This window comes from Enterococcus sp. PF1-24 (assembly GCF_029893325.1).
Classification (GTDB): Bacteria; Bacillota; Bacilli; order Lactobacillales; family Enterococcaceae; genus HY326.
On the sequence record NZ_JARXWL010000013.1, the window covers coordinates 1 to 57671 of the forward strand.

59 protein-coding genes are annotated in these 57671 nt (G+C 33.1%); 2 read left to right on the plus strand and 57 right to left on the minus strand.

Annotated elements, in window-relative coordinates; genetic code table 11:
• The 6 genes from M2139_RS07265 to M2139_RS07290 form a co-directional block, all read right to left on the minus strand.
• Positions 1 to 359: IS3 family transposase (locus tag M2139_RS07265; RefSeq protein WP_280738229.1), on the minus strand; the 359-nt coding region annotated here is incomplete at its 3' end.
• 26 nt (positions 360 to 385) lie between these two features.
• Complete coding sequence (locus M2139_RS07270) at positions 386 to 709, minus strand: DUF5320 domain-containing protein (RefSeq protein WP_280738228.1); 324 nt, start codon at positions 707 to 709, stop codon at positions 386 to 388.
• Positions 710 to 1863: 1154 nt separating this feature from the next.
• Positions 1864 to 2430: a recombinase family protein gene (locus tag M2139_RS07275; protein WP_280738227.1), complete on the minus strand. Its 567-nt coding sequence runs from the start codon at positions 2428 to 2430 to the stop codon at positions 1864 to 1866.
• Positions 2431 to 2950: 520 nt separating this feature from the next.
• Positions 2951 to 3472: a hypothetical protein gene (locus M2139_RS07280; protein WP_280738226.1), complete on the minus strand. Its 522-nt coding sequence runs from the start codon at positions 3470 to 3472 to the stop codon at positions 2951 to 2953.
• Positions 3473 to 3918: 446 nt separating this feature from the next.
• On the minus strand, positions 3919 to 4575 hold the full coding sequence (locus tag M2139_RS07285) for a helix-turn-helix transcriptional regulator (protein ID WP_280738225.1): 657 nt from the start codon (positions 4573 to 4575) through the stop codon (positions 3919 to 3921).
• A 679-nt stretch (positions 4576 to 5254) separates the two neighbouring features.
• Positions 5255 to 5647 (minus strand): HTH domain-containing protein, encoded by a 393-nt coding sequence (locus tag M2139_RS07290; RefSeq protein ID WP_280738224.1) that lies wholly within the window; start codon positions 5645 to 5647, stop codon positions 5255 to 5257.
• 279 nt (positions 5648 to 5926) lie between these two features.
• On the opposite strand from M2139_RS07290, the gene M2139_RS07295 reads away from it, so the two are divergent.
• Positions 5927 to 7053, plus strand: a protein-coding gene (locus M2139_RS07295) for an IS3 family transposase (RefSeq protein ID WP_280738223.1) whose coding sequence is annotated in 2 segments (ribosomal slippage) — positions 5927 to 6155 and positions 6155 to 7053 — 1128 coding nt in all. Because the reading frame shifts where the segments join, the coding sequence is not laid out codon by codon here.
• Between the two features lie 120 nt (positions 7054 to 7173).
• Here the strand turns inward: M2139_RS07295 and ssb are convergent.
• The 51 genes from ssb to M2139_RS07550 all read right to left on the minus strand — a co-directional run bounded on the left by ssb (position 7174) and on the right by M2139_RS07550 (position 55580).
• On the minus strand, positions 7174 to 7665 hold the full coding sequence (gene ssb, locus M2139_RS07300) for a single-stranded DNA-binding protein (protein ID WP_280738222.1): 492 nt from the start codon (positions 7663 to 7665) through the stop codon (positions 7174 to 7176).
• Positions 7666 to 8088: 423 nt separating this feature from the next.
• Complete coding sequence (locus M2139_RS07305) at positions 8089 to 8745, minus strand: hypothetical protein (protein WP_280738221.1); 657 nt, start codon at positions 8743 to 8745, stop codon at positions 8089 to 8091.
• On the minus strand, positions 8745 to 8873 hold the full coding sequence (locus tag M2139_RS07310) for a hypothetical protein (protein WP_280738220.1): 129 nt from the start codon (positions 8871 to 8873) through the stop codon (positions 8745 to 8747). Before M2139_RS07310 ends, M2139_RS07305 begins: the two co-directional genes overlap by 1 nt.
• Before the next feature lie 87 nt (positions 8874 to 8960).
• The gene (locus tag M2139_RS07315) at positions 8961 to 9710 is read right to left on the minus strand and encodes a site-specific DNA-methyltransferase (protein WP_280738219.1); all 750 of its coding nucleotides are present in this window, start codon (positions 9708 to 9710) and stop codon (positions 8961 to 8963) included.
• A 132-nt stretch (positions 9711 to 9842) separates the two neighbouring features.
• On the minus strand, positions 9843 to 11279 hold the full coding sequence (gene dcm / locus M2139_RS07320) for a DNA (cytosine-5-)-methyltransferase (RefSeq protein WP_280738218.1): 1437 nt from the start codon (positions 11277 to 11279) through the stop codon (positions 9843 to 9845).
• A gap of 103 nt (positions 11280 to 11382) precedes the next feature.
• Positions 11383 to 11829 (minus strand): transcriptional regulator, ArpU family protein, encoded by a 447-nt coding sequence (locus M2139_RS07325; RefSeq protein WP_280738217.1) that lies wholly within the window; start codon positions 11827 to 11829, stop codon positions 11383 to 11385.
• 25 nt (positions 11830 to 11854) lie between these two features.
• Positions 11855 to 12130, minus strand: a complete 276-nt coding sequence (locus tag M2139_RS07330) for a BRCT domain-containing protein (RefSeq protein ID WP_280738216.1) — start codon at positions 12128 to 12130, stop codon at positions 11855 to 11857.
• A 60-nt stretch (positions 12131 to 12190) separates the two neighbouring features.
• Positions 12191 to 12913 (minus strand): DNA/RNA non-specific endonuclease, encoded by a 723-nt coding sequence (locus M2139_RS07335; protein ID WP_280738215.1) that lies wholly within the window; start codon positions 12911 to 12913, stop codon positions 12191 to 12193.
• Between the two features lie 46 nt (positions 12914 to 12959).
• A complete protein-coding gene (locus M2139_RS07340) occupies positions 12960 to 13916 on the minus strand; it encodes a nucleotidyl transferase AbiEii/AbiGii toxin family protein (protein ID WP_280738214.1) in 957 nt (318 codons plus the stop codon).
• A complete protein-coding gene (locus M2139_RS07345; RefSeq protein ID WP_280738213.1) occupies positions 13906 to 14517 on the minus strand; it encodes a type IV toxin-antitoxin system AbiEi family antitoxin domain-containing protein in 612 nt (203 codons plus the stop codon). The genes M2139_RS07340 and M2139_RS07345 overlap by 11 nt, the downstream gene beginning before the upstream one ends.
• A gap of 70 nt (positions 14518 to 14587) precedes the next feature.
• Positions 14588 to 18136: a DUF3991 domain-containing protein gene (locus tag M2139_RS07350; protein ID WP_280738212.1), complete on the minus strand. Its 3549-nt coding sequence runs from the start codon at positions 18134 to 18136 to the stop codon at positions 14588 to 14590.
• Positions 18136 to 18327, minus strand: a complete 192-nt coding sequence (locus M2139_RS07355; protein ID WP_280738211.1) for a hypothetical protein — start codon at positions 18325 to 18327, stop codon at positions 18136 to 18138. The genes M2139_RS07350 and M2139_RS07355 overlap by 1 nt, the downstream gene beginning before the upstream one ends.
• Positions 18328 to 18371: 44 nt before the next feature.
• Positions 18372 to 21077, minus strand: coding sequence for a MobP2 family relaxase (gene mobP2 / locus M2139_RS07360; RefSeq protein WP_280738210.1), 2706 nt, complete (start codon positions 21075 to 21077; stop codon positions 18372 to 18374).
• 5 nt (positions 21078 to 21082) lie between these two features.
• Positions 21083 to 21397: a hypothetical protein gene (locus M2139_RS07365; RefSeq protein ID WP_280738209.1), complete on the minus strand. Its 315-nt coding sequence runs from the start codon at positions 21395 to 21397 to the stop codon at positions 21083 to 21085.
• The gene (locus M2139_RS07370) at positions 21397 to 21669 is read right to left on the minus strand and encodes a hypothetical protein (protein WP_280738208.1); all 273 of its coding nucleotides are present in this window, start codon (positions 21667 to 21669) and stop codon (positions 21397 to 21399) included. Before M2139_RS07370 ends, M2139_RS07365 begins: the two co-directional genes overlap by 1 nt.
• 275 nt (positions 21670 to 21944) lie before the next feature.
• Complete coding sequence (locus M2139_RS07375; protein WP_280738207.1) at positions 21945 to 22799, minus strand: hypothetical protein; 855 nt, start codon at positions 22797 to 22799, stop codon at positions 21945 to 21947.
• Positions 22800 to 22826: 27 nt separating this feature from the next.
• A complete protein-coding gene (locus tag M2139_RS07380; protein WP_280738206.1) occupies positions 22827 to 23336 on the minus strand; it encodes an EF0163 family protein in 510 nt (169 codons plus the stop codon).
• A complete protein-coding gene (locus M2139_RS07385; protein ID WP_280738205.1) occupies positions 23337 to 24488 on the minus strand; it encodes a glucosaminidase domain-containing protein in 1152 nt (383 codons plus the stop codon).
• A complete protein-coding gene (locus tag M2139_RS07390) occupies positions 24485 to 24694 on the minus strand; it encodes a hypothetical protein (protein ID WP_280738204.1) in 210 nt (69 codons plus the stop codon). The genes M2139_RS07385 and M2139_RS07390 overlap by 4 nt, the downstream gene beginning before the upstream one ends.
• Before the next feature lie 13 nt (positions 24695 to 24707).
• On the minus strand, positions 24708 to 26636 hold the full coding sequence (locus M2139_RS07395) for an ATPase (protein ID WP_280738203.1): 1929 nt from the start codon (positions 26634 to 26636) through the stop codon (positions 24708 to 24710).
• Positions 26602 to 27750, minus strand: a complete 1149-nt coding sequence (locus M2139_RS07400) for a hypothetical protein (protein ID WP_280738202.1) — start codon at positions 27748 to 27750, stop codon at positions 26602 to 26604. The genes M2139_RS07395 and M2139_RS07400 overlap by 35 nt, the downstream gene beginning before the upstream one ends.
• Positions 27751 to 27778: 28 nt before the next feature.
• Positions 27779 to 28348, minus strand: a complete 570-nt coding sequence (locus tag M2139_RS07405) for a hypothetical protein (protein WP_280738201.1) — start codon at positions 28346 to 28348, stop codon at positions 27779 to 27781.
• A 7-nt stretch (positions 28349 to 28355) separates the two neighbouring features.
• A complete protein-coding gene (locus tag M2139_RS07410) occupies positions 28356 to 28661 on the minus strand; it encodes a DUF5592 family protein (RefSeq protein WP_280738200.1) in 306 nt (101 codons plus the stop codon).
• 17 nt (positions 28662 to 28678) lie between these two features.
• On the minus strand, positions 28679 to 30943 hold the full coding sequence (locus M2139_RS07415) for a pLS20_p028 family conjugation system transmembrane protein (RefSeq protein ID WP_280738199.1): 2265 nt from the start codon (positions 30941 to 30943) through the stop codon (positions 28679 to 28681).
• A gap of 5 nt (positions 30944 to 30948) precedes the next feature.
• Positions 30949 to 31794, minus strand: a complete 846-nt coding sequence (locus M2139_RS07420) for a hypothetical protein (RefSeq protein ID WP_280738198.1) — start codon at positions 31792 to 31794, stop codon at positions 30949 to 30951.
• A 14-nt stretch (positions 31795 to 31808) separates the two neighbouring features.
• Positions 31809 to 34361 (minus strand): VirD4-like conjugal transfer protein, CD1115 family, encoded by a 2553-nt coding sequence (locus M2139_RS07425; protein WP_280738197.1) that lies wholly within the window; start codon positions 34359 to 34361, stop codon positions 31809 to 31811.
• A 2-nt stretch (positions 34362 to 34363) separates the two neighbouring features.
• The gene (locus M2139_RS07430) at positions 34364 to 34810 is read right to left on the minus strand and encodes a hypothetical protein (RefSeq protein ID WP_280738196.1); all 447 of its coding nucleotides are present in this window, start codon (positions 34808 to 34810) and stop codon (positions 34364 to 34366) included.
• A 57-nt stretch (positions 34811 to 34867) separates the two neighbouring features.
• Positions 34868 to 37273, minus strand: coding sequence for a hypothetical protein (locus M2139_RS07435; protein WP_280738195.1), 2406 nt, complete (start codon positions 37271 to 37273; stop codon positions 34868 to 34870).
• 41 nt (positions 37274 to 37314) lie between these two features.
• Complete coding sequence (locus tag M2139_RS07440; protein ID WP_280738194.1) at positions 37315 to 37596, minus strand: TrbC/VirB2 family protein; 282 nt, start codon at positions 37594 to 37596, stop codon at positions 37315 to 37317.
• Entirely contained in the window at positions 37593 to 37817 is a 225-nt protein-coding gene (locus M2139_RS07445) for a DUF5415 family protein (protein WP_280738193.1), read from the minus strand. Before M2139_RS07445 ends, M2139_RS07440 begins: the two co-directional genes overlap by 4 nt.
• A gap of 24 nt (positions 37818 to 37841) precedes the next feature.
• Positions 37842 to 38456 carry a class A sortase gene (locus M2139_RS07450; protein ID WP_280738192.1) on the minus strand — a complete coding sequence of 205 codons (615 nt, stop codon included), beginning with the start codon at positions 38454 to 38456 and terminating at the stop codon, positions 37842 to 37844.
• Between the two features lie 191 nt (positions 38457 to 38647).
• The gene (locus tag M2139_RS07455) at positions 38648 to 44887 is read right to left on the minus strand and encodes a SpaA isopeptide-forming pilin-related protein (RefSeq protein WP_280738191.1); all 6240 of its coding nucleotides are present in this window, start codon (positions 44885 to 44887) and stop codon (positions 38648 to 38650) included.
• 100 nt (positions 44888 to 44987) lie between these two features.
• Entirely contained in the window at positions 44988 to 45938 is a 951-nt protein-coding gene (locus tag M2139_RS07460; protein WP_280738190.1) for a CAP domain-containing protein, read from the minus strand.
• Between the two features lie 724 nt (positions 45939 to 46662).
• Positions 46663 to 46929 (minus strand): helix-turn-helix transcriptional regulator, encoded by a 267-nt coding sequence (locus M2139_RS07465; RefSeq protein WP_280738189.1) that lies wholly within the window; start codon positions 46927 to 46929, stop codon positions 46663 to 46665.
• Complete coding sequence (locus tag M2139_RS07470) at positions 46916 to 47275, minus strand: type II toxin-antitoxin system RelE/ParE family toxin (protein ID WP_280738188.1); 360 nt, start codon at positions 47273 to 47275, stop codon at positions 46916 to 46918. Before M2139_RS07470 ends, M2139_RS07465 begins: the two co-directional genes overlap by 14 nt.
• Positions 47276 to 47354: 79 nt before the next feature.
• Positions 47355 to 47591 (minus strand): DUF6440 family protein, encoded by a 237-nt coding sequence (locus M2139_RS07475; protein ID WP_280738187.1) that lies wholly within the window; start codon positions 47589 to 47591, stop codon positions 47355 to 47357.
• Complete coding sequence (locus M2139_RS07480; protein WP_280738186.1) at positions 47588 to 47770, minus strand: hypothetical protein; 183 nt, start codon at positions 47768 to 47770, stop codon at positions 47588 to 47590. Before M2139_RS07480 ends, M2139_RS07475 begins: the two co-directional genes overlap by 4 nt.
• Before the next feature lie 47 nt (positions 47771 to 47817).
• Positions 47818 to 48447: a hypothetical protein gene (locus tag M2139_RS07485; RefSeq protein ID WP_280738185.1), complete on the minus strand. Its 630-nt coding sequence runs from the start codon at positions 48445 to 48447 to the stop codon at positions 47818 to 47820.
• A gap of 98 nt (positions 48448 to 48545) precedes the next feature.
• Positions 48546 to 48713 (minus strand): hypothetical protein, encoded by a 168-nt coding sequence (locus M2139_RS07490; RefSeq protein ID WP_280738184.1) that lies wholly within the window; start codon positions 48711 to 48713, stop codon positions 48546 to 48548.
• Between the two features lie 50 nt (positions 48714 to 48763).
• A complete protein-coding gene (locus M2139_RS07495; protein WP_280738183.1) occupies positions 48764 to 48940 on the minus strand; it encodes a hypothetical protein in 177 nt (58 codons plus the stop codon).
• 218 nt (positions 48941 to 49158) lie between these two features.
• Positions 49159 to 49689, minus strand: coding sequence for a hypothetical protein (locus tag M2139_RS07500; protein WP_280738182.1), 531 nt, complete (start codon positions 49687 to 49689; stop codon positions 49159 to 49161).
• A complete protein-coding gene (locus M2139_RS07505; protein ID WP_280738181.1) occupies positions 49689 to 50279 on the minus strand; it encodes a hypothetical protein in 591 nt (196 codons plus the stop codon). The genes M2139_RS07500 and M2139_RS07505 overlap by 1 nt, the downstream gene beginning before the upstream one ends.
• 16 nt (positions 50280 to 50295) lie before the next feature.
• Positions 50296 to 50697 (minus strand): hypothetical protein, encoded by a 402-nt coding sequence (locus M2139_RS07510; protein ID WP_280738180.1) that lies wholly within the window; start codon positions 50695 to 50697, stop codon positions 50296 to 50298.
• A gap of 76 nt (positions 50698 to 50773) precedes the next feature.
• Positions 50774 to 51148: a hypothetical protein gene (locus tag M2139_RS07515; protein ID WP_280738179.1), complete on the minus strand. Its 375-nt coding sequence runs from the start codon at positions 51146 to 51148 to the stop codon at positions 50774 to 50776.
• Positions 51149 to 51694: 546 nt separating this feature from the next.
• Positions 51695 to 52165: a hypothetical protein gene (locus tag M2139_RS07520; protein ID WP_280738178.1), complete on the minus strand. Its 471-nt coding sequence runs from the start codon at positions 52163 to 52165 to the stop codon at positions 51695 to 51697.
• 32 nt (positions 52166 to 52197) lie between these two features.
• Entirely contained in the window at positions 52198 to 52338 is a 141-nt protein-coding gene (locus M2139_RS07525; protein ID WP_280738177.1) for a hypothetical protein, read from the minus strand.
• Complete coding sequence (locus M2139_RS07530) at positions 52332 to 52817, minus strand: hypothetical protein (RefSeq protein WP_280738176.1); 486 nt, start codon at positions 52815 to 52817, stop codon at positions 52332 to 52334. The genes M2139_RS07525 and M2139_RS07530 overlap by 7 nt, the downstream gene beginning before the upstream one ends.
• A gap of 171 nt (positions 52818 to 52988) precedes the next feature.
• Positions 52989 to 53501: a hypothetical protein gene (locus M2139_RS07535; RefSeq protein WP_280738175.1), complete on the minus strand. Its 513-nt coding sequence runs from the start codon at positions 53499 to 53501 to the stop codon at positions 52989 to 52991.
• A gap of 376 nt (positions 53502 to 53877) precedes the next feature.
• Positions 53878 to 54381, minus strand: coding sequence for a hypothetical protein (locus M2139_RS07540; protein WP_280738174.1), 504 nt, complete (start codon positions 54379 to 54381; stop codon positions 53878 to 53880).
• A 33-nt stretch (positions 54382 to 54414) separates the two neighbouring features.
• Positions 54415 to 54753: a hypothetical protein gene (locus M2139_RS07545; RefSeq protein ID WP_280738173.1), complete on the minus strand. Its 339-nt coding sequence runs from the start codon at positions 54751 to 54753 to the stop codon at positions 54415 to 54417.
• 236 nt (positions 54754 to 54989) lie between these two features.
• Positions 54990 to 55580, minus strand: coding sequence for a hypothetical protein (locus tag M2139_RS07550; protein ID WP_280738172.1), 591 nt, complete (start codon positions 55578 to 55580; stop codon positions 54990 to 54992).
• A gap of 829 nt (positions 55581 to 56409) precedes the next feature.
• On the opposite strand from M2139_RS07550, the gene M2139_RS07555 reads away from it, so the two are divergent.
• A complete protein-coding gene (locus tag M2139_RS07555; protein ID WP_280738171.1) occupies positions 56410 to 57321 on the plus strand; it encodes a helix-turn-helix transcriptional regulator in 912 nt (303 codons plus the stop codon).
• Positions 57322 to 57671 lie beyond the last annotated feature (350 nt).

The following is a 57671-nucleotide window of genomic DNA, read 5'->3' on the forward strand; positions in this document are numbered from 1 at the left end:
AAAGGAAGATAGGTAATGTCCGTTACTAATTTTTTTAACTGACTGTTTGAAGAAAATCTTCGGTTTAAATGATTGCCAACTATTTTATATGGCTGTCCAACTTTTGTTCTTTTCTTCATTTTCGTACGGCAATTCCACCCATAACGACGCATGATATGTTGAACAGTATTCTTACTGACACTTCTTACTCGACACACTAGCGCAGTGATTTTTCTATAACCGTATCTGAATTTATGTGTAAAACAGAGTTCCTTAATTAATTGTTCTAAATCAGTTAATCCTTTCGGGGCTGTTTTTAACCAGCGATAATATGTGGAACGACCTATCTTAAATTGCTCGCACAGTTCTTTAACACTCATTTGATCTTTCAATGATTCTACAAGGGCTATAAATGAGTCTCTTTCCACATCCTTTCCAGTTCGTTGTACTTTTTTATCACTTCTAATTGTTGTTTTAATAACTTATTTTGATTTCTTAGGTAGTCGATTTCAGACAGTTCCTCTGGTCCTTTGCCAAAACTATACTGTTTCCCAACAGGTTGAAGAAACCGGTGGGTTTCTCCATTACGATGCCAACGCCACCACGTTTCAACTTGTGTTTTGTTTTTAATATTAAGTGTGACCATTATTTCCTTAGTTGCTTTTCCATCTAATTTCATGCGAATCACTTCTTGTTTTACCTCAAGCGGGTACGCTACTCTTGTTGTCATGCTAAAAAGCACCTCCTGTTAAATTCATTTTACTTGAATTCAACAAGAAGTGCTTTTTTATTATGTCCCACTATTCTGGGTCAGTTCCCTCTGCTAAAGTTTAGTGACGGCTTTTTTTGTTGTCTTCATCTTTGTTGCTTCTACCTAATTTGTAGATAACAACTAGAAGTTGTAGCAATGCTAACACTTCCAAGATGGACATCATGCAATTCCTTTCTGTAGAATCTGATTTTCTGGAATTTCTCCATAGGCATCAGTCCTTTCAGTTTGGATTTGCTACCGTATCATAAACTTCGCTTCTCAATTACCTTTTTCTAGTATATCATAGGTTTCCTTCTTTATTTAGTCCCTATATTGATTGATTTTCTAGCATTTCTTTTTTTTACATGATATAATATACACGAAAAGGGACGTACTAGTCATACGCCCCTAAGTAATTAATCAACTCCGATTTAAGATCGGTAGCATCATTTTTAGGTTTTTTAGACCGTCAAACTAGCCAAAGTTTACTGACGGTCTTTTTTGTTGTCTTCATCTTTGTTGCTTCTACCTAATTTGTAGATAACAACTAGAAGTTGTAGCAATGCTAACACTTCCAAGATGGACATCATGCAATTCCTTTCTGTAGAATCTGATTTTCTGGAATTTCTCCATAGGCATCAGTCCCTTCAGTTTGGATTTGCTACCGTATCATAAACTTCGCTTCTCAATTACCTTTTTCTAGTATATCATAGGTTTCCTTCTTTATTTAGTCCCTATATTGATTGATTTTCTAGCATTTCTTTTTTTTACATGATATAATATACACGAAAAGGGACGTACTAGTCATACGCCCCTAAGTAATTGATCCACTCCGATTTAAGATCGGTAACAGTTTTATTTCAGTTTTTTAGACCGTTAAACCTGTCAAAGTTTATTAACGGTCTTTTTTGTTGTCTTCATCTTTGTTGCTTCTACCTAATTTGTAGATAACAACTAGAAGTTGTAGCAATGCTAACACTTCCAAGATGGACATCATGCAATTCCTTTCTGTAGAATCTGATTTTCTGGAATTTCTCCATAGGCATCAGTCCTTTCAGTTTGGATTTGCTACCGTATCATAAACTTCTCTTCTCAATTACTTCCTTCAGTATAGCATAAATCGCTTCGTTTATTTAAGTCAAATTCTTATATTTTCGTCTTCTCTTTTCTCTATATAAAGAAGCTTCACTAATTCCAGTTTTTCGTGATACATTTTTTGTTGTATCTGTCTTCAATAACTCCATAGCCAAATCCATTTGATCTCTGTTAAATTTTCTTGGCCGGCCTTCCTTGAAATCTGGATTCAATTTTGCCAAGGCTTTTCCTTCTTGGGTTCGTTCCACAATCATATCCCGCTCAAACTCCGCAAAAGCTGAGAAAATTGTAAACGTCAATCTTCCAGTAGGACTGTCCTCAATTATCCCCATATTCAAGATATGTATTTTCACACCTCTATCGAATAACTCCCGAACAGTTTCTAAACCTTGGATAGTGGATCTTGCAAAACGATCTAGTTTTGTTACAACCAATGTATCACCTTCAGATAATTCCTTCAGGAGTTTCTGAAACTCTTGTCGGTCAACTTTCGTCCCAGTGAATTTTTCTTTGTATATTTTCTGGCAGCCATGTTTTTCTAAAGCAATAATTTGCGATTCTAAATCTTGCCCCCATGTACTGACTCGTGCATATCCAAAAATCAAAAAATCGCCTCTTTTTCACCACTATATATGATAGTAAGTTTTGATAGTTTTTCTATCCTTATTCTATCACTATACAAAAAAACTATCAATACCTGAAAGTTTTGATAGTTAAATGTCTTGAAATTTATCCATCTGATGGAGTTAGTAGTCATGTTGGAAATTACCCTAGTCATTTATCTAATACTTATGTAATTTCTTGTACAGGTAATTGTAGCGTTTCATAATGCAATAACTAAAAAATAGTTGTGTCCATAAGTATATTATGTTCACACTCTAAAAAAACAGAAATTCTTCTAAAATCAATGTGATTTTATGGAATTTCTGTTTTTTATATATAATCTTATTCATTTTTGAAATAGCGGGAGAAACAAACCCCATTTGGCAAGTTTTGATATTTCTTTAATTTGCTTTAAGTAAGATTTAATAAATTGAAGCAAGCAGAAAATATATTGTATCATCCCAACATATTTTACTGCTTGTCTAAATTAAAACTTTTGCTAGTTCCTGTCAAACACTCATCTCATTCTTTAATGCGTTTACGATATTCCATAAAACGTTGCTTGCAACTCTCATACTCAAGAAATAACGAATCTTGCTTTTCAATGCTTTCCTGGCTAATTCCTCGCTCTGTTATCAATTCACAATGCAAATGAGAATTATTAACCCAAAAGTAATTTGTTTGATCTTCGTATAAAAATAATAGTAAATCCTCTTCTGGTGATTGGCTAGGTAACTCTAAGGGTGAATAACCTGAATCTTGGCTGGAAAAATAGTAATTACTATCCGGTGTTTTTATAATTCTAATAGCATGAAAATCTAGCGACTCTATATTAAGAACGTCACTATATCTATGGAGGGCATTGAACTTCTGAGCTTGTAAAAAAGATTGAGTAAGTTTATTTATAGAAAACTGTTCAATTTCAAATTTATTCTTTACATAAGTAACTAATTGCTCAATATTTTTTATTTTCCCCTCTTTTACTTGATTTGAAAAATATGAAAAGTATTCATCATTATAATCACCAACAACATTATTAATCATAAAACTGCACCTCTTTCTATTTATTAAGCTGAATTACTTTTTCTAGCAATTCCCAATTTATCATGATATAATATACACGAAAAGGGACGTACTAGTAATACGCCCCTAAGTAATTGATCCACTCCGATTTAAGATCGGTAGCATAGTTAACTTAAAAAAAGACCGTTAAACTAGCCAAAGTTTAAGGACGGTCTTTTTTGTTGTCTTCATCTTTGTTGCTTCTACCTAATTTGTAGATAACAACTAGAAGTTGTAGCAATGCTAACACTTCCAAGATGGACATCATGCAATTCCTTTCTGTAGAATCTGATTTTCTGGAATTTCTCCATAGGCATCAGTCCTTTCAGTTTGGATTTGCTACCGTATCATAAACTTCGCTTCTCAATTACCCTTTTTAATGCTTTTCCTTAGTAAGATTTTTTCTTTTAATCCTTCACGGATGATTTCTATTCACTTTCATTTTTCCATAAAAATAGCAAATTGACATAACCCTTTTTTTCCTCTTCTCCTAACTCTGATTCTAAAAACCACTTATTGTCTTCCGTAAATAGTCCTAACTTCTGTATATTTTCAAAAGATAGATCTTTTACAATTGTTCCATCTGTTAATTCGACGCTCACTATGTTATTATCATCCGACAAATAAAATGGCGTAGTATTTTTTAAGTCTACAGAATTATCTTTGATGTCATAGTTAACTTTTTTAACCCCATAAAGGCAAAAATCATTTGCTGTGTACTCGTCAATAGCTTTTTGCCGACTATATGAACTTACTAATAAAAAGAAATATGTTAAAACAACAATTGTACCTATCATTATAAAAGCGATTCTTTTTTTCATCTTCTTATGCTCCATTTCTTTATTATTATTTTTTAAAACATTTTTTTCAGAATTGTGTAGCTTTTCTTCCATGCCAGATAATTCAAAAAATGAAACGGAATAAAAATCTGCCAAAAGCATTAAATTATATACATCTGGCACACTTCTGTCATTTTCCCACTTAGAAATTGTTTGCCTAGTTAGATACAGATACTTAGCTACATCTTCTTGACTACAACCTTTTTCATTTCTTAATCTTTTTAATCGTAATCCTAACAATTCCATAAAAAACACCTCTTAACTAATAATATAAACAAAATGGAAGAAAGTGGAAGAGTTTCCTTCGCAATAAACCGTTGCTAAATATAAAAAGGAGAGAATTTTTAGATCTCTCCTTTTTATCAACTCATTAATAAATCAAATTACCTGTAATAGCACCATAATATCTATGTGTCCATTGAGTGGTTCCTCCACTTGCTTTATACGAAGAATATAATGGAAGAGTACCTGAATATCGATAACTACCGACAGTTTGATTGTATGAAATACGAGCTGCTGCACTTGAGCTATAATTGTATCGATAAACATCAAAATATCTTGTATAAGTCCAAGATACTCTGCTAGTTCTTAGAGGCTCCATTATTACAACTGAAAAAGTCTCTTCACTACCGACAACATCATCAATAATTAACTCTAAATCATTTTCAAGTGTTATTATTGTTTTTTCTCCTACTACTTCTGTAGAAACTACATCAACTTCCTCTTTTGAAACTAATCCCCCTACTTCGTTGGACTAGGCTATTTCAGAAGCTTCAGCTTCCGTTGCACCTGCAACCATCAAACTAGATACCGCAATAAATCCTAACATAAGTTTTTTCATTTTCTATTTACCTCTTTTCTCTTAAGATGATTACATCATATCACTAAAAGAAAAGACTTCGTCTTTGCGCAACGGTTCATTGCTCTATTTCCAGAATTCCCATCGAAATTTCTTCTTGAACGAAGTTTTCGAAATCGACAACCTCATTTCCTTTTTTAAGTCTAAATACAATTGTTGTTGCTGTTCTAACAAAAAATGTAGCTTCTTGATTTGGTCATCTTTCATTTTTAATTGTTCTTTAAAAAATTCTATATTTTCATCAAATCGATAACTTTTATCTTCAATTACTTCTGGTAGTTTTTTTCCGTTTTTAATATTTTGTCTAATGAAATCAGCTACTTCACAGCTTAACTCCAAACGGTTTTTATTCATTGTAGTTGATAGACCTTCTGGCAATTTTAGCAACCATTTCCTAACAGCTTGCTTACTGACATTCAATTCTTCTGCTAATTCCCTAACAGTCACATTCCCTTCCATCTTACTTCCCCCATTGTTCATTTAAAGTAAATCGACAACCTATCTCATTTTATCATATTTTTTAACTTGAAATAATTGATTTAATATTATTTTTTTTGAGAAGCATTTTTAATTTTTTGAAGATATCTATCACATGAAAGACCACAGAAATTTTTTATGTTAATCCATTTATTTGATTGAACCATACAATTACCTCTGTATGGTGCTAGTATCAAATCTTAGACAACTTTTCGTAGAGACAAAAATAAATTAAACTTATCTACGAGAGGAAGGATTTTTATGACCCGATACGAAGAAAATTTTAAACAGATGATTGTTGAACTGAATCAAACTGGACGTTCTGTTCGAGGATTGGCGAAAGAATATGGCTTATCTGAAGCAACGATTTACAAATGGAAGAATCTGTATTTACCAAATCAGTCCACAGGACTGACTGGAAGAGAAGCGGCTGAACTGAAAAAAGAAAATGCTCGTTTGAAAGAAGAACTTGAAATATTAAAAAAAGCCGCAGCCATATTCTCTCGAAAGACTTAAATTCGCTTGTTCAATTTATTGAAAAATGGTGTAAGAATTACACTGTTTCTTTGTTGTGTCGATTATTAGAAATCCCTAGAAGTGTGTACTATTTCCATAAAAACAAACCGTTGACAGCTACAGAAATCAAAAATAATCGATTGAAAAAGAAGATTTCAATCACTTTTTTTGATCATAAACAACGTTATGGTGCAACAAAGATCCATCAGGTATTGCTAAAGGAAGGGATTTCAGTCTCTCTTAAGCATGTACAAAAACTGATGAAACAATTAAATCTAAAGTCAATTGTGGTTAGGAAATACAGACCTCAACGGTCTGTTCAACCGATTGATTCAAAGGAGAACCTTTTGAATCAGGATTTTTCGACTAAAACGATCTGTGAAAAATGGGTAGCTGATATCACCTACATTCCCACTAAGAAAAATGGGTGGTGTTACTTATCTTCGATTATGGATTTACACACAAAAAAGATTATTAGCTATGCATTTTCTACCCGAATGACCGTCGATTGTGTGTTACAAGCCTTGAATCAGGCAAAGCAAAGATATCACATTCCAGAAGGAATGATTCTACACACTGATTTGGGCAGTCAGTATACAGCGATTGAAGTAGAAAAATGGCTTGAAACCAACAAAATAAGACATTCCTATAGTCGAAAAGGAACGCCTTATGATAATGCAGGAATCGAATCTTTCCATGCCTCATTGAAAAAGGAAGAAGTATACACAACAAATTACTCAGATTTTGAAGAAGCAAATCGAGCTTTATTTAGCTACATTGAAGGATTTTATAATCGAAATCGAATTCACAGCTCAATTAACTATTTCACTCCGCAGGAGTTTGAAGAGCTAGCAAAAGAAAAACTGGTGTAATCGTCTCTACTAAATTGTGTCCAAGATCTTGACTCAAATCCAGTAAAAGAAATGAATAATGTAAAAAACAAACCAGTCTTATCTATATAAGACTGGTTTGTTAATTTTTATTTCAGTTTTTTAGAATGGAAGATCATCATCAGAAATATCTATTGGATTAGAAGCATTTTGAAACGGATCAGTTTCTGGACTGTGATATTTTTGTTCATTTACTTGTTGACTATTTGCCCCTACAGGTGCTTGCGCTGCTCCGTTATTTTCATTAGAAGCATTTTGTCTTTGTTGCGAAACCTCTTTTGACTCAAGCATTTGAAAATTATCAGCAATTACTTCCGTTACAAAGACTCTTTGTCCTTGTTGGTTTTCATAATTTCTTGTTTGAATCCGACCCGTAACACCTATCAAAGCACCTTTTCTACCAAAATTGGCCAACGTTTCAGCAGATTTTCGCCAAATCACACAATTTATAAAATCCGCTTCTCTATTTCCTTCTTGATTTGTATAACTTCGATTCACTGCCAAAGTAAAAGTCGCAACTGCAACGCCACTTTGCGTATATCGTAAGTCTGGATCTTTAGTAAGTCTTCCTACTAAAACTACATTATTAATCATAAACCTGCACCTCTTTCTATTTATTAAGCTGAATTACTTTTTCTAGCAATTCTTTTTTTGTCATGCTATAATACATATGAAAAGGGACGTACTGGTAATACGCCCCACAAGTAATCAATCCACTCCGATTTAAGATCGGTAGCATAAGTAAAACGTAAAAAAGACCGTCAAACTCAGCTAAAGTTTAAGGACGGTCTTTTTTGTTGTCTTCATCTTTGTTGCTTCTACCTAATTTGTAGATAACAACTAGAAGTTGTAGCAGCGCTAACACTTCCAAGATGGACATCATGCAATTCCTTTCTCTGAAATCTGGCTTTAGGAAAATTTTCCCATAAGCATCAATCCCTTCGATTTGGATTTGCTACCGTATCATAAACTTCGCTTCTCAATTACCTTTTTCTAGTATATCATATGTTTCTTCAGTTAATTAAAACATTTTTCAAGAGCCTCTTTTATATTTTTTGCTTCCATGAGTTTGCGTTCAATTCCAAAATATCCCAATGTAAATTTGTCTAAATTAGTTTTATATATTATCACAAACCTTTTATTATCGACAATGTTATGCACTGAATAGTGAATTTCTTGCTTCAGATAAGCAATCTCTTCTAATTCCCAATCTGCTGTAACAAATCCCCCTTTATCTTTAATAAAACTAATTAATCGATCATAGAATCTCTTTTCACTATTTGAAAAATATTTCCCTTCATCAACTTCTTTTCTTACTTTTTTTACAACATCGACTAGTGTTGTATTTTTTATAAACACGCTATTTTCGGTTGTTTGAGAACATGTAAATGTATGTTCATCAGAATAAATTCCATTTAATGCTATAGAATCTTGAATACTCTTAGCTACAAAATTATTGTGACCATTCTCATCCAATTTATGACTGACATAAGTTGGCACTAGTACACCAGAAACTGTCTCTTCTACAACAAAATAATCAATGCCATAATAATCTGTGATCCTCTCGCAACAAAACACCCCATTAATCGGAATCTCACAAATACGAAAATCTTTAGCCTTAAAACCTTCTTTTTCTAACATTGCGCAAATTCTTTCCCAATAAGTCCTACTCATCATTTTTCTCCTTTTGCATCTTTATTAATAATACAGAATGCTAAAATTTTGAAACCAAACGGAATTTTCAACATCTTCATTCCAACTTCCTGAAACTTCATAATAAATAACTCTGCTTTTTCTTTCATATTTTCCACCTTTGTTAGATAAAATAAACAAGCCTACAAAATGCAGACTTGTCTACTCTAAAATTTTTTTGACCTTTGTGAAGCCTCCTAAAATAGGCTTAATTGTGTTTGATTATACTTGATTCGATCTAATGATTGATCATAATATTTTTTATTCATTTCAAAGCCAATAAATTGTCTATCAGTATTAAGACAAGCAATCGCAGTCGTCCCACTACCCATACAATTATCCAGTACTACCTCACCTTCTCGAGTATATGTCTTAACTAAATACTCCAGTAAATCTACAGGTTTTTGAGTAGGATGGAAATTCCATTTGGCTTCCCTGTCAAATCGTAAAACATTACTAGGAAATCCAGTAAACTCTTGAAAGTATTCTTTATTAGAAAGCGAAGCAGAATCTACAATACTCTCTTCATATTCATGCCTTACTTTTCCTTTCAACTGTCTAACTGGCTCCAATCCTTGAGGATAATAATTGGCAGTACCCTTAGAAAAAACAGATATTGTTTCAACTTTTCTCATCGGCTGGCTTTTCGCAAATGTAAAACCAGTCACATTATTTTTGACCCAATACCAATCATAACGATATTCTTTGAAATTACTCATTCTTAATTTTGTTGAAAATGGCTCTGCACCAAATAATACAATTGCGCCATTAGGTTTTATAACTCTTCGATACTGAGTCCAAAGTTCATCAAATGGAATAATCTCATCCCAGGAACAAGCAGTTGTACCGTACGGCAAATCACAAATAATTGAATCTACAAAATTATCAGGAATTCGCAACATTCCTTCCAAACAGTTCTCATTATAAATTTTATTTAATTGAATCATACAAATTTCTCCTGTACGATTCGGGCCCAAACCAATTTTTTATTATTTCAAGTCTTGATAAGGGAATTATAATAGAGTTACCGTTTGGAAAAGAACGCTGTTATGTTCTTTCTTGGTTTATGAAAAAGTCATTTACAGCCTTTTAGCTATATCATAGATAACTGGTATAGTCACTGAATTTCCTGCCTGCATATATAACTGACTATCAGACATTTTCTGCTCAAAGTCGCAATGATAATGATCCCATCCTTTTTCAATAATTTCAAAGGCTATTTTTTTTGAACCAAACTTTGCGGCCATGAATGCCCAATCAGGAAAACCTTGTAATCTCCAACATTCCATTGGTGTTAATTTCCTAATTTCAAAATCTTCTGTCACAATTCCTTGGTGACTACTTGCAAGTAGCGTATGAGCAAATCCTTTACCTACACGCCCTCTTCGGTAATCTGAACCAGGATAAGAGAGATTAATACAATCTCCAGGATAAGCTTCAGTATATCCCTTTTTTGTGGCTTCCTGAATCAAAATTTTAGGTTCTTGACCACCACCACTCATTGTTGTTAATGTTGGAGAAATTCCTTCTGGATCTATAACACTTTGAGTTGACCGATATTTTCCATCAAGCTTCCCTGCTACAATAATCCCATGTCGATCTTGAGCAGTAAGAGTAAACATTTCTTCTTGATTCCCCTTGAGTCTTCTACCATTTTGTCGAACATTCACTCTGTCCGGAGAAAGAACAGGAATAGCAATCTTATTTCCTTCTCCATGGTTAGTAGTCAATGTTGGACTAATTCCATCCGAATGATAGACCACGCCTCCCATTCCCCTATTGCTTGGATTAGAATTGCCAACTACAATTTGCTTAGCTGACTTGTGATCCGTGGCTGTTACTGCGCCAACAATACCATCAGTAAAATAAGTTCGCTCTCTAGTTGAAGAAGAAAGATCATTCTTAACATGTGTTGTTCCGGCTAATTTTATTTTTCCTGATTCTTCATCAGTTGCATTTTCTTCTCGTATGAAAGGAAAAATTTGCTTGGTACATTCTGTTCGAGAACGTCCGATAATGAATATCCGCTCCCTATTTTGCGGGAGGTAATCCTTGCTGTTATGCACTTGCCATTCCACACCATACCCCAAGTCATCCAAGGTTCTGATAATTGTCTCGAACGTATTTCCGTGGTCGTGACTGAGCAATCCTCGGACGTTTTCCAAGAATAGATATTTAGGTTTGAGAATAGATGCGAACCTTGCAATTTCAAAAAAGAGAGTCCCTCTAGTATCCTCGAAACCTCTTCTTCTTCCTGCAATTGAAAAAGCCTGGCACGGAAATCCGCCGCAAATAACATCGGTACTTCCGATACTTCGAATAAACTCGTCTGATATTGTTGTAATGTCATGCATTTCCACCTCGTTTTTAGTGTCATGTATTGAACAGTAACTTCTTCTGGCATTCTCGTTAATTTCACAAAATCCTTTGCAAACATGACCGGCTGCTTCCATACCAAAACGAAAGCCTCCTATTCCTGAAAATAGGTCTAAAAAAGTTAATGATTCCTGACTCATAGTTAATCTTTCCCACAACGTTGTGTTTCATATATTCAAGCTTGTATTGAAAGTTTAACTATTAACTAGGTTAAGGCGCGCTGAAGAAATCACCGCAAAACGTTTATTTTAAAATTAATAAATCTAATGCTGTAGAAAATTGAATCATTGATATTTTTGATTCATCTGTCACTATATTTTTTTTGAAGAAAACTCTCTCTCCGATCGATTCAACTTGCAATCCATGTAGATATCTATATATGAATACTTTCCTTCGTCTTTCGGTAACGTGCGGCTTATAAGGATGCATAATTGCTGAAAATCCATATAAGAAGTATTTTTGGTAGAATTCAAAGTCATTAATCCAAGTCTCAGGACACTTATTGATATCAACAGGAAATTCTTCTCTGATTTCTCCGTATTGGTTAATTTTAGGACACGCTGGATAACCAATTCTCTCTCTGCTGATTTTCAATTCACAAATGAAAAGTCCTGTATTTTTAACCGTTTCAGACCAGTTGACTTCATCAAAACTAGGTAACTGATAATCTTTTGGATTGAATAAACTCAAATTATCGCTCCCAATCGTCTTTTATTCATTGTTTATTTATTAAGGAAAGAAATGCCTCTTCACCTAGAATAGTAATCTTATGCCCTTTTTTAATTAAATCAGCTGCATCATTTTCTTTCTTAGTCACTCGCTCTAAATCAAAGCAATCCATTTGCTTAAAACCAGCGACTAGGAAATTAGTTTTTGGCGTAACAGCTGTTTGTACTTTGCCACCCTTCTTTTGAACTATTTGCATAGCTTCTTCTCTAGTCATAAAACTCAGACTATTAGTAAACACAAAATATTGATCTGTTATCTCCACTAGCTTTGCTTCCTTTCATTCGCAAAAGAACCTCTCAAATATACTTGAGAGGCTAAAACATCAATTAACTTTTTTGCTTGATCCGTCACTATAATTAATTTCGTAATTATCTTGTACATTATAGATTATGACATTAAAGGAAATAGCGGAATCTTCAATACTTTGGGCTTCAATTTGAACACTTCTAGCTACTAGCTCATTTTCTAGGAAATGTGGTGTTACTCTGTATCTGACATGATTATCTGTTTCTTTTAAATATTCAGCTACTTTTTCCTCATAGATTGTCATATATTCTTGATTAAACTGTTCAGTACCAGTTAAAAGGTTTTGCCAATTATCATTCTCACCAGTAAATCTAAAAGCAATTAGATGGCTTCGGTTATATAACATTTCTCCTGATTCCATTTTCTTCTGCTTCCAACCAGTAGGATGAATATGCTTGATACTTTCTCTAGCTGCTGTAGGCATGAAATCTTTATGCAGCATAGCGTTCGCAACACCAACACGGTTTAATTGATCCAACTCTGAAAATTCTTGCCAATAGCCATTCTCCAGGGATAAATCTTCAGAAGAAAAGTTTGGCTTATTGTTATCAAATTCAACAACTACCTCACTTGCTTCTTGTGTTGAATTATTTAAAGCACTCCAGATACTAGCATTGATTTTTTCACCTGATTCAGTGATTGAACTACTTAACCACTGTTTACCAACAAGCTGTGGTAATACAGTGATTGCGATAATAAAGATTACTATTATTTGAGGTATCTTTTTTACTTTTTTCATAATGTCCTCCTTATCACAAAAAAGAGATAGTCCTTATTGGACTACCTCACCATAGATCATGTTGATTTTGATTTTCGATTTTCCTAGTAATTGAACCTCTTTGCTCTCTAAATTGATTTTCTTGGCTCTTACCAATCTCTCTTTGTTCTGAAATTGAAAGCGAACCAAACGCTCTCTCTACATTGGATGAAAAAAGTTTGACTGAATTCATTACTTCGGAAAACTCAATATCCCGCGCAAAAGCTTTGCTTTCCCGATATTTATTCCAGTTGTCTTTTTGGAAATCTGAATTCTTAAGACTTTCCAAAATTGAATCATATTGATTAATAGGAATTACAATATTCCTCTGAATCTTTGTTTTTTCAATTGTTTTTACGATTTGCTGATAATCCACATCTTTATTCATCTTTGTCAAAAAGTGAATATCATACAAATCTTTTGATCGACTATTTTTATCATCTTCTGCTCCATAAGCAAGTGTTGTGTAAAGCTTGTCTGATAAAACTTGTTCAACAGGATAAGCTGGCATTTGAATTTCACCATCTGAAAAAAGCAAAGGAATCTTCACGTTTTCCTTAATAGGCAATGTATCTTCACCTGTTGTTAAATCAATATCAAACGGTACTCTAACTTTTCCGTTAATATAATCCAATTTGATATTAAATCCATCATAATCAAATCTTTCTCTGATTGTTTTAATTCTTTTTACTTCAAAAGCAGGTTCACCTTCTTCGATAAATTTAGCAAAATCTCTAACTTGGTTTTCATCTAGCGGAACCCTTCTGATTGTAGAATCAAAATCCTTAGTTGTTCGGTTATCCAAACCATAAATTGAAGTCAATAGATAGCCGCCCTTTAAAACAAAGTTATCTTTATACTCTGATTGGCTAATTTTAGTAACTAACTGTTCCAAAGCATACATACTATACATATTATTTACTGAGATATCGTATTCTTTAGACCGTTGATTCACAACATTTTTCATCTTTTGCTCACTTAGCAAATACTTCCCCCTCTTTTCTCTTGAAATTTTCAACAATTTTTAGTTGCTCTTGTCGGTTTAACAATTCTGCATATTTATATAAATTGTCTAAATTTTTTCTCTCTTCCCACGCATATTCTTCTAACATTTCTTCAACGACATAAGGGTGGGCATGACTGCTAACAAGCATATCTAAAATAGTCCGCTCTTTATCATAAGCTAGAACTTTATTACCATGCCATGATTCAGTCTCAATTAAACCAATTGAATAATATTTTTCATCAATATAAGTTGGTCTAATTAAACTTTTCTTAAATTGCTTTGAATGATACCCTCTAGGGAAAGTCATGTAATAGTAGAAAGGGTTATCGGTTGTGTAACCGTATAAATTTAAGGCTGATTCATGTGAAAAAACACCTCTATTGTATTGAGATTGAATTGCTAAGTAGTCATCTTCAAGTGATTCTGGTAGCAAATAAACACCACGCTTGGGTCTTTCAATATCGCCTCTTTCATAGGCTTTTCTCAATGTTCCCTCACCAATACCATGTTTAATTGCAAACTTAACTGGTAATGTACCATTATATTTATCAAATACTTCTCTAACACTTGTTGTAAGCATAATAATCACCTCATCACCATTATAACATACTATGCAGTATAAAACAGTAATCAGCCTGGATTATTTATTATCAAAAGAAGTCCGCTTGCGGTTCCAAGCTATTTAACCTCTTTTGATTATTTTGTAATAATCCAATTTTTTTTTCAAAGATATGCTTGGCTTGGTCATTCCAATCCCACTTATTTAAGTCTGCTTTTTCTTTTGGTTTTTCTGGGGATTCTAAATTTATTTTTTCTAATCGAGAGCCACCAAGTTTTTCATAAAAATCTAGTAAAGAATCTTTCTTTGCAAAGTTTTGTCCACCTTTATCATTATCTACACAAAAGCTGACTGAATCTGGAATTTTTCCTAATTGATTCACTGTTTTTTGCAATTGATGAGTGAAAGTGACATCTTTTAAACCATCCATTGAAATAAATTTCGTATCCTTTATACCAGGATTAATCGTGGCATAGCTTAAAGCATCAATAGGGCTTTCAAAGAACTTCAAGTTTTTTGGTTCTCCAATGGTGAAATTAAATCCAGTTTCTGCTTGAGCATTTTCCTGGATATGTTTCCAACTACCTCTGGCGAAAGAACTGGAATGAACAGTGCCTTGTTCACTAGCTCCAACGATCTTCCCATCTTCAATCCATTTAAAAAGAACGTTACCTCTCTTATCCTGTGAAATATGGCCGCTATTGTGTAAAGCATCCACCAATTGATAATTTATTTTTCTATCATTTACTAGATAATTCCTAGCTCTATTGAAGTTTGAATTCTCATTAGAAGAATCGTATACATACGGTAGTCTTGGCTTCTCAACATATTCATGTTTTTCATAATTATCATTATTTAGCGTTCTAACCGCTTCGGTAAAAGATTCTATCCCTATTACTTTACGAGCAAATACAATAGCATTTCCATGAATTCCTTCGCTATTATAGTGAACAACATTTTTTTCAACGTCAATAAGTAAGCTGCTATGCTCCGTTGATCGATAAGTTTTCCTACTGTCTCTTTCAAAACTCATTCCATTTGCTCTTGCAAAATCTAGAATATCAACTTGACTTGCTTTATCAATTTCTTCTTGAGATACATATTTCTTCTGTGGACTTTGACTAAATTCTTGAGTCTTAACAGTTTTTTTAGCAGCAGCGCTTATTTCTGATTTCCCTTTATCTTGCAACAACTTAACTTGATCTTGAGTTAATGCCTTTTCTGATAATAAATCATAATACTTTTGATTAGATACAACGCCATCTCCGATATCAACTCTTACACGATTAACTACGTTATTATCAAGAATTTCCTCAAAAAAGAACTTATTATAACCTGCACCTTGACTTGACATAGAATCATCAAACTTTTTCATCTCATCAATTAACTCCGGCGTAACAATCTGATTAGTGTAATCTGGTATGTTCATCACACCAGAAGATTCATTGATGCTAACTCTAAAAAAGTTATTTAAGTTGGAATTTTCTTTCCTATCAGCTTTTTCCAAATCATTTTTAAAGGAAAGTAACTCTTCAATTCTTTTTTGTTCCTCTGGCGTTTTCGGTGGATACGAACCAGAAATTTTAAATTCTCCATTTTCATCTAATTCCAGGGCAACTTTTTTCATTCCATTAACAAAATATATGTTAGGTTTTTTCTGCCATTGCGTGATCTGATTACTATCAATTAATTTTTTAGAAAACTCCGTCATACTCCCTTCAGATATAGCAAGCTTTTCTTTCAACTCTTCTAAAGCTTTTAATTCGCGCTCATACTTTTTAATAGTATCTTTAGAATAGCTTGATTCACCATTTCTAGCCCGCTCAATCTCTTCTTTAATACGTGGGATATTATCTACACTAAGGATTAACCCGCCTTGCTTATTCAATCCTAAAGCTTTTCGCTCTGCTTGATTTTCAAGCATATCAACTCTTGCTCTTTGATCTTCAACTTCTTGAGATAAACGCCTTTCTGCTTCATGCAAACGCTCATGCTTATTGAACCATGAATTCCCATTTCTTTTATCATTCATTGGCTGGCCATTAGTTAATTTTTGATGCTCCAAGATTTCTTCAACTTTTGCATCATACTCACGTTCAAGGCGCTCTAGCTTTCGTTGAGCCTGCATTAACCGGCTATTATCAGTAGCAGCATTTACTTCAATGGCTTTAGCTTTTCCTTCAGAATCTAACGGTATTAAATCATATTCAAGAATTTCAGAATCTTCAAGCACGCGATTATAGGCAAGTTTTCCATATGGATTCCCTTCACTATTAACATGACTACGATCCCATTCAATGAAATCTTCTGGCGGCACACCCATTGATCTTGCTGGCTTTCTTAATTCATACCAGTATAAATTATCTACTTGATTAATAGCTGTATCTGCTGTTTTCCCGCTGCCTAAATAAGTCAAATCATAATGTTCTATTTCTTGTTTATCAAGCAGCTTAGAATAACCAACCGCGCCATATTTCATTCCTTTAGAATTAGTATAAGCAGAATCGACTTTTGGCTCATTATCTTGCGAATTTGGATGTGTACCGATACTGACCGGCCGCATATCTAAAGCGTACCAATGAAAATCGTCAACTTGCGTTTCCGGCTCATTCACTTCAATTCTTTCCGCTACTATATCGCTAGTCTGATCATTTTCAACAGTTTTCTCAAGCTCCATCATGTTACTATGAATTTCAGAAATAAAACTTCTTGATACTTCATGTACTTGTCCTAGCAATCTAGCTTTGTCTTCTATTCCTTCACCATTTTTAGTCCAAGAAGAAATATATCTAATTGCCTTTTCTGATGTATCAATGCCAAAATGTTTTGTAACCACGAATGAAGTCATTTCAGCTTGAAACTCTTTAGCTGCATCATCTAAATTATCATTAGCAGCTAATCCACTAGAACCATGTAGCTTCGCATGAGCTAATTCATGAATAGTAGTAGAAATATTTTCTGATAAATCATTATAAGGATTTAAGTAAATTACTTTCCTCAATTCTGATTGTTCAATTATCTCCATATATGTTCCTTTAGCATTTCCAATTAAGCGATCTTGCTCACTATCAAATCGAATGGAAATTCCTGATTTTTCACCAATATCTATCAATGAATCTAACACAATTTGAGAATCTTCGGTTAGGTCAAAAGAGTAGTGTCGATTAGGGAATATTTTTGGTAGGTCTTCCCTAGTAGCATTAGTTTGTGAGATATCGAATACATTACCTAATTTGTATCTTCTGATTTTATTTGTTTCGATCTCACCTGCCTTAATTCTTTTTTTCTCTTCTTCAGATGCTTCAGATATTTTTTTAATTTCTCCATCTGAAATAAAAGTAGTAATTTCTACAGGTACCAGGATCTTAATTCCTTTAGATCCTTTTTTTACAGGAAATCCAGCATCTTTAAGTGCATCAAAACTCCCAACTGCATATGCACCTGGGAATTGAGATAAAACCATACTCATATTATTTGCACTATAGTAGTAGAAATTACTCATAAAATCTGCTAGCTCAAGAATATCATTTTCACTATCGGTATAGCTTTGAATTTTTTCAAACGCTTGGCTAGTATACTCCCTAATTTGTGCCTCAATTTCTTTACCTGATTTGCGAACATAATTTTTCTTATAAGCCATCAGATAACAAGCCTCCCTTCAGAAACCTGTATAATTAGAATTTCATCTGAGGCAACACTAGTAGCAAGAAAGTTCAACTTATCAAGATCGCTTTCGTCAACAACCATCTCACGTAAATCATCAGATGAAACATTTTTTAGAGTTACTTTTCTTTCTTCAAAATTGACTTCGTTAACAATATACAAATCCATTTTTTGCCTCCATATATTCCAGAATTAAAAAAACAACAAGCTTCCTAGTGAGAAAGTTCTTGTTGCTTTTTCATGTATTCAATATTTTTTTGTGTTCTTTCGTATTCATTGATCTGCTGTTTTCTGTCATAGTCATTATTGACAATATCCTTAATTCCCAGATCAACTTCATTCCCTAAAACATTGTTAAGCTGCCTTTTAACCTCACCAATACCAGATTGATAATCTTTCTGTTCTCCTGCATTATAATCCGGCGCTAGTGTGTACTTTTTCTGCATCTCCCTAGAATACTTATTATGTTCTTTGATTTCCTTTTGAGTCATTTTTTCAACATTACTTATATCAAACATAGTAAGTTCTTCAAAGTATTTGATTGATCTATCATCACTATCAATTACAGGCGCACTAATATAGATTGGTGAAGCATTATCTATCAACTTATATCCCTTATTTTGCCAAGACCATTGAGAATAAACAGCAGATGCATTAGAATCCTGCTCCAAAATTTTTTTCCTATTGAAATGGCTAAATCTATTTAGATTATTCTCATATGCTGATTCAGAGGACTCTATAGGTTTTGTTATCGAACCCTTTTCATTTTCAAACTCTTTTAATTTTTCTTCGATTAGCTCTTTGTAGGAATCAATTGTAAGTTTTTCCTTCATGGCAACAGTTGAAGAACAATCATATACTTCAATTGGTTGGAATCCAGCAATTAAATTTGAGTCTTCATCAAGAATTGGTTGCATTATAACAATCGGCTCATTTTCATTCACCACTCTTTTTTCAGCTAGCCATCCATGCTTCGTTTTTACATGACTAGCAGTTGGCATTTGCTCCATGATCTTAATCTGATTTTTTTCTGAGTAAAGATCTAAGTTATTAGGATAATTTTTAATAGTAGGATCACTAGCTAAAGGTTTATTGGTTCCCCATGAATTTTCTTTTGCCTCATTGATATTAAGTGGTACCCAGTATTTATTATTTGTTTGGCTAATATCAAAAACTGCTAGCGATTGAAAATCAACTACCTTTTTGCTATTTTCATCAATTACAGGTTGCAAAATCATTATTGCATCAGAATCATTAACAGATTTCCCTTCAATTTCCCAACCATTTTTAGTTTTTACATGGCTAGCACCTGGACAACTATCCAAAATAAGTTTTTGATTATTTTTTGAATAAACAGAAATATTCTCCTCATAAGCTTTTCCTTCTTTTTCATCAAATAATGATTCAAATTCAAACTTATCAAGGAACTGTTTAAATATTTCCTCTTCAGTAATTGGCCCATCATGCACTTTTTTTGTATTGCTCAAGTCATAGATTTTTTTTTCCTGAAAACCAATTAGCTTTTTTGATTTTTGGTCGATTTTGGGATACATCAAGCTAATGCCTCTTTTTTTGTCAACTAGTCTTCCTTCTTTTAACCAAGCACTCCTGCTTTTTAAATGACTAGCTTCAGGAAATTTTTTCAAAATAATACTCTGATTTTTTTTTGAGAAATTTCCTAGATTATTTCCAAATTTTTCAAGCTCTTCTTTTGTAAGGCCCGAAATTATTTTGTCTTCATCAATAGTCCAATCCTTCAAATTTTTTAGCAAAGCATTTCCTAAACGTTTCTTAATATCTTTAAGCTTATTTTGATAATAATTATTTTTCTTCTTTTCTTTATTCTTAGCATACAGCGAATCACGAAAATCACTTTCTTCAGCAATCAACTCAAGATATTTATTATACTTTGGATTTTTTTCAAGGTATTTTTCTAAAAATGAATCAATCCTTTGTTTAGTTTCCAAAGGTATCCGCTTATATACCCACCTTCGTTTATCTTTAGGTAAAGAACCAAGTACATCTTTGAGTTGACCATCTAGACTCAAAAAATTTTTTTCCTGACGAATCAGCTCTGCTAAATTATTTCTTAGCTCTGTCATTTGATCTAACTCATTTGACCTATCAATTAAACGATTGATGAATGTTGACTTCATTAAATTTAAAGTCTTTCCACTTCTCATTCCCTTAGGTTGTAATACTGTTTTTCCATTGATAACTTCTTCGTGAATACTCCTGGTATTCATAGTTTCACTTGTAGCGACATGGACATGAAAATGATTTGTGTTGTAATGAATCTCAGCAACCCAAAAACCAGTTTCGTTTAAATTCTCTTCATTAAAGAATTTCATCATTGATCTTCTAGTTGCATCTATTAGGGGCTGCCTATTAAGCTCATCTTTAATCGGATCATAAATTCCTAAATCAATTAGGCTTTTGGTATCAAATGAAAAAACGTCCTGAAAAAGAATATTTCCTTTTTCTCCAGCTCTATTGAATTCTTCTTTCATCAGTCGCACATCTTCCCGATTAAAGTCATTATTACTTTGATTAAACATACCCGTTTTCAATTTTTTGACATCATTTTTTTCCTGAGAAATATGACTATCTACTTTCATATTATCTAATTTTTTTTGATAGTATGAATATTCTGCTTGTTCATCTGCTGATAATTTTTCTTTTTTTTCTAATGCATTTTTTCGGGTCAAATAATCTAGATACTTCTCAAAAGAACTTTCACCTTGATTAGATATATTAAGTGAGTCAAAAATATTATTTTGTAATATATCCATTGCCTCAGCCTCAATCATCTTGTTGTTTTTCTTTTTGGCTCTTTCGCGATTCATATAGCTAATGTATTCACCAAATTCATCTTTAAGAGTAAATTTAGAAGTTAAGATAATAGCTGGACTACTCACATAATTCACCTACTTCGTGATAGATTTCTCTTAATTCTTTTATTCACATTATCTAAAGCATCACTGTATGTTTCCGATTCATCTTTATCAATAATCTCAGTGTGTAAACTTTCAGTCAAACTGCTAACCAATTCTAAAATTACAGACATTTCTTTCGACATAGCAGTCAACTTCTTTTTTTGATTGGAATACTCTTCGTAATTTCTTAGAACTAGAAATCGTAAAGCTTGACTTCTGTTTTCAATATGAGGTTCTTGTTTTACTACATCATTTAGAATTTCTTCTACTGCTTCTGAAATATACATTGATTTTTTTTTCATTATTCATTCCTCTTAGTTATTAGCAACTCTATCAATTGATTTTGATTTGTTATTAATTCTGTAATCAGCTGTTTAAGGTCTGTATAGGAAGAAGCTAGATCTTGCAGCTGCTCAATTTCATTTACTAGTAATCCTTTTTTTAAATGATTCTCTAAAATCTCTTTGGCCATTTTATTTCTTGATTTTTTATGTGCTATTGCAACTCTTTCAAGCTCCACAATTAATGCCGGATTCATTCCTCGAATTGTGATTCTTTCTGGCACTTCTGACAAGTAATCAACTCCCATCTTCACTTAACAAAGCTCATTGATTTAATAAAATAAACTGAAATTTAAAAATTAAAAGAAAGAGCATAAGGGGGCGCTGGCACCATCCGATAAATCGGACGTTGAACAGGCAGAGCCTGTTGCGTTTTTAGAACCAAAACCTATGACACCACAAACATCAAAAACGTCATACCATGTAGCACACATTGTCACCCCGTCTATTGACTCATGTTGTCACCCCCAACACCATACGTTGTCACCCTAATTAGTTGACACGTTTTTTAGGAAATTTTTTCATTAAGTAACTCAATTTTTTCATTTAATTGATTTACTTTTTCCTTTTCTTCTTGAATTCTTTCTCTCAATCTGAAAATTTCATTATTGTTTGATTCAATCTTACTTTCAGATTTTTGAAGCTCTTCACCGACTTGATAATCCATATCACTATCAATTTTATTATTCTTATCTTTGAGTGATTCAATAGATTTTTTATGACCACTAATTACATTTTGATGGTCTTCAATTTCCAAATTAATCAACTTAATTGAGTAATTAGTTGAATCAACAATATAGCTTAAATCTGCGCCTAATAGATTTTTTTCTTTTGTTTTTTCTCTATCAGAATAAATCTTAGCAATAATTTCTGTATCGGTTGAATTCTCTTGAGAAGTATCATTAAACGAAATATCTTGCCTAATAACCTCAAAGTCATTCCCTACATTTTCAGTAGTTAGGACAATGTAGTTTTGGTCAATTCTTTCAACTTTAGTTGTCAACTTCTCAGATGAATTCCCTTTTGTTATTGCATAACTTTCTAATTCAATAGCGTATAAATCCACATTAGCATTTGTACTTAACCATATATCCATCCGGTATGTTCTCAACTTTGGATCATACACACGTTGAGCAACTTCATAATCAAAGTTAGTGACTCTTTGCTTCTCACCAATAGCTACTATGTCGTATCTAGAATGACTAGCAGCACTCAATCCGGTTACGATTGTTATCGCATATAAAGAGATAAACACTAACAAAATTGAGTAATATTTCCAATGAATTCTCTCACTGTAAAACATTTTTAGTTGATTAATCTTTTGCTTGATTTCCCCAAAAAGCTCAACAACTCTGTCTTGCATCCTTCAATTTCCCCCTTTCTTTTTTTATTAATATCCGTTTTCTACATAATCAACTGTGAAATCGGCAATCTTAAATTCGTCCTCTGACAATGTGATTGTGAAATAAACAAATTGTCGAACACCACTAATTGAAGTTGAACCAAACGCAAGATATCTATTATCATTTTCGACATCCTTTGCTACAGTTTCAATCTCACCATTAGAAGCCAAATCAGCTGAAACAGTTGCATCAATTCCTTTTTTCTTGATACATTCTTCAGTCAAGAATTCCTTAACTGAATTGTGTCGTTCATCAATTGAATCGTGTTTAACCCAATTTTGTGCAAAGGTCATAACCATATCTTCAACTTCTTTTTCCGATTCTTTATAGTCGTTTTTCTGTTCTGAAGAACTGTTCGGCTCAATTATTTCACTACTATCAACTACTATTTCAGAGTCCTGAGTAATTTCTTTTGAATCATTATCTCCACTAAATTTAAAGAATATTGCAACGCCAGCTAAAACAATAACTAGCCCTATTAGAATTTTTTTTGCCATTTATCTCACCTTCCTTACAATACTTTGAATTGGTCTACTATATGTACTTAAAGTACATCCATGACCTGCCCACTGATCATAAACAATGACTGACTCACCTTGAACACTATGGCAAATTGCGGTATGCCCATATAGTATATGGAAGCCATTTCCCCGTTTGAAATTGACTATATCACCAGGTCTTATTTCTGAATAATGCGGGTTCATTTTAACTTTCCATCCATGCATATCCCAATTGTAATCTGAACCAATATCACTTGCCGCCATAAATCCTGACCCCATCAATACTGGCCCGCCTAATTGATCCACATACCAAGCAGTCAATCCATAACATTCACCATTGTATACAGGTACACCCATCATAGTGTTTAATAATTCAAGACCTTCCCCTGTTCCTTCTGGTAATTCACCTGTCACACTAAATTCAAATGTAGACCATTTCGATATAGCAAACTCATCATATTGAGTAAAATTATTGGCTTCAATAATCGCCATACAACCTACATAGTAATTACTTGATATTGTTATTCCTGCTGCCGCATAACCCCCTCTTCCGAGAATTAATAAACACTCACCTGGATTTTTATTTCCAACACAAGCATTAAAATTAGATTGACGGGCAACCATATAGCCATAGTAGGAAAAACAAGCTTCAGCTGATGGAAACTTCATGTACCATCCACCTTCAGAGCCACCAATCCCTCGCGTGCTACCTTGTGGGAATCCGCATCCTTCAAACCAGGTTATACCAAAAAAGTTAGTATCATGCTCTGCTGAATAAGATCTTCCCCATTCACACTCATAAGCGTACTGCGATAAAATGACACTTGGTAACAGTTTATACTTTATTGCTGTTCCTACTGCCAATTGAGCGATCTCATCTGTGATAAGACCAGTACCCTTTATTTCATCATAGATAGGTAAATGCTCACTATATACACCTGTGAAGGTTCCACCTGTATAAGCTGAATCTTCACTCTCAACTCCACCACTAACAGCAATTAAAAAGACAGTTGCTAGGATAATTCCGCCAGCAAGTAATAATCCTGTTAGGCTAGTAAAAACACCGACACTTACTCTAACAACATGGAATTTCTCACCAGTTTTTGCAGTACCAGCTATCCATTTTCTTAAATTATTTAAAAATTTCATATGTCTATTTTCCTTAAATTAATTGAGTCTAAAGCAGCTCTTCTGTTCCAGATAGCCGGAACAGTTCTTCCGATTACTTCAGCTATCTCTTTATCAGTGTGTGTTTCGCTTAGTGTTAATAATCTTTCATCTTCTTCTGCTGTCCACGATTGTCTATGATTAAAGCATTTTGTTTTATCAATCATATAGTCTCGTTTTTTTCTCATTATTTTTCTCTCCTTAATGTCCACCAGCAAAGCGAATAAGTTGCTCCTCTGTTGGATCAACATTAACTTTATAAGTTTCTCCTGCACCGAAACTAAATAACACTTGTCCTTTTTTCAAACCTTGCATTGTTGCATAATCTGAATCTTTATATCCACTTCCTAAAACATTTTTCAATCTTCCAACTACCGATTCATCCATCCGTAAAAACATTTTTGTATTACATAGCTCAAATACCTGCTTAACTTTATCTGAATACAATCCACTATTTCCTTCGGGCAATAATTCCTGTGGAGATTGAGTCATTAGAAATGTTCCCGCTGAGAATTTACGCATTTCTTTTAAGAAATCTACAATATACTCAACCGCAAATGGATTATTTTTATTTAAAATATTTTGACACTCATCTAAGAAGAACATGAAATAACGGACTTCTTTTGCGGTGATTTCTTTGTTATCTAAAAGGTTTTTCATCTTACGACCATTTTTCATAGCTTGGTTCCAATTCAAATTTAAAATTGTAAATAATTGACTATGGAAAACTTCAGGGCTTAAACCACTAATAGAATCTATGTCAAAGAATAGAACATCTTCATTCTCAAAGTTTTTGAAAGTTGTATGCCCGTTGTAAAACGCCCCATACTCATTCACCATTGCATCTAAAACTAATCCAAATGATTCTAAAGCCCGCTTTTTTTGTTCCGTTCCAGATCGATACTCTGGTTCCAAAATGATTTGTTTATAGAAATCCCTAAATTCTTCGACTGTAGGATATTGATTACTAGGAAGCCCAGTTATTTTGATTCCTTCTCTTTTCTTCATGTAATCTTTTTCAAGCATCCCAATTTCTACATAAAAGGCATCAAAAATACCACCAAACATCAGAATATCAACTGGTTCAAAAACAGGATTTAGGAATCTAGAAGTAGTCATAAACTTTGATTTATGCTGCATATAAGATCCTAACTCATCTAAATGTTTACCCGTAATATCAGTTCTTGTTCCTAATACTTCCATAATATTGATAACGCCATTTTTTCCGGACATATCAATAATTTTTCCATTTTGACTATGAATCAACTTGTACCAGTCTTTATTTTTCTCTATTCCCCTAACGATATTATTTGCACCAAATAGATACTCTTCCATCATTTTTAGTAACGTTGATTTACCAGATCCTGATAGTCCAACACCAATTCCACTGAAAGAAGTTCTAGTGTCTGTAATATGGAAAGGATTATAAATAAAAGCGCCATTGCTTGCTGTTGTTCCCACATAACCACCATAATCATCAATTAGGTATTGATGATTGAATGGATAGCCTCCGCCTATAGCGGTTGCTGGTACCGCTAATCCATCTCTAGATGAAAAGTGGCTTTCTTGTTCTGCGGAAGATTCAAAAAGCGACAACCATTCCTCTTTTTCTTCAAAAAGGAAAGTTGTCGCTTTATAATTTTTACTTGATAGTTGCTTACGAATTTCTTTCTTCTGTCTTTCTAAATCTTCAATAGTATCTGCACTAATATGAATACGAATCTTCATCATCTTAATGATTTCGCCACCTTGAGTAACAGCTGCTGCAAAGTCTTGTAAACTAAAAAATTCATTTGAAGCATCATTTCTGCTAGTGTAAGTTCGTTCATTTTCCATTCTGTCCTTATATTCTGATAAGGTTAAGTTAATTGAACGTAACACTTTCTCTTTGTTGGCAGTTGCTAAATGAATTGAAGTTATTGTATTCAAATTCTCTGTTAGATTAGTTAGCCAAAACTGAGGCACGTCTGTAGGTAAACTAAAAACGTGTAAGCAGCAACTATAGCCATCACCGGTTTGAACATATAAATTATTTTTGAAAGTAATGCCGCCTTGTGGCTTCACTCTACTTACAAAATCCAAATCATAACCTTCATTACGCAATTGTTGCATTTTCTTCTTCGTCAACATAAATTACTTCTTCCCCATTTCCATCAAAATTATTCATTTGAATCACTAGTTCCTTTGTAAGCAATGAATACTTCAACTGATATTCGATTTTCAAATATTTAGGAAAATATATTTCATCACTTATATAATAGGAACCTTTTTCGTCACTATGGAATTTCCCAAAAGCAATCTTTCCATCTGGTCTACGTTGTTTTTCAATAATCTCAACACCTGTAAGTGTTACATAATCTTTCCAAACAGTAGCAGGAAATAAAAACGGATAAATTTCATCCAAACTAATTTCTTTTGATTTACCTTCTAGTCCTGGCACTGCGGAAATATGTTCAACTTCAGCAAGCTCACCAAGTATTGTTTTCCATATTTTTTTATTGTACTTTTCCCATACCAGTTTTAACAAAAGCGATATACCAAAAGTGAAACCAAGCCAAATTAACAACTTAACAAGTTTTTCTTCATACATCATCTTATTAACTTCAACAGTTATTATTGTAATTAGATTTAATATCTGATTACATACTCGCTTATAATTCTGTTTAAAGACAAAATAAATAAGCGACATTGCATAGTAAAAAATTAGAAGATAAACGATTGTTTGGACTATATCTTCTGCTTTCCCAGCGTTAACCAAAGTTGCCTTTATAAAAAACTCTACTAACAACCATCTGGCAATAGCAAAACCTAGAATATTCATAATCAAGGATGGAAGAAGTGGAAATCCCTTAGTTAGCAAGTACGCTGCATTAAATCCTTGAATTTTAGGGAATTTCTTATCACGTTTTACTTTATTTAGCCATTCTTCCCTTTTTTTCTTTGTTGTATAACTTATTTTTATTTGATCTATAAACCAAGGTGTATCATGTTTTTTGTATTTCACACCCTCTGTTATTAGAAGAATACCTCCACCTAAAAACAGCACTTTAATTGCTATATATAAACATTTTAAATACAAATCTTGATCCTTAAAATCGGGTAACGAAAAGATCCAGCTAGTAGCAAAAAATAAAATTTCCAATATGCAACCTATTAAAATGATACTTAATCGATCTTTCTTTTTATACTTCTTCACATAATCTTCAGTTGGTTCTATGACATATTGCTTCTTTCTTATAACCATTCATTTCCCTCATTTCACTATTCTTGGTTTAAACTTCAGTATTAGGATTAAATAGCTTAAAGAGAATTTTTTCTACATGATCAGCCTTTACAGCTTTTATTGCTAAATCAGAAGAGCTATTTCTAATAAGCCTTTTACCATTTTCAATTAATTCTGTTTTGTTGTTGCCATATACAAAAATGTAAAATTCATGATTAGCCAATTGCTTTTCAACCCACATTTGAACATTCACTTGGTTTTTGGCCGCTTCCATACGCTCTAGATTCATTTGTTCTTGAGCTTGAATAAATTGTTCTCTCCAATAATTTTGATTTACCTCAGTTGAAGATGGAAACATCATACTTAAAATGCATAGATCTTCCACATATAAACGACACAAATTTGTAAGTGAATCCATCACTTGATATCGTTCAGCAAGACTCAAATCATAAATATTTTTGGTTTCAACCTTATAAATTGCCTCATATGTATCATTCTTGGTAACTAAATAATCACCATCCATTCTTTTATAAGGAAAGACCTCTATAACTTCATAGAGGTCTTTAGAATTAGTCGGTTGAATTGATTCTCTTTTGGTTTGTTTTCCTTTTTTAACCACAGTATCCTTATCCTTTCGTTCGATAGTTTCCTGAAAAGTACCGATTTTTATCCTTTTTCAATAACTGAAATATTACTTGGATAGTTTTCTTCCCAGGATTATTTGCAGTTGGTAAACAACAGAATACTGCAAAGACAACATTTAAAAATTGCATCACAAAAAAATGAGTTCCTGGCAATTTTAGAATACCTTGAATGTACGTTCCTATAAAGAAAGCACCAATAACCGCAATTGCATCTGTTAAATAGAAAAAGAACAGCTTGATACTAACTTTAGTTGTTGCGGGAATTCTCATATTACTGTAATTATTCATAGCTACACCCCCATTTTTTATAAGTCATCATAAAGATTTTTGAATTTGTCTTTTTTCGGTGGCGTATTCCCTTTATTAACTTGCGTATTACTTTGATGGTTACTTACAGTAGAATTATTATTAACATTGGCGTTATTGGTATTATTGACATTATTAACCTTTTCATTTCTAACGTTATTAACTGTCTTTTGAGTTGATTCTACTTGTTTTGTAGTATTAGAAGTATTTGGTACTACTATGCCGCCTTCACTACCTTGCATTTGTACTGTTTGTTTTTCTTCAATATCAATTTTTCTTTCACTACTAATCTTTTGAGTACTGCTTTCGATATTTCTAGCAGTCTTTTGTTCTTGTCCTTGCACTGAATTAGCAACATTAGTATTCACACGTTCGGAAACTTGTTCATTTACATCTTTTTCGCGCTGCTGAGTTGTACTATCTCTAACAGTCGAATTTTGATTATTTTGACTGCTTGCCGGTTGTTTACTTTGTGAATTTGCTGAATTACTATTTCCAGCTGCTGCTTCAGTATTTGGAGTTCTAGTTGGCCCACTGTAGCCATCTACATTTGAAGCATCTGGTTTTGTACCAGGACTTGATTGTGATGCTTGTTCTGCAACTGTATAGCCCATAGAAGATTTTGGCTTAGGATAACTGTACGGAACAGTAGCTGCTCTTTGTGGGTAATCATTACCATCACCTGTGTCTACTACAGCTCTATGACTACTTGGAACATCTGAAGATGCTGCTCTTGTAGGATAGTTTTCTTCACCTGATGCTTCAGAAGAATCGCTATCATTGTTTTTAGCAAGTTTAGCTCTATTATTTGCCCCACTAGAAATTCCTGAATCCACACCTTCATCAAATGCTTCTTTGATATTTTTAACTGGTTGAGTTGAAGCTGCTGCCGCACTTTGAATTTTTCCGCCAACATTATCTTTTACAGTTGAAATCTGTTCATTTAAGAATCCTGATACACCTTGTTCAGAAATATTACCTACAGCACTACCAACTTTTCCGGCTGAATTTTCAAGGCCATCTTGAGCAGCTCTAACTGATTTTCTAGCTTTTTCTGGCGCTTTACTAGCAACATCTTTAGCTTTATCACCGGCACCTTTTGCTGCTTGCGCACCTTGTCTAGCAAGTCTATAAGCACCATACATACCAGCAATACCTGCGACACCTTCTTTAAGACCTGTATCAATACCAAATTGTCTTGCAATGGCATCAGAACCTTTCAGAAAGGCTACTAACCCGATAATACCGCATATAAATATGCCCACAATATTCATATCTAAAGTCATAATATAAGCATAGTAGGTTACAAATAAAGCTCTTGAAATTCCCATTAAACCAATTGTAAAGAATGAACTGAATATCCCTTCAACAGCTTTCTTAGGCCTTTCCCCTGTTTCTAAATCAGAGAAAGCTAAGATAGGAAATGTAACTTTCCTCATCACTAAATCTATTGCAATAAATATAAATTTACTGAATAGCAAAATGTTATAAATAATCATTACTAAAAATGAGATATTCATAACTGAGAAATTACCTGTATAGCGAAACGTTCCTTCATCAAACCAATCAAAGAAACCATTTTTTATTTCCTTAGTTTCAACTTCATCACCAGATCCTGCACCGACAAGGTAGTATTTCAAGTTTTCTACTTCATCATTTTCAGAATCCTTTTGTAATTTATCCAGGTCTTTAACATTTAGAATTGTAGCCAATTTAATTAATCCAAATTGTTTTTCAGTTAACTTATTTTTAACTGTACTTTCTTCTAAAAGCTTATCAAATCCTTGATAGGCTATATAATTTATATCAGCTGTATTCTCTTTAACAATGTTAAAAGACATGGATTCTCCTTCTACATTATTAGAAGTGATAACTTGTCCTGTCTCATCATAGAATGTTTTTGATGCATCATAGCAAAGATCCATAACTGTGGGCAGCTGAAGTAATAGACAACTATATATCATTGCCCTTAATCCCGCATTTTTTAAATCAACTTTATTGTTGAATATAAGCCTAAACCCTATCCACATGACTGCAATTACTAGTATTCCAAATGCAATAACTTGCATGGAATCAAAAACTTTCTTCACTACTGAATTATTTAAAAATCCAAAGACAGAGAAAACTTGATCGATTAATTCTTCTGATGCTTTACTTAGTTGATATAAAAACTTAGTAAACGCCCAATTCACATTCTGAGATACCCAAGAAATTAAGTCAGCTTGTTTAATCCAATCAGAATATTTTTCTAAAAATTCAATCAATCAATTCAACTCCTTTCTTTATCTACTTTATTCACCAAACAAAGCTTGAAAACAAGCCGAGCGATTTTTAACTTCTCTACTTCGTTGATATACTCTTGAGTAGAAACCTGTTTTACCCAAGATCCTTTAAATCCAAATCCTTGCCATTTATAATTATTTTTCCATAAAAAATCTTTTTGTTTATAAGCACCAGCGACAATTAAATAGTAAAAATCTGAAAACATAAGAGTTTTGATATCGCCTAGCATGATGTACTCCTTATTTACACAAAGCGTATACTTTAATAAATCCACTTCTTTTTGTGCTTCTGTTTCACTTGCAAACACTTTTGCCCAGGTACGATTGTTAGCGTGATATTCATAGTTTCTTTGCTTTAGTGCTTTCTTTTCTTTATAGGCATGATGAACAATGACATACTGCTTAACAGAAACTCTTCTTTGCTCAAATTTCCAAAACTTAATGTTTCCAAAATACTTCACTAAATTATCTATATCCTTAGTTCCTGCAATCATTTCCTCAAATGCCTTAATATCTAACAATTTAAAGGAAAATGCTGTTAACAGTAACTTATGCAGTCGCTTATAAAAGCACTCATTTTTTCGTACTGTTGCTTCATCAATAAAGGCCACATGACGTGCAATTTCGTATATGCAACTATACAAAATATCGTCATATGGCCTACTAATGTTATATATTTCAATTTTTCGATCATTTGGATAGTAACAACTATCTTTTGAACCCAGCTCTTTTTTGGTTACGGTTATTGAAAAATCTTCATAATCACTATAGTTTTCGTATGTTTTTGATAATACGTTTACTAATACTCTTTTTAAGAGATCATGATTATACAAGCAGCTTCACCTTCTTACTTATTCCTGGTGTAGTTTTTATTTATGAAATCAACGATTGCATCAATCGCCTCACTATCCTTGATAGTCGTTTTAACTGTAACTAATGCAGCTGTGTCATTCTCTTCAAGACTTCTTAGAATTTTTTCTCTATCTTCAAGCGGAATACTATATCTACTCAGCAACTCATCAATTGTTTCTGGTTCTGGTTTTTTAACTTCTACACCATCAGAAACTACATAAGGTGATGGACGGTCTAAAAAGCTTGAGAAGTCGATCTCATAGTCTTCTAAATTCAAATAATTATGTTCCGATTCAAAAGGAATTTCGTTAACATCCTTCCTGGTATCAAACTCATCCGCAAGAAATTCGTATCGATAAGGCATGGACGTTTCCTTTGTATTAAAGATAGGATAAGGTCTAATTTTCCGACCCCTTTTATCCTTTCTATGAAGTTTTCTAAGCACCACTGTTTCACCTTCCAAGAGTGTACCTAACCTTTCTGGTGTAAGTAGTTTTTCACCCTCTGGTTTCACAGAAGCATTGTTATTCAAGCTTAGAGCTTTTCTTGAAGATGACGATTCCAAAATTGTACTACTACCAACCTCTTTGCTGATTTCCGCAATCGTATCTGAATCGCCACTCATTATATAAACTGTATTTTGACAGTTTTCTTTAATAATTTTACCGTTTTCTTTCCCATAGCCTTTGTAGAATTGATAGAAACTTTGAATGAAGAAATTAAAGAGTATATTTCTACCAAGACAAGCAACTACATAGGCATCTAAATTACTAATTGGTGACATACCACCAAACTCATCAAAATCAATATGAACTCTTGTAAAACAAGCGCCGCCAACAGTGATTGCACAGTTTTTAATTAATGTTTGATAAACTTGATTAACAAAAATACTTGCAATCGGATGGAGTGATTTATCAGAGTCCGGCGTAATCATATAAACAGCAATTGGTTGACTGTTGTAACTCATTTTAATTGATTTTAACGTAGTCATATTTTTGGCCACTTCTACTAAATTAGTGTCATAGCCTTTTGGATCGCTGCTTAACTCAATAGAAAAGATTGCTCTTCTTTCTTTTCTATTTTCATCAACATACTTTAATTTCACATAATCACCATTTTGTAATTCAGTAGGAAAATTTAATGTTGCAATCCCACTCTTCATTGGCTTCATAGTGAAGTGGGCCAACTCTTTTTTATTTCTAACGAATGAAACTGAAACTTGCTTATTAAACATAGCAGGATCAAAAAAAGCTTTAATATCTTTAGGAAAACCAAGACGTTTAAAATCAAAGCTATTTTTGGCAGTCATTTTCGCTATAGATGGAAATTGGAAGATTCTCAATCCACGAATTGCAGTAGATAGAATACTTCCTTTTTCTCTATCACCGGCGAAATTAACTGAAGCATACTGCCCCTTTGCTAGACTTCCCTGGGGTAAACTATTAAAATATTCATCTAATGCATTTTTAGGTTGCATGGTAAATGGATCTATCCATCGATCACTACCCATTTCAATCACGAATTGAGCGACATTAAACATAATTACTTTATGCAACTCATTTCTTAGACTACACTCCTCTAACAATGCTAAAATGACAGCATTGACAAGTCCTTGTGCGGTTTCATTGAAATGTGCTGCGTTTCCTGAAGATTTTTCCTGGTGATAGAGTGTATAAGTTAGTGAGTTAACAAGCAACTGAACATTATCAATATCACCATCTAACCAATAATCCTTAATTATGCTTAACAGATCATAACTTAGTGATTGCTCTGGATTAACCAAATTTAAAGCAAGTGTCAGATAACCCCTTAAATCAAGCGTATCTTTAGCAGCTGCATACAATTCACCTTTCACATCATTGGTCAGCATAGACCCTTTATCTTCAGCGCGAGATACGATATCTTGTTTCGTTGTTACATACATCTCACCTTTACCAGAACGTGAAACCCCAATATAAGCTGTATTAACGGTATTAGTATCAATAAAATACTTTTTATTGAAATGACTAATTGGAACGCCACCCATACCTTTAAATGCCTTTTTTCGATCTGGAATAGCTTTATACTGTTGCCTAATTTCTTTTAATGTAGTTAACCGGCTATCGCCTTTTTGGCCACGATCCAAAATTATAAACCTAAATTTCAACTTTCTGTATAAGAGAGAACCTAATATTCCCGCAATTACTAATGCAACTAAATACACAAATATTGGTAATCTCAAAAATAGAGCATTACCAATCATATCTCTTTCAACTTGTTTAGCCGCAAGGTTATATTCACTTGATGAAATTTTCTTACTCATTAGCTGAATAACTAATGGAAAAAGAGAATACAAATAAGAAAAGGTAAGGTTGAATCCAACAAAGATTGCTGCTCCAATTCCAAGAGATAAAAATAGAACCCAATTAGGCGTTGCTCTTTTATCACTAGGTAAATCTTGCCCATCTATCTTATAATTTTTTCTTTTCCAGTTTAAGTTTTTAGGAAAAATATCTAAAAATCGTTTAATATCCGGTAATTTTTTAGCTTCTTTTTTTCTCTTAACCATAATCAAACAATCCCATCATAAAAACTTCTACTAAATTTATCAGTCGGCGCTTCCTCATAGACAGTTTCTTCAGCTGCTTGTCGATTATTATCTAACCTGGCTTTTACAACCTCTTTACTTTCAAGACAATGATAAAATTCAACAGTAAGAATATGCCTTAACACTTTAGGTAGATTTTCCTGATATGAAACTAATTGATTATTTTCAATTGATTGATAGAAACTTTCAAATTCACCAGATACCTCTATATACTGGTTATCCAGGATATGTTGATTCATATTTATTGCCCTATTTCCAAAAGCTTTACATAGGATAATATCATAGGTTTGTTTTGACTTATAACTACGTTTACACAGTAAAGAAAAAAACAATGAAGTAGAATCCTCATTGTTTCTAAACTGCTTATCCCTTACATAACCACGTACTCTTCCGCAATTATTAAAATTCATAATAAATTCTTCCTTTCAATAGGAATTTCTTCTATTTCACTCACCCCCTTCCATTCTCTATTGTTTTCCCAATAATGAATTAGCCTCATCAGTATCATTTAGTTGATATAATTTTAGAGCTACTAGCTGCTTTCGATCATCAGTTAGCTTGTTCTTGTCTTTAAGTCGGCCATACTCTTCCTGAGTTGCTATAGCATTGTCGTTTAAGAGCGCCACATCTAACTTACCTAAAGTTGTTGGATACTTATTATTGAATTCCTTTAAAGCTTCAACATCTTTATCGTTATAAATATACTGCTCAATGACATCATGTTTAGACGGAAAATTCTCCGCTGCTTGTAAATACTTTTTATTCTTTATTAAATAATCGAAACTTTCTGTATCCTCAGCTTCTATTACTTGCGGCGCCGGAACCTCTATAAACTTCTGCTGCTCCAACTGTTGCTCAATACTAGTAATATTTCTTTTCAATTCTTGCCCATGTTGATATTGGCCATAACTATATGAACCAAAACCTAAACTAAGGATCAAGATAACTATTCCAGCAGGTATAGAATTCTTTAATGCTTTTTTTACATCTCCATATTTTACTGCTGGTTGTTCTTCAACAAGCTCAGTATCTAACTGAGTTGTATCTTTAACAGGCTCTGAAATCGGCGGATCTGAATTACCGCCTTGAGCCTCCTTTAATTTTTCAATCAGCTGTTGTACTTGCTGCGTTTGATTTTGTTGGGCCATAAAGCTTTGCATCATTAAGTTCATTTGATTTTGCATCATATCTTGCATAGCTTTTTGCTCTTTTTCATTTGAAGCATTGGATTTTTCAATAGCTATTTGTGTCAACTGAATTTCTTGGTCTTTTAAAGCATTTTTTTCTTTCAAAATACTAAGCTCTTTTTCCCGCTGCTCATTTTCAACTTCATTTTGGACTTCGGTTTTCAATAGCAACTCATTTTCATTTAAAAGATTTTGTAAGGAATTAATGTATAGCTGCTCTTGTTCTTCTAATTCACTAACAGTTTCAAGAACACCTTCTTCCATACGCAAATAAATACGTTGACGTTTACTTAATAATTCATTTATTTCTGTATTTCTTAACTGGTAATCAAAATCATTAAGTGCTTTTGTAAGTTGAAGATCCTTTTTCTGCTGTAAGCTATTGGATAATTCTTTTTCTTCAGTCAGCAACTCCGTACTGTACTCTTTTTCAAAAGTCATGAGTTCTTCTTGCTGTCTTCGCTTCAGATCTTCCATTTCACTTTTTTGCTTATCTAAAAGTTTCCCCTTTAACATAGAAATTTGTTCATTCTTCCTATGTTTAAATTCTTGAAGTTCCTGGTTGATTTCTTGATCTAGCTTTTTCTCACTTTCAGATCTGAAATTAAGAATACTATTCTCATAATTATCGCCATTTATGCGACTATTAAGATAAATATTTTCAAGCGTATCAGCAGTTGCTTTTCTTAATTCAACCATATCCTTTTCAAACAACTGTTGTTGCTTCTGATAAAAGTTTGGTTGTTTATTCCTTAAAACCAATGCTTTTTGCTTTTCTACAAAGCGACTTGCATTATTATGATCCAGTCCTAATAGTTTAAAAATATGTTGGGCTTCTTGAGTTTCCTTTTCAATCATTCCATTTTTTAAACGATCAATTTTTGAATCTATTGTTGCTTCTGTAGGGTTTAAATATTCATCAATACTCAAACTTAGTATCTTTCTACTTGAATAATTTGTGTCAACAACGGACGCCTCTTTAGAATCTTCAAATTCTTTTGTCCGATAATTAGTTTTAGGTTCTTCTATTGGACTAGAGAAAGCTTTAGGCATATCGTCATAAACAATTTCGGCTGATACCTCTTTTTCTTCAGCTTGCTTTTTAACAAGCTGATCAAGAATAGAATCATCATATTGAATAGCTTCATTAGAAACTTCAATTTCTTCTACATCTTCAGCTGATACATCATGAGTAATATTTTCGCTAATGCTTCTCTTTGCTTTTTGAAATAGTTTTGTTAGTTTGTTGCCTGATTCTGCATTATTAGTTCCAACAATTGCCTTATTTAAAGAAGCTGAATCTCCAGTAGATTCAGCTCCAATTTGTTCAATTAAGCAATTAGAAAGTTCTTGAAACTCCTTTTTATCCTCTTCTTTCATAGATTTCATTGAAACATGAATATCATCTGTTAAAAGTTGTGTTAAGGAAAGTTTGTCAGTTGGCGTACTCACTAAGTCTATCTCAATGTCAAATCCGTAAGTTCTGTCATATAGCTGCCCTACAAGAGTTAATGAAAAAGTAAACTTATCAATACCAGTTTTTTCACCTTCTGAAATTAACTGCTTCATTAATTGACTTGCAGCTGTTAAATTCATATCTTTTTTCAATGGTATTATTTTAAGTTTTTTAGCAACTCTGCTCAGCTTCGTAAACTGAATAACATAAACTTCTACTTCGTTCTCCATTGACCTTCTCCTTTAAAAAGAGAGAACAAAAATCGTTCCCTCTAGAATGTCGTTGTTTGTTCAATCATATCAGCTACAGTTGCACCGCCAAAGATTAAGCAAGCACCAATTAATAGCCAAAATAACCAGCTCTTCCCTTTTTCTGCACCTTTGTTACCACTAAAAAACATAAAACCAACTAAGATAACACAAACAAATAGTGATGGTTTTGCGATAGTTTTTAAGAAGTTACCAAATTCAGTGATTTTTTCGTTCAATCCGTTACCAATAGTAACTGCTAACATAGTTCTATTCACACATTGTAATAAAGTTAAAATATTCAATTTGGATTCCCCCCACTTTTAGACAGTTCTTCTAATACCAGTTGATTCATTTCATCCTGGATTACTTGTTCCTGCCATTTTTTATCTAAACCTTGTAAAACTAACATTTGACGATCATAAATTTTTTTCTTTTTCCATTCGTCAAAGTTTTTTCCTTTTTTTTCAAGAATTTTTTTTGAAGCACTTTCTAAAGGCGAAAGGCTAACTTTTTTTCCGGCCAATAATTACGCCTCCTTCATGCATTTTTAAATTGTTTTAAAATTTTTCTGAATATGTTCAGCGGATTCACTCAACAGCTGTTTACCTTTATACGAACAGTGAACGTGTGTCCGATCCGGTGTTCCATTTCCACCATAGCAAGTAATTAAGGTTGCACATCTACTTTCATCATCTGTTGGATCTTCTAATATATCCACGCGACTCTCTGATATTTTTTCTCTATAATCTACTTGGTAAATATACAGATACTCATAATCAGTAATATAAACTTGCATACCTTTTTGTGCATTTTTTAATGGTGTAAATAATTGGTATTGAACAACTGAATTGTGGCCCACTAATACATAATTGCGCTCTCCCATTTTCCTTGGTTCACTCAATTCTGGATCATAGTAATCACAAGCACCTAAATATTGATTATGTCCGGAAAATCCTGCGAATACAGGTAGATTCAAATTGATTTCTGGAATCCAAATCCCTCCAACTTGATTAGTGTTTGTTTGACCAACTGAATCCAGTAGTTGCACTGCCGCAACTTTTTCTTCAGTGATAGGTTGAATCAATTCTGGATCATAATTTTCCACAGGAAGCACTTCTGCTTCACTTTGATTCAATCTCACTTGAAAAATAGGTACTTCCATATCGACTAAATTCCTTTTTCCAAACTCATTCAATCCGATAATGTAAGTAAATGTGAGTGCAACAATAATAGTAAGAGCGGCGATTGTAAAAAATCTATATGGTATTTTCTTTTTCTTTTTAATTACTCTTACGACCATGTTTTTCCCGCTTTTCATTTCAAAGGAAAAAAGAGAGAAAATTAATTCTCTCTTTATTTCGCTTTATTCTTTTTATTTTTGATTCTATCTGCAACTAAAACTGAAACCAAAGCTACTAGCATTGTATATAAGAACCAATGTTGTGTAGAAACATATCCCGTTTCCGGAAGTGTTTTACCTGGGTTTTCTTTTGGAGTTGATGGCGCTGGTGCTTCTTTAGGCGTTAGATCTTGATCTTTGTCCTTGCCATCAAAATTATGTTTACTATCTTCAACATATTCACCTTTATCAGTTACTTTATAGCCAATTTCTTTAAAGAAGTAGTGAGTATCTTTTGGATACTTAGAAGTATCAACTTTTTCAGATACTACTTGTTTTGTAAATACAGCATCTGAAACTTCATAGTCAATGATTTCTGAAGTCCAGATATCCTCTTCTTTAAATGTTCCATCTTCTTGTTTTACAACAGCAACTAGAATTGCTTGGAAAGCCCGTTTTGTACCGTCTAAAATGTTGTCGTGAGTAATCTCTACATCATCATACATATTCAATACATCACCGTGTGTGAAAGTTTGGTTGCCTTCACCATCATGTGCTTTAGTTTTAATTGTAACTTTGTTTTTGATAGGAGTAAGATCTTGATCTTTATCAGTTCCATCAAAGTTATGTTGACTATCTGGAACATATTCACCTTTATCAGTTACTTTGTATCCAATTTCTTTAAAGAAGTAGTGAGTGTCTTCAGGATATTTAGAAGAATCAATTTCTTTACTTACTACTTGTTTAGTAAATGCAGCATCTGAAACTTCGTAATCAATGATTTCTGAAGTCCAAATTTCTTCTTGATTCAATGATCCATCTTCTTGTTTAATTTCAGCAACTAAAATTGCTTGGAAAGCCCGTTTAGTGCCATCTAAGATATTGTCATGAGTAATTTCAACATCATCATACATTTTCAATACATCACCATAAGTGAAAGTTTGGTTGCCCTCACCATCATGTGCTTTTGTTTGAATGCCTACGTTTTCGTTTTCCTTAACATTTTCAGCCACAATCTTAACTGTTTCACCATCTGTTTCTGGTGTAATTTCAAATGTATAAGTTTCTTTTGACATCATGTAGCCAGCTGGTGCTTTAACTTCTACAACTTCATATGAACCTGTAGGTAAGTCCTTAACTGAAATTTTGCCTTTTTTATCAGTTGTGAAAATCCCTAGAGAAACGCGAGTTTCTTTTTTATCTTCAGTTGCTGTTGCATCTTCGTCTTTGTCTTCAACTTCGCTTGTTTCAGTTGTTTCAGTTGAATCCTCAGTTGTACTAGTTTCAGTACTTTCTTCACTTGAGCTTGTTGTATCAGTTGATTCAGAACTGTTTGAGCTTGAAGAACTATCTGTACTATCTTCTGTAGAAGATGTTGATTCAGAACTGCTTGAATCACTAGTATCTCCTGTTGAATCAGTTGTATCAGTATTATCTCCGCCAGTAGATCCACCATTTAATAAATCTCCTAAGCCAATCATATCTAGGATTTCGTTTAAGTCTGGTAATACGCTTAAATCACCATTTGCTAAACCTGTAAGGATTGTACCTAAGTCACCAAGACCTACTAGATTCGCTAATCCTCCTAATCCTTCAACAATCGTTGGAATTTGAGTAATATCGCCATTTGCGACCGCAACTAATGCACTAATTGTTTCTGTTAAGCTGCCTAAATCAATATTTCCAAGACCACCAATGATATCTGTAAGGCTTCCTAAGTCAATTCCACCAAGAATATCACTGATATTACTTAGATCTAAACCATCAAGAACGCCTCGTGTTGTCGCTCTATTTTCATAATTGTAAGCAGCGATAATTGCTTCCGCTACTTCTTCAATTTGCGCTTGGTCTGCTTTTGAAAGTTTGTTTTGTGAAGCTTTTGCATTTCTAATCAATGGTGCAGATGTAACATCAGCACTTGTTGAAGTGCTAGTTTCAGTACTTTCTTCTGTAGAAGAAGTGGTTTCAGTCGTTTCTTCTTTAGAAGTCGTATCTTTAGTTTTATCTGAATCGCTATCTTTTGTTTCTTCTTTGGCTTCAGTTTCTGCTTTATCAGCTACTTTTTCACCCAAGTAGAACAATTCAAATTCAGCACCAGCTAAAGGAACTTCAGTTTCAGCATCAATCTTCAACAAATCAAAATTACCACGAGATAAACGGTTAATGAACGCTTCAAGAGCATCTGTTGTTACGTCTTCTTTTTCTTCTTTTTCAGAAGTTTCAGTCGTTTCTTCAGTGCTGCTTGTTGTTTCTTCAGTAGGTAATGTACCTAATTTAGATTTTTTAGTTTCAACTTTTGAATCGTCAGAACTGCTTGTTTCTTCGGTTTCTTCTTCATTTGAAGTAGTATCCTTAGTTTTATCGGAATCGGCGTCACTGTCGCTATCGTCAGTTTCTCCGTCTTTATCAGCAGTTTCTTTTGTTTCAGCTGGTTTCACTGTAATTGTTTCTTTGGCTTTGTTAGAACTAGGTTTGAATGTAAATTCATGAACTGTTTTATCCAGTACATGAGATTCATTTGCTTTGATTTCTTTAACAAAGAATTTCACTTCTTTGTTTGGTAATTTTACATTTTTAAATGTAATTTCACCTTTTTTAACAGTTGTGTACGCTAAAATAGACCCAGCTTTCAGCGTTTCTTTCCCGAATGCTAGATCTTCATTGATACCCAAAGCGAATACTTGGCCATTTCCATCTTTTAAATCAATAACAGCTGCGCTGCCTTTCCAAGAATCCACAAATTCTTGTTTCTTGATTCCTTCAATGGTTAATTCTTGTAATTCATTTTCAATTGAAACAGTCGCATCTTTTGCTTTATCTTCATCAGCTGTAATTTCAAATGCTGTTCCTTTTTCTGAAAGAACAACACCAGCTGGTGCAGATACTTCGATTAATTCATATTTACCAGGTACAAGAATTTTATCTGTTTTAGCAACACCAGCTTTTGACGTTGTTAGAACTAAATCTTTACCATCGACTTGGACGAATTCACCTTTTTTAACGACTACGTTGTCGTCATTGTCTTTAATGTCAGCTTTCGCTTTAATTTTAAAGCCAAAACCTTCACCAAGAACTTGTTTGAATTCTAATTCATTGTATTTGCCGTTTTCTTTATCTTCTTTTTCAGTGAAACCAACTAAAGTTTCAACTGTTTTAGTTAACTCAACAGCGCCTTTAGGTTGTGGTTTCTTAGGATTCACTACAGTAATGACGTTGCCGTCTTTAGAAACAGTAATTTCTCCTTCAGAAGAATCTTTGTCGATTGAGTAACCTTTTGGTGCAGCTACTTCTTTGTAGCTTAGTTTTGTTCCAGCTGTCAAATCTTCGATTTCAATAACACCGTTTTTGTCAGTTGTCATTGTTTCAGTCTTACCATCAATAGTGATCTCAAACTTAACACCTTCCAGAGTTAAACCATCATCACCCGTTTTAACAAGCTTGACAGTGCCTTTGTCAGGTTTCTTGATGTTTACAACGTTAATGGTATTTGTTCCAGCTGTCAGAGTAACTTGACCTTCAGAACTATTTTCATCAATTAAGTAACCTTCAGGAGCTTCAACTTCTTTATATTTGACAATAGTCCCTACTTCTAATTCTTTTACTTGAATTTTTCCTTTTGAATCAGTAGTCATTGTTTCTGTTTTATCATTAATAGTAATGTCAAATTTAACACCAGCTAATAATTTGCCATCGTCACCTTTTTTAACTAGCTCAACAATAGCTTTCTCAGGTTCTGGTTCCGGCTCTTCATCTTTAGTATTCACTACATTAATGACGTTTTCACCTTCTACAATTGTAATTGTACCTTTTGAAGTCGCAGGATCAATTGTATAGCCAGCTGGGGCTTTAGTTTCTTCATAGCTAACAACTGTGCCAACTTCTAAATTAGGAATTGTGATACCACCATTTGTAGCCGTTGTATAAGATTTTGTCTCACCTGAGATTTCAAAATCGAATTCAGCACCTTCTACAACATTTCCGTGTTGATCAACTTTTTTAAGAACAACATTTCCTGTTCCTGGAGGAATCACTTCTTTAGGATTCACAACTGTAATAAGGTTGTCACCTTCTTTGATTGTTACAGTACCTTTTGAAGTCGTTGGATCAATTAAGTAGCCAGCTGGGGCTTCAATCTCTTCATATGCCACAATCATGCCTACGGTCAAGTTATCAATTGCGATATAACCGTTCGCATCAGTAGTTTTAGTAACAGTTTCGTCTAACTTTAATTCAAATTTAGCACCTGGAAGAGGATTACCATTTTCATCTACTTTTTTAATTCGGAACTCAGATTTATCAGTTGGCTCCTTTCTATTTTCAATGGTTATAATGTTATCGCCTTCTACTAACACAACTTCCCCTGAAGGATTTGGTGTTTCTAGAATATATCCAGCTGGGGCTTTGATTTCTTCCCAATGGAAAGTATCGCCAGGTTTCAATCCACCAACGTGTAAGTCACCATTACCATCTGAGTTTTGCTCTTTTGGTGTTCCGCCATTAACTGAGTATTCAATTCTCATGCCACCCAAGCCTGCGCCTGTATCCGCATCAACTTTTTTGATTTTAACGACAGAACTTTTAGGTGTTTCTTGTTCGCCTTTGACGTAAATACCAAATGAAGTCGCACGTGTCTGACCGCCACCAGCGTCTGCATAAACATTAAACATACCCGTATGAGTCGCAGTATTACCCATCTCAAAGCCCCAGTTCAGATTACTGTGTTGGGCTTTCACTTCGTGAGCTTTAACCCAAGCATCGTGACCTGCGGCGTTTGGAACGTCATCCCACATATTCCATCCTTCATTACGAACTTTATCTTTCGTAACGTTAATGTACTGTTGAATATTACCCATTGCAGCTGCGTAATTGTTCAATGTTGAAGTAGGAGTAGTATTGTCTAAGTTACCCATTGGCAAGCTGTAGCCAATTACCGCACAATATAACCAATCGTAGAAGTTTCTAACGGCTTCAGGATTATTACCCAGCGCACTTGTAATTAATCCATTCACTGTATTGTTACTACCTACAGGATTTGTTTTAATTGTAACGTTGTTTACGCCACTATCTTTTGTATCAATACAAAAAGCTGGGTAGTATTTACCATCAGGCAATAAGATAAACGCTGAACCTGAGCTTGTAACGCCATGATAAATCGCTTTGCCCCATTGTTCAGTATAGCCACCAGCTCCGCCGGCACTATTATTACCTACTTGATTGTCCCAATCTGCATTCCCAGCCGCATCAGCTTTAACGCTTGAGAATGCTGTTTTAATTGTATTTGCGATACCTTTTTTATTGATATTCAGTTTTGTTTCAAGTTCTTTTTTCTTATCAGCGCTCAAAGTTTCTAATTTCAACGCCATTTTATCTAATTCTTCAACTGGAGCGCCTTGATACTTCGCATTGACCATTTGTTCCAATTGATTCACATCATTTTTAAGATCGACATAAGGTACATCTTTGAATTTTTCATACCCTTCATCATTAAAAATTTTTTTACGTGCTTCTTGACTAATCAAATTAACTTTCGTACCTGAATAAATTTCTACTAATGTACGTAAGTCATCAGAAATTACTTCATCAGTTTTACCAATGAATGATGCAGAAGCTAATACATTCCCTGAAAGAAATAGGTTTTGTAAATCACTAGTCCACTTATCAAATTTGGTATTTGCTTTAGCTTCTTTAACTAAAGCTACATAATCCACATCGTAATAAGACTTCAAAGATAAATATTCTAGTTCTAGCTGAGAAATACCCATTGATTGGATTTCTTCAGATTGACTCATTGCTTTTGCCGTTTTATCGGCTGCTTTACCTTCTAGGCTTTCTTTTGTTTCTTTAATCTGGTCAGTAACTACTGATGTTTCCTTACCTTCATCTGGTAAGACAATCGTAATCATTGTATCGTCAATTACAGCCTTGTCCTTAAAATTATTCGATACGGATTCAGAATCGGATAGATCTAAGGTAGAAGTTGTATTTTTTAGTGTTTTTGTTGCTTTAGATTTTTTTGAAACAAGCTTTCTCGTTGCCTCAATATTTTCTTTTTGTAAACCGATTTTTACACTTTCTAATGCTCTGTTTTCATCAATCAACTCAGCTGCGGATAGTTCCATTGTTTCTGCCGTATCCGTTTTGTTGGATACTCCTTCAGCTAGTGCAACTACTGAAGGGCCTAACGAATTAGCAACCATTGTAGAAAGCATCAGAATGCTAGTTAGTCGTTGTTTAAGTTTTTTCTTATTAAACATCGTGTTACTCCTCTCTTTTAAATGTAAATGAACGCACAAAAAAGCACTTATCCTGCTATGGTTAAGTGCTTTGACTATATTTAGTTATTTCTGGAAATTATTAGTAATCTAGTGGCTCTCTTGAGAAATTCCAAGCAGACAAGGCAGTTAAATTAGTTACTGATGGATTGCTTAAATCAGTAATAATACTGTAGCTAACGCCAAAATATTTATAGTCTCTCAACAATGTAGCATTATGTCCTGGACTAGCTTTAAATACATTCAACATTCTTAAAGCAGTTGAACGTTCATCCCCCATCCAATTAGTACCACCACAATTTTCACCTATTGAATATTTATATTCTTTAGGATACACAGTAACATAGCTTGTTCCATCTGGTCTATCGTGTCCAAATACAGTCCACAATTCTTTTGAGCGAATAGCAGTACCATCACACAACTGTTTTGATAATTTTAAAGGTTCCAACCCGTTTTCTGCTCGATACTCATTTAATAGGTCAAGCGTTACTTGTTCCATATTATTTAGAATACCATCAGTGTTTGGTGGCAATTTGAAGTTAGGAACGCCATTGACTGTTCCACCATTATTATTACCAGAATTGTTATTACCAGGGTTGTTGTTATTACCAGAATTATTGTTATTTCCTGAAGAACTTCCAGAAACGCCATACCACGCATTACCTTCATTTCTCCAACCTGCTCTAATCAAGCTATTATGCTCCGTTAGATTGGTCGTATAATTATGACTTCCTGCTTGTGCATTTGGATTGTACGAACGATATAAAGCTACTGTTTTATTTGTATCTGAATACCAGCCAATGCCCTCATAACGCCAACCAGAATTAACTAAACTATCTTTTTCATAACTATTCATAGTGTAATGGTGGTCACCAGCATTTGGATTATATAAACGATACACTGGATCGCCAGTGGTCGGCGCACACCAGCCTGTACCCTCATACTTCCAGCCGGCTATAACAAGATTGTCCTTCTCAGCTGTTGCAGCCGTATAGAAGTGTTCTCCTGAATTACCATTGTATAGTCGGTGCATTGTGTTACTAGTTGCGGCTTCCGCTTTTCCTGTTTCAATTGCGAATGCCGCACTTAATGCAATAATACTTGTGATTGTTACCTTAAGCCATTTTTTCATTTTTCTATTCCCCTTTTTTCCTGTTTTCTACCTTTTATGGAAAGTTTTGTACATATACGTTTACATTGAGTTTTGAGATTCTGAAACTTCCATATGATATTTTTATAAGGTTCTCCTTTCTTTGAATTTAGTGAATATTTGCTCCTCCTCTCATTACAGGGATTAGAAAAAGGCTCAATCCCGTGATTGATTGAAGTAACAACTATTCAATTTTCAATCAAAGGATTCAACCTTTTTAAACCGAGTTTTTTTATGCAATCTTTTATATAAGCCCATACCCTCTTAATAATTCTGCTTTGCTTTTTATATAAACATTATTAACTTTACGCCAATGAATCATTTTATTTGTTGTATAACCATACATATTCGCAATTTCATTCACCGTATGACCTTTTGTTAGTAATTCTAAATAGCTATCCATAGTTAATGTGTTTTGTAACCTATCTATTTGAAGTTCATTTTGATTAGTTGACAATTCCTTGCCGATTTCTTAAATTTCCTTGGTCAACTTATCATCTTTTTTATACCATTTTGGGTTCTCATTCAACAGATGGAGTAACTGCAATCGCCGCATTCTTTTTTCTTTTTTATCCATAATCGACACCTTAATCTGTTTAAAAAATTTTTATGCAAAATCTACTTTTAACTTTTTGCCCATTGCATGAGCAATTGATGAAAGTTTATCAAAAGAAACGTTATCTCCTCGTTCGATTCTTGCTATGGTTGCCTGTGTCGTATGTGCCCGTTCTGCCAATTCTGCTTGTGTCAAACCAGCAGCTTCTCTTGCTTTGTATAGGGCAACTGCTGTTTCAAGTTTCTCACCTTCAGCTTCATACATTTCCTTAAAATTTTCATCTTTCAGTTTTTCTTCGATTAATTTACTTATTTTCATTATCCAGCCACTCCTTTCTTATCTTCTTTGCATGTTCCAACTCCTTGACAGGTGTCTTCTGTGATTTTTTTGTAAATCCATGAGTAATTATGTATCTTCCATCTATTACATGAAAATACATAGCTCTTTGAATATTAGACCCTACCTTGCTTCTGAGTTCATACAGATTTACATCTACCTTTTTTACCCATTGCAAACGCTGAGCCATTAACATCCCATTTTTTTCTGTTTCTGAAATCATTCTTAATAGTTTAGCGCTGTCTTTCTGCGGTAAAGTCTCTATCCATTCGAGAAACTCATCATGTCCGTTAGGACGCATACATGACTCAAAATTTATTCTATTCATGCTTTTATTATATCATATATTTCAAAAATATCAACACTTGAGAATTTTTTTGTCGATAGATAGCTGTTTTTTATCCCACTCACTCAGTAACTTTTGACTCTAGAGGTGTAACATATATTGTTCCATCTGCATTGTAGCGAACACTTAGGCTACTGCCTCTCGCAGTTTTATATTTGAGGTAGTTAACACCTGTTTCAGAATCAACAAAAACATCGGTACCTCCACTTAAAGGCTTTGAGTTACTTTCACAAGCTGAAAATATTATACAAGCTAGTGCTAGTACGAATATCATTCTAATTTTTCTCATTATACTCATTCTCTTTCCCTCTTCAATCCCCAAGTAGCGAAGACCTGCAGAACTTCAAATAATTCTTCAGACGAACACAAATATATATATTGCCTTCTGGAAGGCAATGCATAAACTCCACTATCTAGGACTTCTTCTATTGCATTTTTTTTAAGTATTTCCAACACTACTTGCTGATTTTCATTCAATGTAAATCACTCCAATACAATTTCTTCGACATTTAAAAAAAACGTCCTTAAGATATTCTTTTTTTTATTTCTTTATCTATATTTTTGTTTGTATGAATACTTATAAAAAATTTTATAATTACAATTAAGCTTATTAATAGAGCTCCATCAGTTAAAAAATTTCTCTGTTCACTAAAAATTTTGTGTTGTGAATAAATACCAAATAAGTTAAATAATAGCAGAAAAATAGAACCTAATTTATCTAAAAAATATCTGTCTGGCAAATCAAATGATACTAGTCTTGAAAAAAAAGATTTATTGCGGAATTTCTTCACTTGTTTTATCTCACTCTCAATTTCTTTATTTTCTTCGATCACTTTTTGTTTATTATTGTCAGAAGTAGAATCTCTTGTTCTCTTCTTGAAGCGCAAAGTCTTAATTTCAGTCTTGAGTATTCTTACACTATAACCTTCGAATTCAAAACAAAAATATTTTGATTCCTTGGTTAAGTAAGTCATTATATGCTCCAACTCTAAATTATCCCTGGTTGAGAACAACTCTACATGATATCTTTCATCAATAATCAAAGTGTATATGTACTTTTGGCCATGATCATTTTCTGTTAAACGTTCTTCTCCATTACTCAAAACATATCCTGTAAAAGCGAATACAGTTAGAAATATTGAAATAACTATCATTTGCTAATAGCCTCCTTATTTTTCTTTTTAGCTTCCCTACATATTTCTAATTCATTTTTGAATCCAACGAAGAATAGAAAATATCATTATCTACCTCGTTACTTAAGCCATTCCACTATCTCTATAATCATAGGAAGTAAATTAACTAAACCTATGTATATTGTAAATACTAAAATGAATATTTGATCTTTTTTAGTAAAGTGCTTCTTTCCAAAATCTGAATACGCTAAAAACAACCCTATCATTCCTACTATTGATAATTCCACTTTTGTAACCCTCCAAATATATACTCAATCAACATTCGTTAATCTCCTTCTTATTTTTCTTTTTTCCTATAAACATATATTTTTATAATTGCAGGCATTAGCAAATATATCCCTAAATAAACGGTAAATATTGAAATGAATAACCGGTCTTTTGGAGTTAAGTATTTATTTCCAAAATCCGAAGCTACCAAAAATAGACCAATAAACTCAACTATTACTAATTCCATTTTATATTTCTCCAGTCCTTCAAATATAATTTTATTCAAAAATCTCTCTTTCCTTTCAACCTCCAGTTACTCCCACTACAACCAACAAAATAGTATTAATTATATTCAATTCTATATTTTCCTTAACGGAGTTATATAAATCATCAAGATTAGCTAATAAATCGTCACTGATGTTTAAACTTATTTTAGGGTCTTTTTTTCAATGCTTTTGTCTTCATTTAGAATAATCCGAACTTCAATCTTCTGTGATTCCAATCATTAATGAATTTTTTCACCCTAATTTCAATTTCTTTTTGTTTTGTCATATTAGGCTCTTTTTCATCAGCGCTTATACTCATATAAACACAAGCATTTTTATAATCTAATTCTTTATCTAGCGTGAAAATTACACTAGTGCTATCTGCTTTATTTTCGATAGTAACTTCACCTGCAATAATGTTGTCTTCTCTTACTTTTTTAGGAATTTCTCTAACATCTTCTAAAAAAATATCCGAATCATCATCCATATATTCAGAATATAGAATTTCACACTCTCCAATATCCGTAGGCGCATTGAATGTAACTGTGTATTCATAATTCCCATTGTATGGTATATATCTGAACATTAATTTCGCTGGTAGTATAATAGGTTCATTAGACAAATCAAAAATATCTGAAGTTTTTTCTGTGCTGTGAGCAAAAAGAAAAATTACCAAGAATAAGAAAATCCCTCTCATTGCTATTACAAAGACTTTTCTCTTTGTTCCCATTATTCGTTAACCTCCAAGCCAAAATCTTGATCCTTCAGTCTACCTAGATATTCATATCTTGTTTTTACTGGTTTATTCCTATAGATTGTCACAATCACTTTTACAAAAACTTGATTATCAATTTTAGCTACTTTATAGGCTTTTTGAGATACCTCCAATTCTGCTTCTAATTTCTCTTCATTCCCTATAGCCACAGTCAAATAGTAAGAGGTATAACTTGAATGGATTGGAATTATCCCTGAACCAGTGTTAACAAAAGAAGTAGTATCTGTTTCTTCTTTTTGTTTATCAATAATCTTTCCTTTATGAATTTTTTCATCTTCTTGATATATATCAATCTTTACTAGGAAAAAACTATATAACCATGTACTACCTTTGTATATTCCAACACCTACTAGTCCTATTGAACATAATAATAATATCAATATGATTAATTCTGAAATATCCAACTCTGTAAAATGAAAGAGCCAATAATGGAAATCTTCATAGAATGAAAGTTTGGTAAAAACCCAGAAGCTAATTCCAATGATAATCCAACCAACAGCGTTAATCCAATGTTTGCTTCCAATCCCTCTTTTGTAGTCATTCATATTAATTCCCCTCCTTTTATCTATTAGTTTTCTTCAAAATTGATATTTTTCCTTGAACTTCTTCAATTTCCTTTAGTAGACATTCATCATTCATTAAAGGTATGTAAAGGATATTGTAATAATAGAACATATACACAAAGCATAGAAAACCAATCACTGTTGCTACTGAAACTAATATAGATTGATTACCTAGGTAACTTAGATAAAAGGTTCCTAACACACCTAAAATTATAAATCCAGCACTCACTCGATATGCCAAGTTATTATACGTGAGATATCTCATCATTCGTCCATGCGGAACTAATGAAAGAAGATTTTCTAATTCTAGTTCCAACTTTTTTACTTTTTGCTTCTCTTCAATAGCTTTTTTGATTTCTACATTTTCCCTTAATCTTTTTACATTTTCAGATTCTTCCATATTTGCAAGCTCCTTTGTTTAATAGATGAATTTGTTAAATCGTTGACTGTAATGCATATCTTTATCTCTTCTCCTATTATTTCCTATATCCACTCATCAAAGCCTTAAAAAGTTTAAATATTGGCTTTAGAGAATTCATCCCGATTGCTTTACTACGAACGGTAACTCTTGTACCTTCAGTCAAGTCCTCAATTTTAATTGAACCATCCTCATCCGTTGTATAAGCAACAGGATCCTCATCTTCGATTGTTATCCAGAATTTTTTACCAGCTAATGGACTACCATTGTCAAATTTTCTTATAACGAACTTTCCACTATTCTCTACTTCTGAGTTATTGGTCATAACTTCAGCATTATGTTCGGTAAAAGAAGAACTAGCTTCTACTTGACCTGTTTCAATAAAAAAAGCAGCGCCTATAATGATTGCTAAAAAGAATTTTTTACTCTTCATATTTCAAACTTCCTAACTTTTTTTTTCTAGTTCAAAATAGCTGCACTAAACCATACGATTGTGGAAAATGAAAAAGACATAATATTGGATAGGGTATGGGGCCAATACTAATTTTTGGGAGAACCACAATCGCATGAGTTAATGCAGCTATTACTTTATATTTTAGTTTTCTATCACTAAACTGCGGCTGTACAAGATATTCGTACATAAAAATTTTAGCTTTATAGGAGAAAAACAATATTTCGGACTTGCCAGTCATTAATTACTTTACGTACAGCCGCAATTTGCTAATAGAAAATATTCCTAAGCTACACTGAAGACTGGGATCGTGGAAAAAATATTTAAAAAGGAGTCTTACTTACGAAAAAACCACGATCCCAATCCTCAATGTAGCTTATTTTATTAAAATATCTAATCCGCCTACGCCTATAAAAATTATAAATATTGCAATTGATAGGCCAATGGATAAGGTAACAAGAAACAGTAATGTTTCAATAAATATCCTGAAAATCATATATACAAATGAAGTTGCATCGTCCTTTACCTTCATTCAGAAATACCTTCAGCATCAAGCTCTTTTTTTAATCTATGGATTTGATCTTTCTTCGAGTTAATCAAGCATTGAAGCCTAATATTATTAAGCCATGTGAAACCAAAAGCGAAATTCACTGTATTTACGACAAGTACTATTCCTATAACTACCCCTATTAAAAAACTTACATGAGGCACAACCATTACTAAACAGTTCTTATATATTTGTTCAGTTGAAATAAACTGAACAAACATTTTTGCTATAGTTTCTAGCTTTGTAAATAGAAATGAACCTACAAAAATATGAATTGTCATTACACTTAATATTAGGAGATTAGGTCGATACAAAACACTTCTTTTCAGCGGAAGATATTTAACTAACTTTAATAACTCTGAAAATCGCTCTTGTTCCTTTTGCAAAGTTTCTTTTTTTTCTTGATTAATTCTTTTATTCAGTTCAGCTAATACATCAATTTCTTTTGACATTTTGCTCCACACCCTCACAAACTTTAACTTTTCTATTCTTGATCAGCAATTTCTACTTCTTTAAAAAGCTTATCCAAACTATCTTCTAAGCTTTCATGAGCATCTTTTTTTGTATCTTCTATAAATAGTTTGTTTACCATGTCTGCTAAAATTAGCTTAAATTTATTTAACATTTCTTCAGCCAGTTTCTCATGAAATCTAATAACAGTTTAGTTATAGTACCATTTTCTATTTCTGATAAAAATATAGAAATCAAACCAAACATGCAACCTATCTTCAATATCATTAATTCAAATTTTTCATCAAATTCTTTTTTTTCTTCAATTTTCTTTTTTTGGATAATTTCTTCCTTGCCGATTTCTCTTATCTTCATAGAAAACTTAAGTGATTTTATTTCAGATTTTAATAAATTAACATTTCCATCTGCATATTTTAAAGAGATATAGCCAGACTCTTCAGTTAGAAACGAAAGTGCATGTTCTAATTCCCAACTATCTTTATTTGAGTAGAGGACTACATGATACTTATCATCAATAGTCAGATTGTAAATATATTTTTGACCATTATTACTTCTGGTCAAACGGTTCTCAGCATCTTTTAGAACGACTGCTGTTGATCCTCCTAGTGCTAAAAGCATTGGTATTATAAACATGTTTGCTCATCTCCCTTTTTTTCAAAATTTTTTATACAAGAAAATATCCAATATTGAAAAATGTAACCATTAATACAATAATCCGCCTGTCTCCCTTAGAAAATTTTTCTTTCCCATAGTCCGAAAAAAATAGAAATAAAGCTATCATTTCGATTATCAACATTACTTGATTCATGAGCATTCTCTCCGTTCATTTTTATTACTTGAACTGTAAATAATTTCAAGTTCTTCAAGTAAATCATCACTCACGTCTAATGAATCCCCTGATGCCTTCTCTGTCTTATCAACAACAGAAATTAAATCTATTACTATTGTTTCTACAATTAACGTAATTTTTTTTGCATATTTTTCTGGTATTTCTGTCCCCTCATGACTTGCTAAGATAGTTGTCATACTATTAATTAATGCAGCGTGTTTCATTAAGTGGTGTACAAATAGCTTCGATCTTTTCGCTTCACTTTTATCTAAAATAATCAATTTATCAATAATTAAATCAATTACTCCTATAAGAGAGTTCTCTGTATCATTTGAGTTAGCTATATCTAGCCTGTAAATTACTAAAGAAAATTCTTTGAATATTTTAGTACAAAATTGTTTATCTTTTCTGCTGTTAAATAGGTTCTTTTGCTCTTTTGAAAAGTTAGAATATTTCTTTTGAATGTGATAAAGACAGGTTTTATTCATAGTTACCTTGCCCTCTTTTATAAATTCTTCAAACTTTTATCATTATTTACTATTCTCAACTTTGGTTTGCTTATCATTAATTTCTATATACTCAAAAAATGCTTAGGGTTTAAGCAATCGTTTCCCCAACTCTACAAAGGTAGAATATCTGCTCCTACATTCACTGAACATAATCATGGCAGATCCTTTGATGTCCCTCTTTGGCCGCTAGGCTAAAATCCTACAATGCGATATAGAGGGAAGACACATTGCAGCATATTATTCAGTTTTAGGTCTTTTCTGCTTGTTTAAGTTGACAAATTTATTTGCCCCTTGCCCGTCATCGACAAGTTTTAAATCACAAACAAACCAAAGTTGAGAATTTGCATTTTTTATTTTACTTTTGCATAGTTGCTAAAGTGAGATAACCTTTCTGATTTGTTCTAATAATTGAATGGTTCTTTGTGTGGATAATCTTGTAGTAATCAATTCCTTCTGCTTTTAATCTTCGCTTCAAAGCTCTCTCAGCAGTCATGGACAATCTATCTATCTTAATTTCTCGCCATTTCAAAATATTTATTTCTGGTTCAAAGTTCGGTTGATTTACATTTCCTTCACTTATCCAACATAATGATTCAAACTTTGTTTTCCTTTGGGCAATTACCTTATCAAGCAAATCATAAACGATTTTAATATCTGGATATATTTCATTAATCTCGTGTATGGCTCCAATTTCATTGTTTTTTTTTACTTTGCCATTAACTATTTTTTCAACATGCCTATAACATCGGCCATATAAATTTTGTTTCGCTGGATCATGTCCGATTAAGTATTCTCTTTTGGAAAAAGTTAAAACACGATATCCCTTATTTTCTAATGCTATTTCATCAAAATAATTCATTATTTTTCTCCTCCCTCGTGATAAGACAATTTATTATAAATAAACAATCGTTTGCTTTTCGTCCTCAAAAGGTTGGTTTTTATTCCTGATTTTGAATTTTTCTTTACCTTTGCTATTATTTTCTTCTTGGCAACAAAGTAAGCTCATGCCTGGCGCTTTCCTCTTAGCAATTACTTTCCCGCCGGCATTGAAAACTAGATGAATCTCATCATATATCCGATTTAATATGAATGTATCTTTTGTAACAAAGCTTACCCAGCGCTTGTCTTTATTTCGCCAACATACTGATCCATCAAATAACTGAACTCTCTTAGCATTTTCTTGAAAAGCTTCCTTTTTGAACTCCTTTTGAAAAGTAATTTTATTAGCCATTGCTGCTCTCCTCCCATTCTTTTTATTTTTCAATCCTCAGAATTGTTTTTGTACAACCGTCACGTATAATATAGTTTCGCTTTAGCCCTGGTACTTGTTGAACTCTAGACAAAATATTAATTACTGAACAATTAAGCCTCTCGGCCACAGCTTCCACAAAGACATCAGAGTCTACCTGCTTCAGAAACTTTTCAATATCAAAAGATAGTTGATCTCTATCTCCTAGTCGTCGCTGGCTATAATCTTTTAGCTCTAGCATATTCACTCACTCCTCTTTTCTTTTTCATAAACACCAGAATTTCTTTTTTCCCATTCACGACTATTGAAGATTTTTCAGCTTGTGGGATTCTTTTAACACAATCCATCACAACATTTTTAGATAAATTCGTTTGCTTAGCTATTAAACTGACAGTCACATCTGTTTTTTGCGTCTTCAGAAATTCTAAAACTTTATTAAATCGCTTTTTTTCTGGCGCATTCTTACGGTCTCGGATTACCTGTTTTCGTGATTTTTTTGGCTTACTTGGTAAAAAATCTCTTGGAATCTCCTCTGTGACTGTAATATTGACTGTTTTCTTACATTCCCAAATCTCTTTAATCTCAAATACTTTAGGAGAATGGTTGAATTTTACAAATCCAAACGGACAAATACCTTCTTGCCAATTTTTTACGGAAACTAATTTCGGATTAAATCTTTTTCTTTTCTTAAATAGCCGAATGTAATGATCTCCAGATACTGTTTTTTCAGGTATCAAATTCACATCATGGAATACTCCGGCCACACAATGGTCTCTTTTCAGGTATAAAATATTATTTTCAATTTCCACTACTTTTCCTCACTTTCTTAGTTTCAATCTTCAAGGTCTATCTCAAATTGGAACAAACAAAAAAAGGGCTGTACAGACTTGTTTAAGTCGTACAGCCCCCCGATTGGTTAATGTCTCAAATACTATTAGAAAAAGCATACAAGAGCAGAATTTATCTAGGGATATTACATTCTTAAATAATTCTTTCCTTGAACTAATAATTCGTATTATGGTACACTAAACTTCGGGTATGCAGTCCACTTAGGAGGTCTTAGAGTAACTCCTATTGGCGAACACTTACTAGAGACGGAATTGCTTAGGATAGCAATTCTGAATCAAACCTTTGAGCCTAGGAAACTCATTGGGGTAGGTGCGCATACCTTTTTGTTTGCTCTAATTCAAAATAGAGCTAAAAGATATATATTCATTTTTCTTAAATTTTTTGATTTATATTTACAAAATAGCACAGACATTTTTTTAATGCAAGTCTATTTTTTTCTCAATCCTTAAAATGGGTTGGGATTTTTTTTGCTAATAATAATCTAAAGATAAACTTTTATATTATTATTAGTGTATGAGATTCAATTTTTTATTTGTTACTCACCTCCAACAAATTTGTTTGTGCAATGATCATTACACAATAATTATCAACCGAAAAATTAAATAACACAACACATTTTAGCTAAAAAGTGCAGTTTTTTTGCCAAAAAAGGCCGAAATGTGTCAGAACTGACATGAAGCGCTTACATTAAGCGGTTAAAAAAGGGGGTATGTGTCACATCTGACACATCTTTATTAAATTTTGATTAGAATTAGTTTTCAAATATAACAAAATTTAGGGGTGTTTTGTATGGAAAATTTTTCAGATATCTTATTAACTGTTCGACAACAGAAGCAGATGTCACAGAAGGATGTTTATGGGGGAATAGTAAGCAGATCCACTTACTATAGATTCGAAAAGGGGAAAATAGAACCAGAGATTTCAACAATGGCTGAACTTCTTACCAGATTAGGCCTTAGCTTCAAAGATTTAGAAAATGAATTATTTATTCCAGAACTTTTCCGTACTAGGAACAAACTAATCTGGAAACTTAAAAACCATGAATTGAAATTAGCGGATAAAGCCAAATTACAAAAAATTTCAGAATCAATCAAAAAGAATTATCCAGGTCCAAAGGGAATGTTTTTTTACTTAACCACAAAATTAATGCTGCACTCACAGTCACCAAATGAATTTCAGCCACTAAACCAAAAAGATAAAAATGAATTTAAAGATTACTTTGAACGTTTAGAAAAAATTGAATTTCAAACAGATTTCAAGCTTTTCAGTAATTTTCTAACCTACTGCCTCACTTATGAACAATCCAAAGAAATTTATTCAAAGTTAGTAATAATAGATCCATACTCTTTTGAAAATGAAGATCTTAATTATCGAAATGAGGTCCATCGAATACACAACAATATGTGTGACTATGCCATCGAGAATAACGACCTAACCTTTGCAAAACTAATTCTTCGAATCCAGAAAGAATATTTGAACATCCACAATGATATGCAATACAATCTACTTCACCAGGTAAGCGAAATTACCATCACATTCTTAGAAAATCATGATCCAAAACTTATTGACGCTCTTATTAAAATTAAGCAAATTTTTTTAGATGCAAACGACAAACCAACTGCTCAAATTATTCAAAGTCAATACGAAAAGCTTATGTTTAATAAGACTTATTTGTCTAGTGATCACATTGTAATTGACTAGCTTAACTATTACGAGTGTTATTAGCTGACATATTTTTTTACTAGGTATACACTTACTATGTGAGGTACGCATAACCCTCATTAACTCTCTTAAAGCGGATCTTTCTTTTTGTACGTAACCAACTGACTTACAAAACCTCTCTATGAGAAAGGTCCGCTTTGCTTTCTTATCTGTTTTGCACATCTTTTATAAACAGGAACATAAAAATCCTTAAAGACTATAGTTCTTGGGGTTTTTATGTTTTTTTAGATTAAGACTAAAATAGTTCAAGCCCTTTGCCGCTACTCGCTACGAGTCTTGCCCCTGCTACAAACAAAAAGAGAATAATATAAATATATTAGCTGTATTCT

Bases quoted from the DNA above. Each gene is read 5' to 3' on its own strand.
- M2139_RS07290 (WP_280738224.1), bottom strand. From the start codon at position 5,647: ATGGAAGGGAATGTGACTGTTAGGGAATTAGCAGAAGAATTGAATGTC.
- M2139_RS07280 (WP_280738226.1), bottom strand. From the start codon at position 3,472: ATGATTAATAATGTTGTTGGTGATTATAATGATGAATACTTTTCATAT.
- M2139_RS07540 (WP_280738174.1), bottom strand. From the start codon at position 54,381: ATGAATTATTTTGATGAAATAGCATTAGAAAATAAGGGATATCGTGTT.
- M2139_RS07530 (WP_280738176.1), bottom strand. From the start codon at position 52,817: ATGTTTATAATACCAATGCTTTTAGCACTAGGAGGATCAACAGCAGTC.
- M2139_RS07495 (WP_280738183.1), bottom strand. From the start codon at position 48,940: ATGGAATTAGTAATAGTTGAGTTTATTGGTCTATTTTTGGTAGCTTCG.
- M2139_RS07365 (WP_280738209.1), bottom strand. From the start codon at position 21,397: ATGAAAAAAAAATCAATGTATATTTCAGAAGCAGTAGAAGAAATTCTA.
- M2139_RS07555 (WP_280738171.1), top strand. From the start codon at position 56,410: ATGGAAAATTTTTCAGATATCTTATTAACTGTTCGACAACAGAAGCAG.
- M2139_RS07465 (WP_280738189.1), bottom strand. From the start codon at position 46,929: ATGAAAATAAGTAAATTAATCGAAGAAAAACTGAAAGATGAAAATTTT.
- M2139_RS07355 (WP_280738211.1), bottom strand. From the start codon at position 18,327: ATGGATTTGTATATTGTTAACGAAGTCAATTTTGAAGAAAGAAAAGTA.
- M2139_RS07315 (WP_280738219.1), bottom strand. From the start codon at position 9,710: ATGATTCAATTAAATAAAATTTATAATGAGAACTGTTTGGAAGGAATG.
- M2139_RS07270 (WP_280738228.1), bottom strand. From the start codon at position 709: ATGACAACAAGAGTAGCGTACCCGCTTGAGGTAAAACAAGAAGTGATT.
- M2139_RS07375 (WP_280738207.1), bottom strand. From the start codon at position 22,799: ATGCAAGACAGAGTTGTTGAGCTTTTTGGGGAAATCAAGCAAAAGATT.
- M2139_RS07305 (WP_280738221.1), bottom strand. From the start codon at position 8,745: ATGAGTAGGACTTATTGGGAAAGAATTTGCGCAATGTTAGAAAAAGAA.
- M2139_RS07470 (WP_280738188.1), bottom strand. From the start codon at position 47,275: ATGAATAGAATAAATTTTGAGTCATGTATGCGTCCTAACGGACATGAT.
- M2139_RS07380 (WP_280738206.1), bottom strand. From the start codon at position 23,336: ATGGCAAAAAAAATTCTAATAGGGCTAGTTATTGTTTTAGCTGGCGTT.
- M2139_RS07425 (WP_280738197.1), bottom strand. From the start codon at position 34,361: ATGGTTAAGAGAAAAAAAGAAGCTAAAAAATTACCGGATATTAAACGA.
- M2139_RS07455 (WP_280738191.1), bottom strand. From the start codon at position 44,887: ATGTTTAATAAGAAAAAACTTAAACAACGACTAACTAGCATTCTGATG.
- M2139_RS07335 (WP_280738215.1), bottom strand. From the start codon at position 12,913: ATGAAAAAAGTAAAAAAGATACCTCAAATAATAGTAATCTTTATTATC.
- M2139_RS07500 (WP_280738182.1), bottom strand. From the start codon at position 49,689: ATGGGAACAAAGAGAAAAGTCTTTGTAATAGCAATGAGAGGGATTTTC.
- M2139_RS07430 (WP_280738196.1), bottom strand. From the start codon at position 34,810: ATGAATTTTAATAATTGCGGAAGAGTACGTGGTTATGTAAGGGATAAG.
- M2139_RS07545 (WP_280738173.1), bottom strand. From the start codon at position 54,753: ATGGCTAATAAAATTACTTTTCAAAAGGAGTTCAAAAAGGAAGCTTTT.
- M2139_RS07535 (WP_280738175.1), bottom strand. From the start codon at position 53,501: ATGAATAAAACCTGTCTTTATCACATTCAAAAGAAATATTCTAACTTT.
- M2139_RS07400 (WP_280738202.1), bottom strand. From the start codon at position 27,750: ATGGTTATAAGAAAGAAGCAATATGTCATAGAACCAACTGAAGATTAT.
- M2139_RS07460 (WP_280738190.1), bottom strand. From the start codon at position 45,938: ATGCACCGACTATACAATGGTAATTCAGGAGAACACTTCTATACGGCT.
- M2139_RS07515 (WP_280738179.1), bottom strand. From the start codon at position 51,148: ATGAAGAGTAAAAAATTCTTTTTAGCAATCATTATAGGCGCTGCTTTT.
- M2139_RS07510 (WP_280738180.1), bottom strand. From the start codon at position 50,697: ATGGAAGAATCTGAAAATGTAAAAAGATTAAGGGAAAATGTAGAAATC.
- M2139_RS07450 (WP_280738192.1), bottom strand. From the start codon at position 38,456: ATGGAAGTACCTATTTTTCAAGTGAGATTGAATCAAAGTGAAGCAGAA.
- M2139_RS07310 (WP_280738220.1), bottom strand. From the start codon at position 8,873: ATGAAAGAAAAAGCAGAGTTATTTATTATGAAGTTTCAGGAAGTTGGA.
- M2139_RS07285 (WP_280738225.1), bottom strand. From the start codon at position 4,575: ATGGAATTGTTAGGATTACGATTAAAAAGATTAAGAAATGAAAAAGGT.
- M2139_RS07485 (WP_280738185.1), bottom strand. From the start codon at position 48,447: ATGATAGTTATTTCAATATTTCTAACTGTATTCGCTTTTACAGGATAT.
- M2139_RS07390 (WP_280738204.1), bottom strand. From the start codon at position 24,694: ATGAGAAAAAAACGAGACTATATGATTGATAAAACAAAATGCTTTAAT.
- M2139_RS07385 (WP_280738205.1), bottom strand. From the start codon at position 24,488: ATGAAATTTTTAAATAATTTAAGAAAATGGATAGCTGGTACTGCAAAA.
- M2139_RS07395 (WP_280738203.1), bottom strand. From the start codon at position 26,636: ATGTTGACGAAGAAGAAAATGCAACAATTGCGTAATGAAGGTTATGAT.
- M2139_RS07410 (WP_280738200.1), bottom strand. From the start codon at position 28,661: ATGAATAATTACAGTAATATGAGAATTCCCGCAACAACTAAAGTTAGT.
- M2139_RS07505 (WP_280738181.1), bottom strand. From the start codon at position 50,279: ATGAATGACTACAAAAGAGGGATTGGAAGCAAACATTGGATTAACGCT.
- dcm (WP_280738218.1), bottom strand. From the start codon at position 11,279: ATGAGTCAGGAATCATTAACTTTTTTAGACCTATTTTCAGGAATAGGA.
- M2139_RS07475 (WP_280738187.1), bottom strand. From the start codon at position 47,591: ATGAGTATAATGAGAAAAATTAGAATGATATTCGTACTAGCACTAGCT.
- M2139_RS07525 (WP_280738177.1), bottom strand. From the start codon at position 52,338: ATGTTAAATAAATTTAAGCTAATTTTAGCAGACATGGTAAACAAACTA.
- M2139_RS07435 (WP_280738195.1), bottom strand. From the start codon at position 37,273: ATGGAGAACGAAGTAGAAGTTTATGTTATTCAGTTTACGAAGCTGAGC.
- ssb (WP_280738222.1), bottom strand. From the start codon at position 7,665: ATGATTAATAATGTAGTTTTAGTAGGAAGACTTACTAAAGATCCAGAC.
- M2139_RS07350 (WP_280738212.1), bottom strand. From the start codon at position 18,136: ATGGCTTATAAGAAAAATTATGTTCGCAAATCAGGTAAAGAAATTGAG.
- M2139_RS07345 (WP_280738213.1), bottom strand. From the start codon at position 14,517: ATGCTTACAACAAGTGTTAGAGAAGTATTTGATAAATATAATGGTACA.
- M2139_RS07520 (WP_280738178.1), bottom strand. From the start codon at position 52,165: ATGTCAAAAGAAATTGATGTATTAGCTGAACTGAATAAAAGAATTAAT.